Source organism: Paenibacillus sp. PL91 (assembly GCF_012935325.2).
In the GTDB taxonomy this organism is placed as follows: Bacteria; Bacillota; Bacilli; order Paenibacillales; family Paenibacillaceae; genus Pristimantibacillus.
The window spans coordinates 346029-403699 of record NZ_JABBYG020000006.1; the positions used below are offsets into that span (position 1 = coordinate 346029).

Here is a 57671-nt window from a genome sequence, read left to right on the forward strand (position 1 = left end):
AAAAATTTTCAAAATCGAGCCGATCAACGGTTTCGCGGCAGATATCGGTTCTGCTGCCGTTATCCTAACGGCAACGATGATCCACTTGCCCGTTAGTACAACTCATGTTATTACTTCGTCAATCCTCGGTGTTGGTAGTGCAAAACGCTTCTCCGCTGTAAAATGGGGAGTGGCAGGCCGTATCATCGTAGCCTGGATTATTACGATTCCGATTACTGTTTTAATGGCGATGTTCTTCTATTGGATTATTCACTTCTTCTTCCTATAAGATGGAGTGACAATGAGATAGTGAGGAAAACCTCACTCGCCATGAGCTTCCGCTCATGGGGATTGAGATTTTTCTCACTATTTTTTGTGTTCTCTGCAGGTCGATTGGATGGACTGCGACGTGCAAATCGCTGTGGACAACCGCTGGCGAATCACGGCGAAAATTGCGCGTATGCACATAATTAGTAACAGCTGTGTATGAATAATGGAACTGTACGCATCTTTTAGTTGTGCAGCTTTTTAGGGATAGGAATGTCTGCTGGGTAAGGGATGAAAGGCGCTACAATTGTGGATACATCCGTAGTTTCGCGTGATTTTATGTATGATCGATGTAGTGCATGGTGCGGGATATTCACATGGAAGCCTAGCTGTGCAAGTTATGCGCAGAGAAGGCTGCCGAAACATGTCGAAGGTTGCACTTGTGCACAGGCGAATTGATTATTCAAGCGTTAAATGGAATAAATGCTGTGGACAGGCAGGGAATATGCGTTATCCACAACCGGATAACCCTTTAATGGATGTGTGAAATGGTGCATAAATGAATAAAGTGTCAGAATAATTTGATTTATGCACAAATCGACCACAGCTGTGGATGAAATGAATACACCCTGATTGCTGCGCATAGCGCTCGGCAATCAGGGTGTATTTCTTGAAGGAGATGATCAACGGCGCTTTGGCTTGCGGCGACGTGCCCCGTTGCCCGCTCCGGTGCCCGAAGCAGGTTTGCGACGCTTGCGGCGTTTTGGTTTCCATTCAACTTCATCGTCATCCGATTTGTCGGGTTTTTTGAAGGAGCCCATGAGCACTTTGACAAGCGGTGCCATTTGGGAGACGCTAGACATCACCTTCTGTACTTTCGTAACGGTTGTAAGGATACCGTCGATGCCGCCAATGCGGTCGACAAAACCTTTGATTTCGGTTAGGTTGGGTAGATTGGAAAGGGAGAAGCCGCCTGCTTTGGAAGTGGCGGTCGTTTCGATTATCTCAGCTGTTGACTCCGGTATGACGGCGGGCAGGATATCCTGCGTTGGCGGCGTCACTGTTGCTGGCGGCATAGTTGGCAGGTCTGCGGCAAAGCTGAAGCCGGTTGACTTTGCGCCAGATGACTTGCTCAGCTGCTCTGCCGCTAGGCGCTCTCTGCCGTGCCAATCATAATGCTGGTTGCCGGTACCGGGGTTATTGCGATAATTCACACGGATCACAACCCTTCTTTTATAATAGTCTATGGGGTAGGCGAACATAAGGATTGGACGAATGTCCCGAGTGCGGAATTTTTTCTAGATAAATGCCCTGTGCTTGTATGCGTGTATGCTTCAAAAAGCAACCGCTTGGTTCTTCCGTTCTGTAAAGCGTGAATACGGTAATGTTTGAAAAAAACAGGTAAAAAAGATACAATAGTTACATTAGTTTTAATAGGAGTGAATACGAATGCAGCTTAAAAAACTTAACGATAAAGCAATAGATCAATTATTCGAAGCGATTCTCACATTGAAATCAGTTGAGGAATGTTATGTGTTCTTTGACGATTTGTGCACGGTGAATGAGATTCAATCCTTATCTCAAAGACTTGAAGTTGCGCGTATGCTGGGCAAGGGCAGTACATACAATGCAATCGAGGCGGAGACAGGTGCCAGCACGGCAACGATCTCCAGAGTGAAGCGTTGTTTGAATTACGGCAATGACGGGTATAAAATGGCTTTAGAGCGTCTTGGAAGGTAGGTTCCGTCAATGAAGCCTGGCATTCTCATTATTAGTCACGGCTCCAGGGAAACCGCTTGGGTACAGCTAGTCGATCATGCGATTGCGGCAGCGGCTTTGTCGCCGCGCTTGTCAAACGTTCCAATCATGTCGTCCTTTCTTGAAATTGTCGAGGGACGGCTTATTCAGGATGGAATCGATGCTCTTGAGGAGCAAGGTGTGACGGATATGTTCGTCGTGCCGCTGTTCCTATCTTCAGGCAGCACGCACGTGGATGAAATCGGGCAAGCCTTCGGTTTTCCATGGGTTTCGGATTTGGAAGGCGATCTTGGCACGTTCCGCGTTTCTGCCAATGTTCATTATGGAGTGCCGATTGACGACGATCCGGAAATCGCAGAGCTGCTCGCGATGAATATTGCAGAGCTGTCCTCGGAGCCAGAGAAGGAAGCTTTACTGTTGATAGGCCACGGAAGCAAGGAAAAGGTATTCCATGAGCGCTGGCAGGAAGGGCTGATGAAGCTCGGTGAGCGTCTTCGAGTGCTTGGCGGTTATAAGCGTGCCGAATATGCGATGCTTCTGCCCGATCAAGCAGCGGCTAAGCTTGCAGCGATGCAGGCGGCTAATCCGGAGGAAGCGGTTATCGTGGTGCCGCTGTTCCTGAGCCAGGGTTATTTTACGAACCATGTCATTCCAACGCGTCTTGCTGGGCTTGAGTATCGGTATAACGGCAGAGCGATGCTGCCACATGCAGCGATTGAACGATGGTTGGAGCGACAGATGTACATGGGCTTGCAGCGTTTAAATAATTAAGTAGACATATCGTCTGGAACATAGAAGATTGGTTGATTGGATGGTTAGGAGTGAACCGGGATGGCAATCAAACGGGCGAGATTAATTTATAACCCGACATCGGGAAGAGAAGAAATGAAAAAACGTCTGCCTGATATTCTCCAGCGGCTTGAGCAGGGCGGTATTGAAACGAGCTGCCACGCGACGGTTGGTGAAGGAGATGCGACCATTGCGGCAGCGGATGCGGCGGATCGCGGCTATGATATGATCATTGCTGCGGGTGGCGACGGTACGCTGTACGAAGTTATTAATGGTTTGGCGGCTAAGGCGAATCGGCCTCCGCTTGGCATATTGCCGGTGGGAACGACCAATGACTTTGCGCGGGCGACAGGCATTCCGAAGCATTGGGAGTATGCGGTCGATCTGATCATCCAACAATATACGCGGCCGATTGATGTCGGCAAGGCGAATGAGCGGTATTTTATCAACATTGCCGGGGGCGGCTCCTTGACGGAGTTGACCTATGATGTGCCTAGTAAGCTGAAGACGATGATCGGGCAGTTGGCATATTATATGAAGGGCATGGAGAAAATGACCCGCCTTCGCCCGACTGAGCTGACCTTTCAAGCGGCCGGCGTCGGAGAATTTCATGACGAGTTTATGATGTTCCTCATTTGCAACAGCAACTCGGTCGGCGGCTTCGAGCGTCTCGCGCCTGACTCCAAGCTGGATGACGGCTTATTGGATGTGCTGCTGATTCGCAAGTGCAACCTGCCGGAATTTATTAAGCTTGTGACGCTCGCGCTGCGCGGCGAGCATCTGAACGATCCGCATGTGATCCACTTCCGCACGGATGAGCTGAAGGTCACAACGCCGGATTATGTCCAAATAAACCTCGATGGCGAATATGGCGGCGTGCTGCCATGCACATTCTCGGTGCTGCCGTCGCATCTGCGTATTTTTGCGGATGAGACTGGTGAGTCGACGTATCGCTAAGCGCGGTTCTTCGGATGTAACAGGTGAGTCAGCATTCGCTAAGCACGGATGGATATTGTAATTAGGGAATAATGGATAGTGGAACGATGAAACAATAGAACAATGAAACGATGAAACAATAGAACAATGAAACGATGAAACAATAGAACAATGAAACAATGAATAGTTATTGAAAAGCAACAGCATTGAAGATAGAGCGGAGAGAGTTTATGAATAAAGGTAGAAGCAGAGGCGGCAAGGGGAGATCGCGCGGCGCGGCGGGTACGAATGCGGCGGCGATTCCAGTAGATGCGCCTTTTCAAAAAAACGAAGAGGTCACGGTCGATATAATCGGCCTGACGCATGATGGTGAAGGGGTAGGCCGCGCTGACGGCTTTACCCTTTTTATTCAGGGAGCGCTCCCTGGTGAACGCGTGCGGGCGAAGGTCATGAAGGTGAAGAAGCAGTATGGATATGCACGGCTTGAAGAGCTGGTGCTTAAGAGTCCATCGCGCGTGGAGCCGCCATGTGACATTTTTAAGGAATGCGGCGGCTGCCAGCTGCAGCATTTCGATTACTCAGCGCAGCTCGAGTGGAAGCGGCAGCATGTCGTGGATAATTTGGTGCGCATTGGGAAGCTGAAAGTGGCTGGAGAGGGCGATGCCGAGGGTGAGGGCATTGTTGTACACAAGACGGTTGGCATGGACGAGCCTTGGCGTTATAGGAATAAAGCTTCGGTACCTGTAGGTTTAAATTCGGATGACGGACAACTAATTGCTGGCTTCTATGCGCGCGGCAGTCACCGAATCATCGACATGGACGATTGTCTCATTGAGCATGAGCACAATGATGAGGTCATTCGCGTCGTGAAGCGCATCGGGCGCGAGCTTGGCGTAGCGCCATATGACGAAACTACGGGCCGCGGCGTGTTGCGCCATGTGATGGCGCGGACTGGCGTTGTGACTGGCGAGATCATGGTTGTGCTTGTAACCAACGGCAAGAAGCTGCCGATGGCGGATCGCTGGGTTGAGCGCATTCGCGAGGAGCTGCCAGGCGTGAAGAGCATCGTTCAAAATGTGAATGAGCGCGACACGAACGTGATTTTCGGCGATGTGACCCACGTCCTATGGGGCAGCGAGGTCATCTATGATGAGCTCGACGGCATTCGCTTCGCCATCTCGGCGAGATCTTTCTATCAGGTGAACCCGATGCAAACGGTGGAGCTATACCGCAAAGCGGTCGAATATGCGGGCTTAACGGGCTCGGAAACCGTCATTGACGCCTATTGCGGCATTGGTACGATCTCGCTGTTCCTCGCTCGTCAGGCGGGCCGCGTCTATGGCGTGGAAATTGTGCCGGAAGCGATTGAGGATGCGGCGCGGAATGCCGAGCTAAACGGCATCACAAACGCGTCGTTTGAAGCTGGACCTGCGGAGGTTGTTATCCCTCGCTGGCGTAAGGAAGGGATTACGGCGGATGTGATCGTCGTCGATCCGCCTCGCAAAGGCTGTGATCCGGCGCTGCTCGAGACGATTCTGGCGATGCAGCCGGAGAGAGTGGTTTATGTGAGCTGTAATCCGTCTACGCTGGCAAGGGACTTGCGGGTGCTAGAGGACGGCGGGTATAAGACGGTTGAGGTGGTACCTGTGGATATGTTCCCGCATACGGTACATGTGGAGACAGTCGTGTGGATAGAATGGGCAACGCCTTAATAGGGTACTTAGGGGCGAAAGCCCCTTTTTTTATTGGTGTAATTAAGCCTCTAAGGTCGAATCTCGCTGTGAAGGCAATTGATGATAGTTAGACCGCCCTCTTGACAACACAACATTAAAACATGCTATTATTAAACCGACAGGCAGTCGGTCGATAACGAGGAGATATAAGAATGAGAGTTGTAAAAGCAGCCGAGGAACGCAAGAACGAAATACTTGACGTGGCGGATGAGCTTTTCAGTCAGAAAGGCTTTGACGGCACGAGTACAAACGATATTCTCGAAAAGGTCGAAATTGCGCGGGGGACGCTGTATTATCACTTCAAGTCGAAGGAGCATATTATGGACGCGCTGATTGAGCGGTATAATGTCCGTCTTTTAGGTGCAGCGCAGAAAATTGCCGAAGACAAGAGTATACCCGTAGTCGAGCGGATAATCCGCGTTGTTATGGCATTGAACTTAAGCGGAGGAAGCAGTAAGGAAATTATGGAGCACATTCACAAGCCGCAGAACGCGCTTTTGCATCAAAAAATACAAAAGGTTATCATCAATGGCATTACGCCGATACTGACGGGAATCATCCGCGAGGGCACGCAGCAGGGACTATTTAACACGCCTTACCCGTATGAGTGCATGGAAATGATTGTTGTATATACGAATACCGTTTTTGATGATGATATGGTTCAAATGACGAACGAAGAGCGGGCTTCCCGCATTCAAGCGTTTGTTTTCAACGCAGAAAGGCTGCTCGGCGCCGAAAGCGGAAGCCTTATGTCCGTTATGCAGATGTTTGGCGGCGGAGAAGGAGGCAACAAATAATAATAGGAAGCGGCCTTACGTCATTCGAGTTTGGGGTTTAAAAAGCATTAAAATAAGAGGTGACATATGTATAACAAAATAATCCGCAACGACATTTTAAAGAGCAAATTGATTACACTGACAACGATGATATTCGTTGCTGCCGCGGCTATGTTGGTTTCGCTCGCGGCGATACTCGCCGTCAATCTCTATGGAGCGCTGGATACGTTGATGACACAAGCGAAAACGCCGCATTTTATGCAGATGCACTCAGGTGAGATTGATACTGCGGAGCTTGCGGCTTTCGCAAAGCAGAACAGCAATGTCGATGAATTTCAGGTGGTTGAATTTCTGAACATTGATGGCGAGCAATTTGTATTTGGTGAAAAATCGCTCGCGAACAGCGTTCAGGACAACGGGCTAAGCGTACAGAGCGAGAAATTCGATTATCTACTAGATCTTGAAGGTAACGTAATTAACGTATCCAACGGCGAGGTTTATGTTCCAGTAAGCTATATGAAGGACAACACCACTAAGGTCGGGGACAAGGCCGTAATAAGTGGAAAAGAATTTACCGTTGCGGGTTTCTTACGCGATTCGACAATGAATTCATCACTCTCCGCTTCAAAGCGATTTCTTGTAAGCAGCAATGATTACGCAGAATTTAAAACCCCTAGCAATCCGGAGTATCTGATTGAGTTCAGATTAAAGGATATGTCAGGGCTAGGCGCATTCGAAACCGCTTATGCCAACGCAGGACTTGAGATGAACGGACCAACGGTTACATATGCTCTTTTCCGAATGATGAATGCAATTTCCGACGGGATGATGATTGGGGTTATCCTTCTGGTAAGCGTGCTTGTCGTTGCCATTTCGTTCATGTGCATACGCTTTACGCTCCTTGCGAAAATCGAAGACGATTACCGTGAAATCGGAGTTATGAAAGCAATAGGGCTGCGCATTTCCGACATCAAGAAGATTTATCTGGTGAAATACGCGGCAATTGCGGCGGCAGGCTCTATTCTTGGTTTTGCTCTTTCGTTTGTTTTCAAAGGCATGCTTCTTAAAAATATACGGCTTTATATGGGGGAAAGCGAAAACTCTTCTTTTGCTTATGTCTTAGGAATCGTCGGCATATTGCTTGTATTCCTTGCGATTATTGCCTATGTTAACGGAGTACTTAGACGATTCCGGAAAATATCCGCCGCCGAAGCCATCCGCTTTGGCACTTCACAGGAAAAGGCAGCGGGTGCAAAACGTTTTACCCTAAGCGGAAACAGGCTGCTTAACACGAATATTTTTCTCGGTATCAAAGATGTTCTCGCAAGGAAAAGACTTTACGCCACAATGCTTGCTGTGCTGGTGATTTCGGCTTTCATCATAATTGTTCCGCAGAACCTGTACAGCTCGATTTCCTCATCAAGCTTCATCAGTTATATGGGGATTGGAAACTACGATCTGCGCATACAGTTGTCCGGCAATATCGACAATGTCGCTGATAAAGTCTCTGAAATCGTAGATACGTTGAAAAGCGATCAAGCCATTTCAAAGGTTGCTGTCCTTACAACAAAAACATTCAAAGCAAAGATGGAAAACGGATCAGAGGAAAATATTAAAATCGAACTCGGCGACCATTCGATATTTCCTATCGCATATACCAAGGGCGAAGCACCTGCCACAGATGACGAAATTGCGCTTTCGACTATATACGCAGATGAGCTGAACCTTATGGTCGGCGATGTCATTACGCTGGTGATTGAGGGACTGGAGAAAGATCTCACAGTAAGCGGAATCTATTCCGACATTACCAACGGCGGCAAAACCGCCAAGGCCGTATTCACCGACCATTCGGCGGGTATTATGTGGAGCATTGTCTCCGCTGAAGTTTCGGATAAATCCCTTGTTGACGCGAAGGTTGCGGAATATGCTGACAAGTTTGATTTTGCAAAGACTTCAGACATTGATGAATTTGTTAAACAGACCCTTGGCTCGACAATAAGCTCCGTCGAAATTGCCTCCAACGCCGCAATTGCTGTTGCGCTGGTGATAACGGTACTAGTTACATTGTTATTTATGAAAATGCTTGTCACAAAGGACAGATATTCCATTACCGTCATGAAAGCGTTCGGCTTTACAAACTCGGATATTAAGGCGCAGTTTGTTTCGCGTTCGATTTTCATTTTGATCATCGGAATTGTTCTCGGCACGCTTCTGGCCAACTCACTCGGAGAGATACTTGCGGGTAAGGTGATCTCTTCGTTCGGAGTATCGAAGTTTAACTTTGCAGTTAATCCGCTTTCGGCGTATCTGCTTAGTCCGCTGATGATGATCTGCGCGGTGCTAATCGCAACTTGGCTCGGCACAGCGCGCGCCGGACAAATCAAAATTTCCGAACATATAAAGGAGTAGACCTATGGAGAAGATACTTATCTGTGATAGAATCGTAAAATCTTTCGGTGAGGGCGATGAAAAACGCAATGTTCTCGACGGAGTGTCCGTTGAAATCAATGAGGGCGAGTTCGTTGCAGTAATGGGACCTTCGGGTTCGGGAAAATCGACGTTGATGTACGCATTGAGCGGAACGGATAACGTGAATGGCGGCAAGGTCGTTTTTGGCGGCAAGGATTTATCGGCGGCCTCTGAGAATGAGCTTTCAGATATACGCAGGACGGTTATGGGATTTGTTTTTCAGCAGCCGACTATGTTGAAAAATCTGAATATCCTCGACAATATCATTCTTACGTCTATGCGCGACAACAGAAAAAACGCAGCAAAAATTTCGGAGAAAGCAAGAGGCCTTATGAAAAGGGTAGGCATTGGAGAACTTGAAGAGCGCAGGATTACACAAGTATCGGGAGGTCAGCTTCAGCGTGCTGGAATTTGCCGTGCGCTTATGAACAGCCCGAAAATCATCTTCGGCGACGAGCCCACGGGTGCACTCAACTCCGTATCCGCGCAGGAGATTATGGACATATTTTCCGAAATCAACGCGGACGGTACTGCGGTTATGCTTGTAACTCACGACGCGAAGGTTGCGGCGCGGACGGAGCGTATTATGTTTATGCACGACGGAAAAATAGTAAGCGAGCTGAAGCTTCCGAAGTTTGACGGGGCGGATATGGATGGCCGGGTCGAAAAAGTAACGGTGAAAATGCGGGAAATCGGAATATGATTATCTCCACCAATAGTTTAAAACAAAACGGCAGAGATGTCGTTTTTTTGTTTTGATTTTGTTACAATGCTCGACGTATATGGAATGTTGCTCACTGTTGGTTAGGTAAGACTAATAGTGTTGAGCTGTATTGGCGGAGTTAGTAAAGAGGGGACTTAAGCTCCATTGAATATCTCCAAGACTTCAAATCGGTAGGTTTATTAATTTTCGTTTTGAATCCTGACATACATGATGTCAGGATTCAAATGTTATGCTTTCAAACAGATGGGCCGATAAGTCGTGGAAGAAGAGGAGTGAAAAGATGAAACTGGATCGCATGCTCGGAATTACGATGGAGCTGCTTACAAGAAGAAGAGTGACGGCAACAGAATTAGCAGCTAGATTCGAGGTTTCCATTCGTACGATTTATCGTGATGTAGATCTGATCAATCAAGCGGGCATACCCGTTGCTTCGTTTACGGGTACTGACGGCGGTTTTGAACTGATGAACGGTTTCTTCTTAACGAAACAGCACTTCTCTGTTGATGATTTTTCGGTCATCTACAATCTTCTTAAGGGCATGGAAGGAGCCATGGGGGGCCAATCCGTCTCGTTAATGCAGAAGCTTTCCAGTCTGCAGCCTGCTCTGTTGAATGGGGGATATCACGATAAGATCATATTTGATATGAGCACATCAGAACGCGAGAAGGAGATTGTTCATCCGCTCCTTCATGCGATCAATCGGACCCGAGTCATTGCATTTTCTTACACAAGCGCAACAGGCACCTTATCTCAAAGAAGGGTGGAGCCAATCAAGTTGTATTGGGAGCGCGGGACATGGTATTTGGAGGGATATTGCTTATCGCATCAAGGGAAACGATTCTTCCGGGTGTCAAGGATCAACGAGTTGGAAGTGTTAAGCGACCATTTTCAACTTAGAGAAATATCCTCTCTTCAGGCTGAGGAAGAGACTCAAGGCGTAAATGCCCATCTTCGTTTTGATTTAACTGCCCAGCCTCGAGTGTTCGAGCAGTTTCAGGGAGAGTGTACGCATCATGGGGATTATATTGACGTACACACGGTTTTCTACTCACAAGAATATGCGATTTCTATAATTCTAAGCTACAGTTCAAAGGTGACTATCATTTCGCCTGATGAGTTGAAGCATGATTTATTGGAAAAAATCAAAGAAATACAAGAGCTTTATAAGCAAATGGGAGGCGGAATTATCAAATGACAATATTAGTAACAGGTGCTACAGGAACGGTAGGAAGACATGTTGTGGATCAACTTGTGCAAAAAGGCGAACAGGTGAGAGCGGTGTCGCGCAATCCGGCAAAAGCGAATTTACCGGAGGGTGTTGAGGTCGTGGCAGGAGATTTGAATGAGCCAGATACGCTGCAAACCGCATTGGAAGGCGTTAATGGATTGTTCTTAATCATTTCCAGCGATGAGGCTAATGCGACGTTGGAAACTCAGCCCAAAGTGATTGAATTGGCGGAGCAAGCCGGTGTAAAACGGGTCGCCGTGTTGGTCGGTTATGAAGAGGGGCCTGTGGAGGAAGCGCTTAAAAATAGTGGGATGGAATGGACACTTGTAAAGCCGGGAGAATTTATGGCCAATATACTTATGGACTGGCGGGATTCGATTCGTTCGGAGGGGGTTGTTCGAGACGCTTTCGGAGACGCGCCGAGTGCCAGAGTCCACGAGGGAGACATTGCCGCCGTCGCTGTTACGGCTCTCACAGAGAATGGTCATCACGGACAAAGTTATATTCTTACAGGTCCGCAGTCTTTTTCGCGTAGAGAAGCGATCCGGACGATTAGTGAAGGGATCGGCAAGGATGTTCAATTTGATGAACTGTCGGAGGAGCAAGCGAGACAAAACTGGAGAGATCAGGGCTACGAAGAAGAGGATATCGACTTTTTTGTCCTTATGGGCAAAAATCCACCCGAAATCGGACACACGGTCGTCCCCACTGTGGAGCAAGTGACAGGACGTCCTGCCAGAACACTCGCGGAATGGGTGTTTGAACATAAAAATGAGTTTTTATAAAAAGTCAAAATTCAAACAAGGTGCCTTGGTTCCAACCAGGGCATTCTTTTATCAAGAGGACAAGGGGGGGATCAGAAATGTCTTATGCGATTGAAATCAATGGCCTCCGAAAATCGTTTAACGATCAAGAGGTGGTCAAAGGCATTCATTTATGCGTCAAAAAAGGGGAACTGTTTGCCCTGCTTGGCCCTAACGGCGCTGGAAAAACAACAACTATAGAGATGCTGTCCACACTTCTTAAGCCGGATGGAGGAACTGCGCTTGTAGCTGGTTATGATGTGGTGAAGCACCCCAAAGAAGTAAGAAAGAAAATAAGCCTGACTGGGCAGTTCGCTGCCCTTGATGAAGGGTTGTCAGGGCTACAAAATTTAATCCTGATTGCCAGACTTTATGGCTTTTCTCCGAAAGAAGCACGTTCTATAGCGGAACAACTGATTCAATCGTTCGCGCTATCGGATGCCAAGGATCGTATGGTTCAGAACTATTCCGGAGGCATGCGCAGACGCTTAGATATTGCCGCCAGCATCGTTACCCTGCCGGAAATTATCTTTCTGGATGAACCGACAACCGGATTAGACCCTCAAAGTCGCATAGGGGTGTGGGAAGTGGTTCGCTCGCTTTTGAAGCAGGGAACGACGGTGTTGCTGACAACCCAATACCTGGAGGAAGCCGATCAGTTGGCTGACAGAATCGCTGTAATCGATAAAGGAAACATTGTTTCCGAAGGGACACCCTCTCAATTGAAGGCATCCATTGGGGGCAAAACGTTAGCGATTCGATTGGCAGAACAGACAGATGAAGCAACCATCAACCGCTTGTTAGCTGATTATCATCATTTGACCGGATTTCAAGGCAATGATCCGCTTGATTATAATATACCGGTGCAAGAAGCCATTCTCGCGAGCCAAGCCATACATACGCTCGTGAGCAATAAAGTTCCGATAGACTACTTTTCGCTAAGTGAGCCAAGTTTGGACGAAGTATTCTTTGCTTTAACTGCCTCTAAACAGAAGAAGGAGGTCGTTCAATGAACAGTACCCCTAACCTAAATGAATCGATGTTGTTACGAAGGTCCGCGCCACGCAGTCCAAATTCCTTAACATCGACAACAATCCTCATGTGGAGAACATGGCAAAATACGAAAAACAATCTTTTTGGATTTGCAATGGATGCCATTCTGACTCCTGTTATGATGCTGCTCATTTTTAATTTTTTGTTCGGTGGCGCCATTGCGGGTTCCACTGAAGCATACATCCAATTTCTGCTGCCGGGCATCCTCGTTCTTACGGTTGTTCCTATGACCGTCTATAGCGGGACAACCTTATGCCAGGACATCTCGAAAGGGGTATACAACCGTTTTCGAACGATGCCTTTTTGGCAGCCGGCCTCCGTGCTCGGACCATTATTGACTGATGGACTAAGATATACAATCGCTTTGCTCGTAGCTTGTGGAACAGGGTTGCTACTCGGTTTCCGCCCGGAGGATGGGATCAAGGGCACAATAATAGCTATCTTGTTTATCATTTTTTTCGCCTTTAGTGTGAGCTGGATTTTTTCAATGATTGGTATCTTGGCCAAACGACCCGAGACGGTATCGGGATCAAGCATGATGTTGGTGTATCCCCTATTGTTTGCGAGCAACATTTTAGTAGACTCTTCAACTATGCCGAAATGGATTGGGGTCATAGTGGATATCAATCCAATCAGCATTGCGGTTGCGACAGTACGAGGACTTATGAATGGTACGGCAAGCACATCGGACATTGCAGCAGGGCTTGGCGTTTGTCTGCTGTTGATCGTCATCTTCGCCCCAATAACGTTGTATTTGTATCTGACTAAAAATAATCGCTAACTTCATTGATGAATGATATAATTGCCTTTTATTTGACCGTTCTAAAAAGCCGACTAATACATTCAACACGATCTTCGGCTTAGCTCAGTTGGGGTTACTTGTATTTAGTATGATCGATGTGTTGGTTATTGTATTATAGATAATAGAATGACTGCCTCAATAGGTATTAATAATATAGAACATAGGAGGATTACATGTCCTGGAGCAAATTGAAGCAGCAACTGGAGAGTTTTCTCTGTCCTGCGTTATATGGAAGGGTCGAATACCGTGCAACCAGCTACCGTTATTTGCCTGACAAACCAGGACTTTGTTATATTGCGGTAGATAAAAAGAACGTGCTCAATATGAGTGATACAACTACCTTAATCAGATGGTATCAGACGGAGCTGGAAATTAAGAATGATTCAGATATCCAAATTCCTATCAGCCATGAAGAAATGGAAGCGGTCAGAAAAGATACCAAGGGGATCGTTCCGGAGGATCGTCTAAAAGTAATTGCAAGAGGTAGAAAAATATCAGTATATGCAAAAGAGCTTATGTCAGCACAGTCATCATTAAGTAAATCAAATTTTGTCGTTGTAGCTAATAAGTTTTTATCCATTTCTATAGAGGAAAGCTTAGAGAGCAATGATATCTTATTGAATATTCTAGCTTTGGTGGACAGACGAGTTGGAAAAAAGCGAATGTTAAACATGACCGAGAAGATGAAGTTAAAGCATCCCATTGTGCAGTATTTTTATGAACTACGGCTTCGTACGTTATGAAAATAAATAACTCCTTCACCGCCAATCGAGAGCTCTGCAAAACGAATACAGGATCTATAAAATGAAACCCAGTGCCTTGATGGTACTGGGTTTGTTGTATATAGGAAGAAAAGTAAAGGGAGATGAGAATGGATTCAAACTCGATTTTGCGTTTAAGAATGGATTGTGGTTCCGTCTGAATGGGCAGACAATTGTGAGTTTTTGCATCCCGATGATACAATTGTGAGAATGCATGATTTATGGGATGTCGGAATCCTTCATTTGAAATACACACAAAGTACACAGCCATTCTCTACAATGGGTAATGGGAAGCGATAAAACATAGAGATGCTGGCGGAAGCGGAGTGCAGCGTAATGAAACGAACGATATTGCTTGTCGAAGACGATATGCTTATGCGCGAGGTGATAACGGACTATTTTAAGAAGGAACAATGGGAAGTGTTTGAAGCGGAGAACGGAAAAATTGCGCTTGAAATATTTGAACAGAACTCCGTTGATTTGGTTGTTCTCGACATTATGATGCCGGAAATCGATGGATGGTCGGTATGCAGGCGCATCAGGGAAAAGTCGGACGTCCCGATTATGATCATGACCGCCCGAGCAGAGGATGACGACCATCTGATGGGGTTTGAGCTTGGCGCTGATGAGTACGTAACGAAGCCGCTAAGTCCAAGGGTATTGGTAGCCCGCGCTACAGCCTTGATGAAGAGAACGGAAGGGACGACGGGGCGCGAGGGGGACACGCTTGTCTTTGGTCAATTAACGGTGAACAGGTCGGCGTATACCGTCTTTGTGGCGGGAACTAAGATCAATTTGTCGCCCAAGGAGTACGATCTGCTTCTCTTTCTCATCAAACATTACGGCAAGGTGCTGCCGCGCGAGTATATTTTGGACGCTGTCTGGGGGTACGATTACTTGGGGGATTTGCGCACGGTGGACACCCATATCAAAAAATTAAGAGCCAAGCTGGGAGACGAAGGACGATCGATAGCCACCGTTATTCGTTCCGGCTATAAATTCGAGACGGAACAATGAAAAGGCAAAGTGTAGCCCTTAAACTGTTCGTTGTCACATCTGTTCTGATCCTGCTTGTGTTCTCCTTATTGCTGCTTGCACAAGGAATGTTTTTCGAGCGGTTTTACCGCATGTCCAAGATTAATGACTTAGAGAAGAGCATGAATCAATTCGTTCAGCAATACAAACAGGCAAAATCGAGTGAACAGCAGGTGTCAAGGCTGCTGGGCGCATTCATGAATGAACATGATACAAGTACAGCCATCCTGAATACCCGCTTTGAACGAACAAGCATAGATCCCTATTTTCTGGAGCTGGAAGCAGGCAGCAAGACGATTACGGTGCGGATCTCCGAAGAGGGCATGACAGTGGATGAGATCCCGAAAGAGATACAAATCGGAGAAACGCTGGTCGTCGACGGGATCTTCATGGATGAGGAAGATACCATTATGCTGCCCGTTGTTATTCAGCAGACCGATGCCGCTCTTAAAGAGGGCTTGGTACGTGTGCAAGGGGTGGTAACGCATCTTATGCTGCCGGAGCAGCGGTCATACAATCCTCTCTATCAGGATGCTCTTGTCGATGATGCGCTTCTGGACTTGACTCCTCAAGCTGAACAATGGCAGTCTCGTCTGGGTAACGATTCGGTCATACAGCTGGAATGGCAGGACAAATGGAGTGGCATCCCATATACGATTCTCATACGACAGCTATCAGTTGGCAGCAAGGGGAATGCTTATTTATTCGTTATGACCTCTATGCAGCCAGTCGGGGAAGCTGTTGGCGTTCTTAAGCAATATGTCGTTTATTTGGCGCCGGTTATCGTTCTCCTTGCGATTATTCTGTCGTTGATTTATTCCAGAATTGTCTCCCGCCCCTTGGTGCTGCTGAGCCGTTCGGCAGCGCGTCTTGCCAAGCTGGACTTTACGGAGCAGCCGACCATCCATTCGAAGGATGAATTCGGGGAGCTGTCCAGAAGCATGGTTGCGATGTCCCGGAATCTGGATATAGCCATGCAGGAGCTGACTCATGCGAATGTGAGGCTGCAGGAGGATGTGGAGGAGAAGCAGCGGTCCGAGCAGCTCCGCAAAGAGCTGATCGCGAACATTTCCCATGAGTTGAAAACTCCTCTAGGGATTGTGAAAGGCTTTGCGGAAGGACTGCAGGATGAGGTGGCAAGCGAAAAAAGAGAGCGTTATTTGGCCCTCATCGTCAATGAAACGGATCGGATGAATGCATTAATTATGGATATGCTGGAGCTGTCCAAATTCGAAGCCAAGGCCATCCAGCTGCAGCCAAGAAGCATTGCTCTGGCAAGCTTTATTCAGAGGGTTGGCGATTCATTCGCTCAGCAGCTCGAGATGAAGCAGCTTCAATTGCGGATAAACGCGAATGAAGAGGAAGGGCTGTACGTACAGGCTGATCCTAGACGACTTGAACAGGTCATTTTAAATTTCATGAGCAACGCCATCCGGCATGCCGTGGAGAACAGCACCATTACGATCGACATCCAGCGAATGCCACTCGGGAAAGTGACAACCGTCATCGAAAATAGGGGACCAGCTATTCCTAAAGAGGATATCAGCCGGATCTGGGATCATTTTTACCGGGCGGAGCGTTCACGGGATCGTAAAACCGGAGGTACGGGTCTGGGACTCGCTATTATCAAGCACATTCTAGAGCTTCATGGCAGCGAGTATGGCGTGACGAACACGAAGCAAGGCGTAGCATTCTCTTTTACATTAGATGAAAGCGGAGGAACAACCCATGACTAAACCAAAATATATTTATTTGATTTCAGCTCTGTTCGTACTGCTGCTAGCGAGCGCATGCGGCAATCAATCGGGCAACGGAGCACCAAATTCGGTCGCTACGGAGGAAGATGCTGCATCTCCTGTCACCACTGAAGCACCGGATACGGATACGTCTGAAACGAAGCCGGAGAACGAAACATCCGGCGACAACTCAGATGAAGCGGACGCTGTCTCCGACAAGAAAATATTAATTGTCATTGACCAGACGGAGAAGCCGATTGAGGGCAACAGCTTCGATTTCACGGTAAAGCAGCTTCCGGAAGGATACATGCTAGCCGAAATGCAGTGGGTGTCCAAGGAGAACCTGATCGTTAATTCGGTTAAAGAAGCCATTGAACATGGAGGAAGCGGTGGAGATGGCTTCTATATTAGCGGCGATGGGCAATTCTCAGGCTTCTTTTACCCGGATACGATGAAGGGCGAGAAAGGGCAGGTTGTGTTCTTGTTCAAGGATGAGCAAGGCAAGGAGTTAACGTGGAAAAAGGAAATGACTTTGAAGTAAACGTTTCCAATCAATGAATGAGGCTGCTGCTGGATAGGGGAGTGCTGCGAAGCTTCATGTGGCCTTGATCTAATTTTGCACGCGTTCATGATTCATCGGTATTGCACTTACGATTTAGTTCTCTGCCCCTACCTGAAAAGGATCGGCCCTTAGGCTGGTCCTTTTCTTTGCTTGCAACAATCTTCACGTTATCTTACCTGAAGATCATAAAAGTGGTTGACAGCGAAATAGGTGTCAAATATATTACATATAGAAATAGTAGGAATTAATAATGGATGATCACTATTTGAACTTTTCAAACCAGCAACAGGAGGAGCCGACAATGAAAAGAGCACTAATCGGTATGATGATTTTGGTTTTGGCAGTGCTAAGCGCATGCAGCTTTTCGTCCGAGAAGCCCGCCGACAGCGTAGAATTGGCCGACGCGAATCAGCCAGCGAACATTGTGGTTGGCGGTAAACCGTTCACCGAGCAATTAATCCTGGTGGAAATCATGGCGCAACTTCTGGATGCTAAGACGGATCATCATATTTCCACGAAAGAAGGACTAGGCATCTCCCATGTACTCCTGCAAGCTTTGAAAGACGACGACATTCAGGTTTATGCCGACTATACCGGGACGGGATACATTCACATTCTGCAAAATGAGCTCCAGCCGGATGACACCCCGGCTACGGTCTATGAGAAAGTAAAAAAAGGCTACGAGGAGAAATATGGATTAACATGGCTGAAGCCTATGCCATTCTCTAATACGTTCACCCTGATCATCAAAAAAGAAACAGCGGAAAAATTGAAGGTGAAAACGTTCAGTGATCTGGTTCAGCATTCGCGGAATATGGTGCTAGGTACCGATGATCAATTTTTTAAGCGCGGTGACGGATATAAGGGAATGGCAGAAATCTATGGTTTTGAATTCAAGGGGCGCAAGGAAATGGATAACGGGATCGCTTATCAGGCGCTCCAAGACGGCCAAATCGACGTGCTTGTCGGCTACGCAACGGATGGCCGGATTCCCGGGCTGAATCTTATCACTCTGGAAGACGACAAACAATATTTTCCTCCGTATTTTCCTGCTCCGATCCTTAAACAGGACTTCCTGGCAAAGTATCCGGAGGTCGGCGAAACATTGAACCTGCTTGCAGACAGGCTGGATCAGGTTACGATGGCCGGACTGAACGCCAAAGTAGATAACGACAAAATGAAGCCGAAGGATGTCGCCAAGCAGTTCCTTGAAAGCTCTGGTCTTCTCAAATAAGCATAGGAAAGAGAGGCATTGCCCGTCATGAAAATAATAGATCTCTCCTTAATCATTGATGAGGAAACGAAATATGCCGGATTCCCTAGAAGCCTTGTGTACGGCGAAGAGGAATCGTCTACAAAGATAGTGGAAGTCGCATCACTCAAGAAAAACAAAGTTCAGTCCCATAATTTCACGATGTGCACGCAGCACTTTACCCACTACGACGCTCCCGCGCATTTTTTGGAGGGCGGATTGCAAAATCATGAAGTGCCGCTGGATTCATTCATCGGCGAGGCGGTAATGGTAGATATGCTGCATAAAGAACCGGGCTCTTATGTGACGGCGGAAGATTTAATGCAATCCGGTGCCGACATCCGCGAGGGCGACATTGTCGTCATTCGGACGGGTTGGACGGATAAAGCATGGGGGACATTCCGGTTCTGGGATGAAATGATCGGGCTATCGACGGATGCCGCTGAATGGCTGAAGGAGAAGAAGATCAAATCCGTTGCGGGCGATTTCATGCTGTGCGATTCGCCGCTGCATCCTCCGGATGGGCGGGTATGGAGCAGCGAGGATTGGAGCCCGAATCACTTCACGTTTCTCGAGGAAAACATCGTCATGCTGGAATGGTTGACGAATCTGGGTCGTATTACCCAGCCCCGATTTTTGTTCGGCTGTGTGCCGATCAAGCTGAAAGGCACCGACGGAGCGCCGTGCCGCGCTTTCGCGATTGAAGGATTGATTGATAAACCGGCAGTGCGAGTGAAATAATACTTCTTAGCATGACTTAACAATCAAAAGAAGACGCTTGGGAATCGCTCTCCGGCGCGTCTTATTTTGTTTCTTTCGATCATGGAAGCGGGTTATGGGTTGACATTTCGACAGGTAGTAACTACAATGGTTACAACGGTGGTGATGCGAAGTGAAACAGATTAGTAGCAGATTTTCCATTGCTGTCCACATCCTATCTCTAATCGCCGTTAGCCCCAAAGATTGTACCGGCGATTACATTGCAGGCAGCGTAAATACGAATCCCGTAATCATCCGCAGAATAATGGGGATGCTGAAGAAGGCGGGGTTGATAGACATTCGTCCAGGAGTAGGGGGCGCTTCCTTGCTGAAGGATCGGGATCAGATAACGCTTCTGGATGTTTACCACGCAGTGGAAGTCATCGATGACGGTCAACTGTTTAATTTTCACGATGAACCGAATCCGAATTGCCCGGTTGGCCGGAATATTGAAGCCGCTCTTCGTTTTGAAATGAAGGAAGCCCAATCCGCGATGGAACAAAGACTGGCTCAAGTGACCTTAAGTCAGCTGGCAGCAAAATTTGTGTAATAAAAAGCTCATAGAGCTTTTTTTATGCCGTCGTTGTAACCAAAATCATTATAACGACGAGTAATCATAAATGAAAACAAAATGGAGGAATTTATATGAAAATTTTAGTAACGGGTGTAACAGGAAAATTGGGATCAATCGTAATAGAAACGTTATTGGAAACCGTGCCTGCCAAAGATCTAGCAGTCAGCGTTCGCAACCCAGAGAAAGCGGAAAGCCTCCGTGCCCGCGGCGTAGACGTGCGTCATGGGGATTTTGACCAACCGGAGACGCTGGACAAAGCATTCGCGGGTATCGACCGCCTCTTGATCGTATCCACAGACGGTGACAACGAAACGCGGATTCGCCAGCATACCGCCGCTGTATCAGCAGCTCAGCGCGCTAATGTTGGTTTCATAGCGTATACGAGCCTAGGAAATGCAAGCGAAAATCCGATTTTTCTTGCGCCGGTGCATCGTGCCACTGAGGAAGCCATTAAAAACACAGGCATTCCTTATTCCTTCCTTCGTAATAACTGGTATTTGGAGAATGAGATAAGCAGCATCCAAGCGGTCCTTGGCGGAGCGCCATGGTTAACGTCGGCGGGATCCGGCAAAGTAGGCTGGGCGACCCGTCGCGATTACGCACAGGCAGCTGCAGCAGTTCTGGCTGGCGAAGGCCATGATAATACCGTTTATGAGCTGTCCGGCAAGCCTATTACACAAGAAGAGTTGGCTTCCATCCTTGCCGGCGTCTTGGGCCGGGAAGTTCCCGTTCAGCAAGTGGATGACGCCACTTATGCCAGCATCATGGGCAGCGCAGGCGTACCTGAGCCGGTCGTTCCGATTTTGGTTGGCATTCAGAGCGCGATTCGCGATGGCGCATTGGAAGTGGAGAGCAATGATTTTCAGAAGCTGCTAGGACGTCCAGCTACGCCGATCGAAGAGGCACTCCGTCAAATCGTCAACGAAATTCAGTCTTAATAAGCGCGTGAAACAAGCAAAGAGGTTGTCCAGAAGGTCTAATGTGACCGGAGGGATAGCCTCTTTTTTATGTGAGTGTAGCAAATCTGGATAGTCGGTTTTTTTGCTGTTCGAACAGTCACAATAAAATTTCAAAATTTCCATTAAGTTGGAGAATTTCTATGTTATTATTTGGATATTAAATCGTTCTGGTTAGGTTATTCAGTATGATTGAACGGAAAGGATGATCAGGATTGGACCTGCTTAACAGCGTTAAATGGATAGAAAAAGATGAAGTGCTAGATGATTTATTAAATCATGAAGATAGTTTAACGCTGCATCCCATAGATCAAGGTTATGAGGCTGAGGTCCTGAGGATCAGTTCAAATAATGCGCGCTTTGTATTGAAGGTATGGAATAAAAGCTCCAAGCCAGATGTTAGATTCCAGTTTCGCTTGCTGCATGAACTTCATGAACGGGGATTATCCGTCTCTAGGCCGCTGGGCTGGGGGAACAATTTAAGCGGAGAAATGGTGTTATTAACAAGCTTTGACGGCACGCCGGTACATAAAGTAGATGGCAAGAAAATGGCGGATATTGCAAATATTTTAGCTAGCATCCATCAAATTAACATAGAAGAAATGGTAAAATTACATCTTCCTAAGCATGATTTCACCGATTACTTTTTTCCCGGGGCAAGAGAACAGCATTTGGACATTTATCAAGCTGTAGTGCCCCTTGTTCAAAAAACGCCTATCAAGCATGAACATTTAATTCACGGTGATTTCCATTTAGCTAACATTTTAGAGGAAAATGGCCGATACACCGTAATCGATTGGACGAACGGACAATTAGGGGACCCTAGATATGATTTTGCTTGGTCGCTTATTCTAAAAAAAATATATATTTCTGAGCGATATGCCGAAGTGTTTCGTTCCGCTTATCTATTGGAAAATGATATTTTGCAGGAAGAACTAGAAGTTTTTGAAGCGCTGGCTTGTCTCCGATGGATTTTGCTTAATAGAAACGGTGGTACACCCAAAGGGCCTAACACGATAGAGAGAGTACAAGGTTTAATTACAAACAATCCATTTCTAAAAGAGCTGGAATTAGAGATTTTCCAATAAAAGAAAATAGGGGGCAGTAACGGAATGAACATTGAAGTTGAAGCTGTTTTTAAGCAATTTCCGATCCTGCATTCAGATGCATTTGTACTTAAGAAGATTGAATTTGATCATCTGGATGAAGTTTTCGAAATCTATAGCAATGACAAAGTATTTGAATACTGCGGCATTATACCCAAACACAATATAGATACGGTGAAAAACATGATAGGGCATTTTGAGAGAGACTATAATAAACGGGCAAGGGTCAAATGGGGGATATTCGCCAAACATGAAAATGATAGATTGCTTGGCATTATTGAAGCTTTCGATTTTAATCAAAAGGTAAACATGGTGACGATTGGCTACTTTCTGGCGGAATCGCATTGGGGAAGAGGAATTGCCACTGAAGCGGTAAAAATATTAGTCGATTTTTTGTATAAGGACGTCAACGTCAACAGAATTCAGGCGGAGGTGATGCCTCTAAATGACCCTTCCAAGAAGGTATTGCTGAAAAACGGCTTCATCAAAGAAGGAATGCTACGACAAGCGACAGTATGGTCAGGCAAAGGAATCGTTGATTTAGAAATTTACAGTATTTTAAAAGAAGACTATGTTAAATAATTAGCGAGCTGCTTTATCTTCAATATTCGAGCAGGATATTTGAATGAAACAACATGGGAAACCATTTTTACCGTTAAAGTTAGTGTAGACATGAATAAAATAAATGTGTTACATTTACTAAAAAGACAAAATATTTACATATTCACCATTGAAGGTTGGGGGCTAAAAAGTAACTTGGATGGTACAGCTGCGATTCAATCCTACCTAGTATCCTCCTCTATACTTTTTCCATAAACAGGTTACTTTCCGTCCTAAAGTTAAAGCGGTTACATTTTCGTGTTTGATATTACTTAGGAAAGGAGAAATGAAGAAAGCAGTAGATTGAGGCAGTATAAAAATGAAGGAGGAGATCGAATGTACACATTAAAATCAAACAAAAGTATGATGAAATTGATGGGCCCGATTTTTTTAAGCCTAACCATGCTAATGACTTTATTGGGTGCTCCTGCTAATTTTCAATCAAAGGCTCATGCTGCAGGAGAACAAAGACCTTTCCCTCAGCAAGTTAACTATTCAGGTATCATTAAGCCGAACCATGTTAGCCAATCTTCTATGAATTCTTCCGTTTCTTCGTATTATGATTACTGGAAAAATAAATATGTAAAGAACAACCTGTCGTCCCTTCCAGGCGGATATTATGTTAAAGGGGACATTACTGGAAGTGCGGAGGGTTTTGATCCACTAGGTACCTCTGAGGGCCAGGGCTTCGGAATGGTTATCACCGTCCTAATGGCTGGACATGACTCTAATGCAAAGACTATTTACGACGGCATGTTCAAAACAGCTAGAGCATTCAAGAGCTCAGGCAATTCCAACTTGATGGGCTGGGTCGTGGCGGACAGCGCAAATGCGCAAGGCCATTTCGGCTCCGCAACGGATGGGGATTTGGACATTGCTTACTCCTTAATTCTTGCTCACAATCAATGGGGCTCAAGCGGAACGATCAACTATTTGTCTGAAGCGATTAAAATGATTAATGCGATTAAATCCAGCAACGTTACGACGAGCAATCGCCTTAATCTTGGAGACTGGGACTCGAAGAGCGCATTGAATTCAAGACCGTCTGATTGGATGTTGAGTCATTTGCGCGCGTTTCATGAAGTAACAGGAGATCAAACTTGGATTAATGTGATTAACGGATTATATACGGCCTATTCGCAAGTCAGCAACACTTATGCTTCGTCAACGGGGCTGATCTCCGACTTTATCGTGGACAATCCGGCTAAGCCTGCACCGCAAAACTATTTGGATGAATTCCCGGAGACGAATCAGTATTATTATAATGCTTCACGCGTCCCGCTGCGGATTGTTATGGATTACGCTCTTTATGGGGACACAAGAGCTAAAACAATCGCGGACAAAATTGCGGTATGGATCAAAGGCAAGACTGGAGGCTCTCCTTCTCAGGTTATGGCAGGCTACACATTAAGCGGAACGGCTCTCAACTCTTACGGTGAAGCGGTATTTACATCACCTATGATCTCCGCAGCAACGACAAGCACTAGCCATCAGGCATGGGTGAATGCAGGCTGGGATTACATGAAGAACGCGAAGTCCTCTTACTTTAGCGATTCTTATAATATGTTTAACTTGCTCTACGTTTCAGGCAACTGGTGGAAGCCGGGAAGCAGCGGCGGATCGACAGATACGCAAGCTCCGACAGCACCAGGCAGCTTGACTGCAACAGCAGCATCAAGCAGCCAAATCAACTTAAGCTGGACAGCTTCGACGGATAACGTTGGCGTAACGGGTTACCGCGTATTCCGCGGTGGCGTTCAAGTTGGCACGCCTACTGGCACAACCTTTAACGATACGGGTCTAAGCGCGTCCACCGCTTACAGCTACACGGTAAAAGCAGTTGATGCCGCGGGCAATCTTTCGGCAAACAGCAACACAGCGAGTGCTTCGACAAGCGCAATTCCATCAGGCTCCAACCTTGCTCTTGGCAAGACGACAGTAGCGAGCTCAATAGAAGGTGCTGGCTTCGAGGCTTCCAAAGCGACTGACGGCAATTCTTCCACAAGATGGGCAAGTGTTGAAGGAAGCAACAACCAATGGATTTATGTAGACCTTGGCACAACTCAAAGCATCGACCAAGTGAAATTAAACTGGGAGGCCGCTTACGGAAAGGGCTACAAAATCCAAGTTTCCAATGATGCGACCACATGGACGGATGTATTTACAACCACAACCGGCAATGGAGCCATTGACGATATTACCTTCACAGCCACAAACGGTAGATATGTGCGAGTGCTAGGTACAGAAAGAGGCACGGCATACGGGTATTCACTGTTTGATTTCGAGGTATATGGCAGCGGCGGCGGATCGACAGATACACAAGCACCGACAGCTCCGGCAAGCCTAACTGCAACAGCAGCATCAAGCAGCCAAATCAACTTAAACTGGACTGCTTCGAGCGATAACGTTGGCGTAACGGGGTACCGCGTATTCCGCGGTGGTGTTCAAGTGGGCACGCCAACGGGCACAACCTTTAACGATACGGGTTTAACGGCGTCTACTGCTTATAGCTACACGGTAAAAGCAATTGATGCCGCGGGCAATCTTTCGGCAAACAGCAGCACAGAAACCGCTACAACAAGCGCTGCTTCAACAGGCTCCAACCTTGCTCTTGGCAAGACGACTGTAGCGAGCTCAATTGAAGGTACAGGCTTCGAGGCTTCCAAAGCGACAGATGGCAATTCATCGACAAGATGGGCAAGCATCGAGGGAAGCAACAGTCAATGGATTTATGTAGACCTTGGTACATCTCAAAGCGTTAACCGAGTGAAGTTAAACTGGGAGGCTGCTTACGGAAAGGGCTACAAAATCCAAATATCCAATGATGCAGCCACATGGACAGATGTATTTACAACCACAACCGGCAACGGAGCCATTGACGATGTTGCGTTTACAGCCACAAACGGCAGATATGTGCGAGTACTAGGTACAGAAAGAGGCACGATTTACGGATATTCACTCTTTGATTTCGAGGTATACGGTTCTTAACATCTAAAAAAGCCTGGCGGAGTACTCCGCCAGGCTTTTTGCTTTTATGATTAATCTAACGATGGAATAAACGTCATGGTAAAATAGAAGGGACCGAGGGGAAACCCTTGATGCTGCGCTCTTTCCTCTGTTTTAGTGTGATTTAGAAATAGCTCTATAGAAACGATGGTGTTTATGAAAATTGAGTTTGAAAATCAAACGATAGAATTCAATGTTGAATACGGAAATAGAGGGAAACTCTCCATTCAAATAGACTCTTTAGGCTTCATCACCGTTAAAGCTCCCAATGCAACAAGCGATGCGATTATTATTAGAGCTGTGGAGCATCATGGTAAGAGGATTTTAGAGAAATTAAACGTCCTCGCGGAGGCTCGGAATAAGCCTAAGACAAGAGAATATCAAGATCAAGGAAAGTTTCTCCACCTTGGAAAAGAGTATTTTCTTCATGAGTTGATCGACACCGGAGAATTAGACGAAGAGGAACTAAAGAAAAATCTTAAAAAATTTTATTTCACAAGCTGTAAGAAGATTATTGGTGAACGAATCAAGATCTATCAAAACCAACTGAAGGTTAAGCCAAAATCCATTGAGGTTGAGGAGTCGACCACCAAGTGGGGAAGCTGCAGCTCAAGCAAAAAGTTAACCTTTAATTATCGGCTGGCAATGGCACCTATTGAGGTGATCGATTATGTCATCATTCATGAGCTATGCCATCTGCATCATATGAATCATGATCGATCCTTTTGGAGACGCGTCGGCAGCATTATGCCGGATTATAAAGAGAAGGAAGAGTATTTAGCACGGCATGGGCATGCTATGACTCTTTGATCAGCATCCAATGCTGGAATGAATCGAAGAAACTTCTGTTAGCAAAAAGCAGAAGTTTCTTTTTTGCATTTTATAGCTATCGAACTTATCCAGTCTAAAATATTGATTAGTTAATATATTAATTGATTAGTAAATATGTTATTATATCCATGTGGATTGAAAATGGTCAGCAGGTTGATTGATTTATTTTGAATGAATCAGCATGGAAGTTAGGTTTCGTATGCTTTCTAAAACAAAGATGACAGGTGATCTTCTATGAAACATGAAAACGGTAACATAATTATTAATGACAACCGGATCGCGCATTATAAATTTGCTAATCCCGAGCATGTCGGCGAAGATAGCTCTGGGTATGGCAACGACGGGATAACATCAGGCTCATCGAAGCCTATAATCCAAACCGTAGCAGGCCGAACGGCTGTTACGCTTGCTGGCGGCAAAAACAAAACATCCTATGTGCTGCTGCCTTCGGATCTTCTGAAGGAGGTCAGCGATCATACGGGAATTACGATTTCAACATGGGTCTATGCGGGCAAAGGGTCTAGCGTATGGGAGAGGATTTTTGATTTTGGAAAGAGCCAGACCGGTCCTTATATGTTCTTAACTCGGCAATTGCGTGGAACCTGCTTTGCAGGAGAGGACTTGATCGCAGATCCTGGAAAGTCTTTTGCAGCAGGCGAATGGATGCATATCTCCATGTCTGTTACAGGGACAGCAGGCGGCACACTAAGCAGCGCAGGGCCTGTTGTGTATGTCAATGGCGAGGTCGTTGCGGATGGATCGATCAGCCAGACATCGAGCGGTAGGTATGCGAAGCTGCGAGCATGGTTTGCTACGTTTGCGGACTCATCGAATTACAGCAACAATACCATCGGCATGTCTCAGTATGATGCGGATATGGATTTCTGCGGTTCTTTATCGGACTTCCGCATTTATAAAGCGGGGTTAACGCAGGATGAGATCATTGAGGTTATGTGCGAATCATTGACAGATGAAGAGATCGTTAACCTTGCTAAGGATAAATATCTAACGTTCCCCACCTCGATTATTACAAAAGATATTGCACTGCCTGCTTCGCTCATGGGCGGAAAAGTGGCTGTTTCCTGGAAATCCAGCGATACCGATGCTATATCTCATGATGGTGTTGTCAACAAGACGATTCATGCAGCCCAAGGCGTAACGATTACGGCTCTTTTAAAGAAAGGTGACAGCACTGTAGAAAGAAGCTTCATCGTCTCGGTGCTTCCAAAGGATTTGCCTCCTTACACGTTAACGATTAATGGCAATAATGAAATATTGGACGTAAGTCCAATCATGTACGGCCTATTTTATGAGGACATCAACAATGCTGCCGACGGCGGTATCTATGCAGAGCTTATACAGAACCGTTCCTTCGAGTCGTTTACGTTCGACAGCTATTCCCATGTTTGCGGCGAGCACGGCACATCGACGGGAAGAAATTATACCCCTCTGCATGCATGGTCAGGCGATACGGATAAAATGACCGTAAAAAACGCGGGCGGGCTAAACGACTTTTTTGGCATCGAGGATCCAGATGTGAATGCTCATTATGTGACGGTAGCAGGCGGCGCGACCATACGTAATAGAGGTTTTGCAGATACCAACCAGCACTGTGCGATGTTCATTCAACAAGACGCGAAGTATTCGTTCACGATCTGGGCGAAAGCGGAAGCAGCCGGCACCATTACGCTGCAATTGCAAAATAAAGAAAACGAAGCAATTAGTGATACAGCGATTGTGGAAGTAAACGGCGACGGCATTTGGAAAAAATATGGCGTCGATTCGAGAATCGTATTAACGGGATCAATGACCTCGCTTGGCCAGCTCGCACTGACGTTTAACGGTGAGATTTCGATTGATATGGTCTCTTTAATGCCTGAGGATGTTTGGGGTGCTGGCGAGGAAGAGCGATCCGCGACGGCTCATGCCAACTTCAAAGGTAATCCGAATTACAGACTGAGAAAAGATTTAGTGAATGCGCTCGTTGACCTGCATCCTACGTTTCTGCGTTTTCCCGGCGGCTGTATTTCAGAAGGCTCCCACGTCTGGGAAAATATTTATGATTGGAAAGAGTCCGTCAACGATATTGAGCTGCGCAAGGAAAACTTTAACGTATGGGGCTACATGATGACGATGGGCCTTGGCTATATGGAGTATTTCCAATTGGCAGAAGATCTGAATGCAGCACCGCTCCCGGTTATGGCCTGCGGCGTGCTTTGCCAAGCTCGTTCGGATTATGTGAATCCTGCGGGCGGCGCGCTGAGAGATTATTATGTTAAAAACTTTACGGACTTAATCGATTTTGCGATCAGTACCGATTTTGACCATAACGAGTGGGCCGCTTTACGCAAAAAGATGGGGCATGCCGCGCCGTTTGACCTGCATTATTTGGGCGTGGGCAATGAAAACTGGGGAACGGAGTTTTTTGCCAACTTTGAATACTTTAAAACGGCGATTGATGCCTATATGGATAAGCATTATCCCGGCTATGAATTAATTATTATCTCAACCGTTGGCGCGCAAGCGGATGATGACGCTTATCAGCAGGGCTGGAAATTTCTAAGCGGCAACGTGAAGGGCTCAGAATTGATCAGATTCACTGACGGCAAAACAAGCATCGAAGAAACCGTTACGTGGTATGAGAAGCAGGAGAACTACATGGATACGATTGCGGATGAGCATTATTACCGCTCCAACGAGTATTTGCTGGAGAACGCGGACCGGTACAACTATTATTACCGCGCCTATCAGGAAGATGGCAGCTTGAACGAGGCGGAGACATCGAAGGTTTTTGTCGGTGAATATGCATCTACAGATAAGAATACATTGGCAGGTGCAGTCGCAGAGGCCGCCATCATGACGAGCTTTGAAAATAACGCCGATGTGGTGAGACTGGCTGCAACCGCGCCTTTGTTCAACAAAGTGTTGACGGACGGCACGTATAGATGGACGCCGGATTGCATTTGGTTCGATGACGAGACGGTGTGGTATACGCCAAACTATTACGTGCAGCAGCTGTATGCCAAGTACCTCGGCACCAAGGTTATAGGTACTTCGTTTATGACGTATCGAAACGGCGAACAGACGGAGCTCATTCCTCGCGGCGGAATTGAAGTCGCAACAGGAAATGCAACGATTGTGCTGAAGCGTGCGAAAGTAACCTCTAACGCAGACGGCAGCGTCCTGCTGGAGCAGGATTTTAAAGAGCCATTAGATTTGGCTTGGAAAGTCATTCCGGGTTCGGCAGGCTGCACGCATGACCCGGCCAAAGGTCTAATTTTACACGCCCAAAGCAGCGGCCTGAACGGGTTGTACATTCTGAATGAAGCATGGACGAACTACAAGGTAGAGGTAGTAGCGGAGAAAATATCCGGCGTTGACGGCTTCTATGTAGGCGCAGGCTTGACGGATATTACAGCGGATAAAAAGGATGTAATCGAATATGCGATCGGCTATAATGGCAGCGCAACCGGCGTAAAGGTGTACAAGCAGGGAATAGAGGGCTATACGCTAGGCGATTATTCCTCGAGCACGGCAGCCGGCAATTTGAGAGCCTGCAACGATGAAGTGCTTGCCGATCAAACAGAGTATGCGATAACGGTTAACTACGGCGGAGCGAATGGGAAGCAGCTCATCTGCTCCTATACGGACGGTACAACGACTAGCAAGGTGTTGGAATACAAGCTGGAAGCTTACAACAGAGAGATTTATCATTCGGTTACAAAGGATGACAAGCATCTGTACGTGAAGCTTGTGAATGCCGACAACGTGGAGAAAGCGGCTAAGCTTGATTTTAAAGGGATAGACGTGACTGCAGCAGCTAAAATGGTGACGTTAACCGGCGACTCCTCGCTTGTTCATCTACCGAACGTCAATCAGAAGAATGACGAGAGGGTTAAGCCAAGCGAAACGGAAATAAACGTAGTTAACGGTACCGCAACGATAGCTTTAGCAGCCAATTCCGTAAACGTGATTGTCTTGGCGCTTATTTAATACGAAGTAAAAACCATAAAGGACGAATCAGGATAAACCCTGCTTCGTCCTTTTAACATTTAATCATATAAATGCCACCTTAACATGAGTCAAACAAAAAAAGTTAAATGTTTGATTTTGCCCGATTCGGGTCTGTTTCTTTTGTTTCATTACGATTTTTACACAATTTTATTACCGATGTTAATATTCCCCTTACAAAAGTGACGCAATATAATACTGTCATCACCCTAGTGAAAGCTAATGAGCGTATCAGACAATATGAGAGGGAGATTAAAAATAGCAACGTCGCCAAGACAACAATAATCATTTCGTCGCCTGAAATGATCATTCAACATTAGAATGTGGAGGATTGAGTAATTGAAACGATTATCGACATTGATCATAATGGCTGGTTTATCGATCTTTTTACTATTCATGTGTTATCCGACGCATACGCTCGCTCATCCATTGAGTGTAAGCTATAGCACGATAACGCATAACGATAGCGGGATCGAATTGGCGTATTCTATCGACATATTGTCTGTCACTGAATCTACTGATGTAGGTTTAATAGATAGACAAAAGCTTCGCGAATCCCAAGATGACATTAATGAATGGATTCGTCAAAAAATTGTGCTTAAAGTCGATGGCATTAAGCAACAAGGACAGTTGACGAGTATGGAGCTTGAAGATAGGCGATCTGAAGGGCTAACGATGGTAAGAGCAAAATATCAATTTTCAGACGTGAAAAGCGGACAAGAAATTAGCTTGGACGACTCCATGTACACAGAAAACAGCCCTAATTATACGAATCTACTTGTTTTTAAAGAGGGCAAACAAGTTAGTGAAACAGTATTGAAGGGCCGTGAACGACACTGGGAGGTGATTTTAGGAGATCCAGCGGGAGTATCGGGTAGGTCTGGCTCGCATAGCGGTTGGCTTGATTTTCTCTTATTGGGTGCGGAGCATATTCTTACGGGCTACGACCATCTTTTGTTTTTACTGGCGCTGCTTCTGAGAAAACAAAGCTTTAAACAATATGCTGCCATTATAACTGCCTTTACTGTTGCGCACAGTATTACCTTATCCATGGCGGTAATGGGTATCGTATCGGTTCCGTCTCGCTGGGTTGAAGCGATTATTGCACTTAGTATTTGTTTTGTTGCTGTTGAAAATCTATTTCGCGAAAAAATTTCGCATAGAGCTCTAATTACATTCCTATTCGGCTTATTTCATGGCTTAGGCTTCGCAGGAATTTTAAGCGAAATGGAGATTCCAAAATCACATTTGGCGGTTTCGCTAATAAGCTTCAATGTGGGCATTGAGCTTGTGCAGATTACTTTAGTATTGTTGCTGCTGCCTCTGTTAAATTTGTGGCAACGCAGCTCTTACCAAAAGTCAGGATTAATAGCAGTGTCGACTGTCATTGCGTTGATCGGCGCTTTTTGGTCGATGGAGCGTTTGTTTTTCTAAAAAGATTGAAGTATACGCTGGAACCAAACATTAGAAGAAAGATAGAGGTGGAGATAAGGCTTATGTTGTTATTAGAAAAGAGATTAACGAAGGTGTTGCTATCCCTCGTCATATTGTTGCAAATAGCATTGCTTCCTATCTCGGGCATGAAGGAGAGCCAAGTAGCTTCAGCTGCCGATCGAACTTTTAAAATTGCGGTTCTTCCCGACACGCAAATGTATTCCAGGCACAAGCCGGAAATTTATAATTCCCAAACGGAATGGATAAAAAAATATCAATATAGCGAGAATATCGTATTCACTACGCACTTAGGCGACATTGTTGATCAGAGCACGGTAGAGAGTGAATGGAAAAGTGCCGATGAAGCGATGAAGATCTTGGACGATGCGGGAGCTCCTTATGGTTATACAGCGGGAAATCACGATATTGCCGAATGGTTAGACGATGATAGCCGAGATGATAATGACAAATATAATAAGTTCTTTAATCAATACTTCAAGCCAGCAACACGTATGATCAATAAGCCTGGATATCAAGGATCGTCTCCGAAGGGCTATAGCTCCTACTATACGTTTAAGGGCGCTGGAAAAACATTTTTGGTTATGTTTATTGACTGGAGAGCGGGAGCCGAGACGATAAAATGGGCAAACCAGGTCATGAAAGACAACGCTGACAAACCAACTATTTTGGCAACTCACCAGCTTTTGAATATCGAAAGCGATGGGAAAACGGCGGTTATGACAGAGAATGGCCAATATTTGTGGGATGAATTGATTAAAAGCAACGACCAAATTTTTCTCACCCTAAACGGTCACCACCATGGTACTGCTCAAATGGTCAAAAAGAACGACAAAGGCCATGACGTATTTATGTCCGTTATTGATTATCAAGGATATTATATGGGTGGAAACGGCATTATGCGAACGATGGAGTTCAATCTGGATGCAGGAACGATCTCTGCAAAGACGTTCTCTCCTTGGGTCATGAATATGCCTTTGGATACGCGTGATGAAACTTATGATCTTGAAGAAATTAACGATGCCAACAACAAATTTATTGTGAACATGAATTTTAACGAACGCTTCAAAGGGATTTGGGATTCGCAAAACCGAGCGCCGCAAGCGTCTGACGTCAATTACAATATAGCAGAAGGCAAAACGCTGAGCGCCAAGCTGAAAGCAACGGATCCTGATGTCGACAAGCTGACCTACTCCATTGTCAGTGCACCATCAAAAGGTACGGTCAAGCTTGTCGATGCTTCGACCGGATCGTTTCTCTATACGGCTCCTGCAGGGGCAACGGGCAATGATACATTCACCTTTAAAGCGAATGACGGCTTTGTGGATTCTGAGATCAAAACGGTAACGATTAACGTTCGGAGCGCCTCGGATGGCAACGGCGAGGTTGCGCATTGGAAATTCGAAAAGCCAGCTGACGGTTCCTTCAACGTAAAGGATTTATCCGGCAACGGCAATGATCTGCACCGAGTTGACCTTATTCAAACGGATGTGCCAGACATTGATATGAAATGGACGGATGATAAGTCGCCGTTTTCCAAAAGCAAGGGCAGCTTAGAAATTTCTTCGCATGGTAAAATGCCGCAAGAGCTATCTTATTTAAGGACGGATGACGATGCGCCGTTAAATGCCATGACCTTCCAAAATGGCTATACAATAGAAGCGTATTTCCGCATTAACAGCAACTTTGACGGGAATCAAAACGGTTGGATGGGCATGCTCGGACGTGGAGGCACGGGTGCCGACGGCGGGAAAACAGACGGGGACAGAGAAGAGCCTCTCGCTACCTTGTCTATTTCTAACCTAAAGCAGCTGCAGTGGGCAGCTTACCCGGACAATTTGGATAGCCTGAGGACCAACTGGTCGGGCGAGATGTTCTTCGACTGGATTCACGTTGCTGTAGTGAACGATACGAAAAAGACAAAAATGTACGTGAATGGCTCCCCAGTACTGACGAATGACGAAGGTCCAAATTCGATTGGACTAGCGACAGCTCAGAAAAACGGCAAATTCGTACCGTGGATCGTCGGAGCGTACCATTACAACAATGTATTTGAAAAAGCATTTAACGGGGCGATTAATGAAATTCGGATTACGAATCGTCCGCTCGACCTCACTGAGTTTTTGATGAATGACAATGAAATACCTGTCAGCAAAGATTTATCGGTGATGACCGATCAGAATAAGGCGTATAGCGGCAAGCTGTTGGCTTCCGATCTAGACATGAACCCTTTAACGTATCAAATCGTTGCTCAGCCAACAAATGGTTCTTTATCAGTTGATAAGGAAACAGGAGATTTCGTCTATACGCCAATCCGCGATTATAACGGTGCTGATCAATTTACTTACCGGGTTTATGACGGCAAAGTGTATTCAAACGATGCTCATGTCAGCGTAACGGTAAATAAAAATCATACACCGAAGGCGCTAGATCACAATTATACGGTTGCTCCAGGAAAAGAATTGAGCGGAATGATGAAAGCGGAGGATACCGACGGCGACAAGCTCTCGTTTGAACTGCTCAAGCAACCGGGCAAGGGAACGGTCGAATTGACCGATGCATCCACAGGCACCTTTAAATATGTGCCTACCGATGGACAAACAGGACTTGATTATTTTACTTATCGTGTTACAGACGGTAAGAACGAATCGCTTGAAGCGGTAGTTATCATAGAGATAACAGCAAATGCGCCTAGCACAGGAGATTGGACGGCGTCTAATCTGGAATATACGGTCCGTCAAGGTGGAACTATCAACGGCACTTTCTCCGATGCGGTCGACAAGAATGAACGGGATAACGTGCTTGAAATCAGTATGGTAAGTCTTCCGGAAAAAGGACAAGTAACCGTAACCGAAGCAACTTATGGGTCATTCGTGTACAAAGCGGATTCTGCTAAGACCGGTACAGACGTGCTCACTTTTCAAATTAGCGACGGTATAAGACGGACGAATACAGCCTATGCACTCATTCATATTGAACCGAACAACAAGCCCGTTGCGGCGAATCTTCAGCTTCAAATGGTTAGGGATAAGAAGCTGGAAGGCGGCCAGATGAAAGCGAGCGATGGCGATAAAGATACGCTCACCTTCACGATCGTCACCCAGCCGGAATCCGGGAAATTGACAGTAACAGATGCCGTTTACGGATATTTCAACTACGAGCCAAACGCAGGCTTTACCGGAGAGGACAAATTTACCTATAAGGTAAACGATGGCATCTCTGATTCTAATACGGCTGAGGTCAAAATTAATGTTCATTCTCCTTCCGGTAGCGATGGTGGCGGTGGTGGATCAAATGTGATCCAGCCGACGCCAAAACCACCGGAAAAACCAACTGTGCCACCAGTGACACCTGAGAAGCCAGCAACTGAACCTCCAGCAGCTCCTGTAAAGTTTGAGGATCTTTCCGATCACTGGGCCAAAGGAGCAGTTGAGAAGCTGAGCGCGCTAAACGTGATTAACGGTTATCCTGATCAGACGTTTAAGCCGGAAAAAGAAATGACACGTGCGGAGTTCGTTGTTCTACTCGTGAAAGCTCTCCAGTTGAAGGGTACGGGTGGTCCTTCCTTTAGCGATCTGAACGGCCACTGGGCCGAGGAAGCAGTCCAAACGGCTGCTACGCTAGGAATCATTCAGGGGGTAAACGATTCGACCTTTGCTCCCAAGCAAAAAATTACTAGGGAACAGATGGCAGTTATTCTCGTTCGGGCTTTAAAGCTGAAGACCGAAAACGAAGAGAAAACGAAGTTCGTCGATCAATCGAATGTTTCTGCTTGGGCCGTCAGCTCCTTGAATACGCTTGTTGGCCAAGGCATTATCAAAGGCTATGAGGACGGCTCCTTCCGTCCGGATAAAGCGATGAACCGAGGCGAAGCGGCATCTGTAATCGTGAAATTGATGGACATGCAAGCGAAGCAATAACGTAATTAATAAACATAAAAAGTCAGTGAGGAATTGCATTCCTCGCTGACTTTTTTGTTTGAGTAGCGGGTTCAAGGCGAATAGTATAGATGCAAGCAGCTTACTCTAATTAGGCTTTCAGGTAATCCATAAATATATTTTTTAGGATAGCAAGCTGATGATCGGTTTCCAGATCAGATTCGAACAGAAGAATATTTTTTTGCAACGATAATTTTTTTGAGAAAAGACCAAATGTGTTGATGAGAGTCGTTAGTGTCTCCTTAACCGGAAGGTCGGAACGAATCGATCCATCCTCTATGCCGTTTTGAATGATTTTCGAATACTCGCTCGATATCATGCGATTCATTGCGTTGATATTATGAATATCCTCTAAAGGCTCGGACGCGTGAGAGGCATAGCTTTCAAAATCGACCATAAATTTAATGCTCGAATGATGATGATCCTCGATAAAGAAATCAAACAATATTTCGAGCTGTTCAAGGCATGACAAGGGCAGCTCAGCGACATATTGAAAACGTTGATGCATCGGTTCAAGCAGCTTGGTAGCGACTGCAACGATCAGCTTTTCTTTTTTGGGAAAATACCGAAACAGCGTCGCGATGCCAATATTCGCGTCAGCGGCTATATCCTGCATCGTCGTTTTTTCAATTCCCTTTTGATTAAATACGCGCTCTGCGGCTTCGAGAACGGTGAATAGGCGCTGCTGCTTGCCTTCCGAACGTTCTTTCTCGTATCTTTCCTTTGGATCCATAAGAGTTTAAATCCTTTCAGCTTTGCTATTTCGATTACATGTAGTATAGCGATTGGTTATCCTTTAAGCAAGGAAGGATTGAGCTTTTTTGATGAGTGTGATATGATTTATATCATAGTGATAGTCATACTATCATTAAATGATCATTTCTTCGTCATTCATTCAAAATATCGAACACCAAAGGGGACTTACACATGACTCGTCTAACTGGCAAAGTCGCAATTATTACGGGAGCAGGTAGTGGTATGGGGCGCGAAGAAGCACTTTTGTTTGCAAAAGAAGGGGCAAAGGTTGTTGCAACAGATATTAACGAAGCCGCTGTACAAGCCGTTGTAAAAGAAATTGAAGCTAGTGGCGGACAAGCTGCTGCCTATGCGCACAATGTGAGCTCGGAGCAAGAGTGGGTCAGTGTTGTCGAGAATACGATAAAGACTTACGGCAAAGTGGACATCTTAGTAAACAATGCGGGAATATCCCTTGCAATCGGGCTGCTTGATACGACGGTTGAACAATGGAATAAAGTCATGAGCATTAACTTAACTAGCGCTTTCCTTGGCATGAAATATGTCATTCCACATATGCAGGCGAACAATGGAGGCTCGATCGTCAATATTTCATCGATCGCAGGTCTGACAGGCAGCAGCGGTGCAGGGGCGTATACAGCTTCGAAAGGCGCTGTCCGCATGTTGACGAAAGCGGCGGCTGTCGATTTTGGCAAGGATCATATTCGCGTCAATTCGGTTCACCCCGGCTTTATTGAAACGCCTATGAGTGCGGATTTTGTAAATAACAAGCAGATGCTGCAATGGTTCTTGTCCCAGACGGCACTGCCTAGAGTCGGACGTGCATCCGAGGTGGCGGAAGCCGTTCTGTTCCTGGCTTCTGATGAGTCTGCTTATATTACAGGCGTTGAACTGCCGGTTGATGGCGGCGTAACCGCCAAATAATAACGGGTTATTAAGGGCTATCCAGCATGCGGATAGCCCTTTTGCTTTGGTGCGCATGTATGAATCGTAAAAATGGCGAAACGTATTATGAAAAGGATATAATAGAAAGAGCATATCGCCATTTGGAGGGTAATCATCATGCAAACCTTTACTCGTACAGACTCTATTGGAGTTATTCATTCGGATATTAACGTATTTCAAGCGAGGCCTGAGGATACAGAGGCCGTATTGCAGCTGCTTCATCACACCGCAGAATGGTTAAAGAGCAAAGGCTCCACGCAGTGGAACAGCTTGCTGCGAGGGGAGGATTCCCATCAGACGCCGGAGGCTATTAAACGCGGTGAAGTATATATGTTCATGCAGGGAAACATTTTGGCGGGCATGGTGATGCTTATGCAGCGTGCGAGCGCTTGGGACGTTGAGCTATGGGGAGATGAGGGACATGCATCCTCGATCTATCTGCACCGTCTTAATATTAATCGTGAAGCTGCGGGAAAAAATTTGGGTGAGGCGATTGTCCGCTGGGCCGATTCCGGTATTCATTTTCCAGGCAAAGATCGCATTCGACTTGATTGCATTGCGAATAACGCGAAGCTGAACGATTTTTATAAGAGCTGCGGTTATGAGTTTAAAGGCTCAGCCACCAATCCAATGGGACAGTTCAATAAATATGAAAAACCTGTTCTGCCGAGAGGATAAGATATGAGGTTGAAAGGCTTGAATGTAATGGTATAGGTAAGAGCAGGAGGGGCGGGCGGCCCCTCCTTTTTGTTTGGAAAATTGGCGTTTTGCTATGATTTCATTTCAGTAGAGCCTTTTAGGTTAAGTTCAGTGCATCAAGTGTTCTCATAACGGTAACGACCGCTTGGGCTTTCGTTACTTTGGACAAAGGAGCAAATTTATCCGAAGCCACGCCTAGCATAATTTGCTGCTCAACGATTAGCGCGACCGATGCTTTGGCATAGGAGGAAATTGCAGCTTGATCCTTGAAGCGCTCAAGCACTGAGACGTCTGCTTCATTCGACTTGCCCGCATATTTCAGCGCACTCTCTAATATGACGGTTATATCCTGGCGGGTAATGGAGCCGTTAGGATTGAAGGAATCCTCGGATATGCCTTTAATCAGCCCCAGCTTCTTAGCCGCCACAATATCTCCAGCGTACTTGGAATTGCTGTCCACATCCTTGAATGGATTGTTTGCGGTGTCAGGCAAAATGCCTAAACCTTTGACGATCATGGAGATGAACTCGGCGCGGGTCATGCTGCTGTTCACGCCGAAATGATCCGCCGTCTCGCCAGAGGCAATCAGCTTGGCAGCTGCTCGCTCCACGTCTTTTCGTGCCCAATCCAAGGTTACATCGTTAAATTTAAAATTCGTTTCAACGAGGGTATAAACGCTATTTCCGTTTCTTCTTAATTCCACGGTTACCGTTCCATCCGAATTCGTAGTGAACTTGGTAGGGACGGAGCGGAACTGATCTGAGCCTGGGAGATAGACTACGCCTGTCGCTCGGTTTGCGTCGATATCCTTTGCGCTTAAGGTGAAGAAGCGGCTGAACGTATGCTGTCCAAAATCAGTCACTTCCACATATGTTTTCTCCGAGTTAAGCTGTTCGATCTTAAAGTCGAGCGGTTTCGCAAGCAACTTAAGGCCGCTAGCTTGCGATAATTGCTCGATTTTGCCAGAGGTACCCGCATCCGTCGATGAGATCGAAATTTTAATATCGGCGGAGAGATGGATCGCATGAATCGGTATGACATACGTAACGCTATTCCAGACGATGGACAATGCCGGCATTTCCCCTTTTTTGGAGATCGCTTCGATAACCGCTTTAGAAATGAGGACATCGACTTGCTTCGCTTCATTGCTTACCGTTACTTTAAACGCCGCAGAATCGGTTGCATGGATTGACTTAATAGCAGCATCCGCTTGCACATTAACGGTCCATTTGTCTCCATCCTTCATGACGCTTGTATCGAGTTCATCCTTAGGCTTGGCTGGCGGCGGAGTTGTGCCTCCTGGCGAAGTGGAGGTCGAAGTTGATCCCGACGTTGTCGCGACAAGGACTTGGCTCGTAGGGGAAACCTTCAACACGCGACCATCCTTCTTCTCGATGGCAAGCACATGAATCTTGTATTCTGTATTGGATGCAAGCGAGCCTTCTGCATAATGGGTTTCATTTGTTGTGCCAGTGTATTGGTTATTGACAAACACTTCGTAACCCGTTGCTCCGACGACTGCATCCCATTTCACCTGAAGCGCATTCTCTTGCTTAATAGCAATAGCCAGATTGGAAGGAGCGGAAAGCGCGGATGCGTTCACAGAGCCGTCGATCGGCAAATCCTGTACTAATTGCGTGGACAGCGTTTTGTTGCGGTCGCCGCTAATATCCCAGCTCATCGCGCCTGCCAAATCCAAAGATTTGACGAGGGAGGCGTTATAGATCATCGATGTTTGATCATTATAGGAAATAAACATTTTATTTTCGCTATTGTACAAATAAGCGACTTTCGATGCTTCGTTCCAGTAGCGGACATAACCAGCCTTGTTCACATAGTTATTTTCCAGATCTGAAAAATCAAAAATGCCTGCTTCCCACGAACCGGCTGGAATAGCGGTGCAAGTCTGATATTCGCCGTTCGCCGGGCAGCCGCTCCAGCCTTTGCCGTAGAACGGAATGCCGAGTACAAGCTTATAAGCAGGCACTCCCCCATTCAAATGGCCCGTCACTCCACCTTTAACATTGTTGCGCGGCGCTGATTCTCTCGGGTGATTTTTATCCGCATACAGCGGTGCATTATGATGAGCGAGCATTTCCCAGCTTCCGCTGTAATCGTAGGTCATAATGTTGATAAAATCCAAGTAGCTGACGGAATTTGTGAAATCAGCATTTACGGTAAAATGGTCGCCCTGGCCGGAAGCGATCGTCAGCAAATAATATTTGCCGTCTTCGGAGCCTGCCGCATCCAAAGCTTCACGGACGATTTGCATCATGAGCGTGAAGTTTTGCTTATCCTCTGGTCGACGGCTATTATACGTCTCCCCGCCCTCAACCGGGTATTCCCAGTCGATGTCGAGTCCATCCAGACCATACGCACGAAGGAATTTCACGGCGGAGTTAGCGAATATGCGGCGGGTTTCCTCGGTTGCCGCCATGTTCGAGAAGTTTTTGGACCATGACCACCCGCCTACTGAAACCATCATTTTTAAATGCGGGTTTTCTTCTTTGATCGATGCAAACGTTTCAAAGTTTTTAATATCGTTGTCGTGATCGCCAAGGACGATTTCACCGTCATGAACGTATCTATTTTGGAGTGGGATTTCTTTGTTCTCACAAGCGGTTGAGCCTGTTCCGTACTTTTTCCAGCACAGATCCGCGAAGGCATAATTGATATGAGTCACTTGCGATACATCGACCTGCGTCGGCTTGAAATTTCGGGCGGTCTCAGAAACAGACCAAGAGGTGTAGTACGTTACGATGTTATAGTTGCTGCCCGGCACAGCATTAATCGAATCGCTCTTTGGTGATTCCCATAGATTGTTTTTTGCCGTTATTGTAAAAGCGTAGGACTGGCTTTCTGTTAGTCCATTTACTACATACCGGTTCGATTCGCTTGAGCCGATCAGCTTGCCGTCTTGATAAATATCATAGCTTGTGGCGCCAGGCGTGGGAGCCCAGCCGAGCGAAACCGTCGTTCGATTCGCCGTTACGACCTGCACATCGCTCGGAGCAGCTAGTTGCCCCCAAGTTAAGACAACTGCATTGCTGTTCGCCGATGCTTTTTTTGCTGAAGAATTTTGTGCTGCAACTTCAAAGGTATAGACTGATCCGGTTACCGTTTGCGCTTCAGAAAGGGGATAAGTAATCGTATCCGAACCGTCCCACACTCCTGATTTCCAGCCTCCATCCACATAGAAATCATAACCATCCGCTCCGGGGCTGCCAGTCCATTTGAAGGTAACGCTAGCATCCGTTACATTGGACACCTTCAAATGGAGTGGAGGTGCTAATGGAGGCTCTTTGTATTCGCTCTGATCTACCGTTGTAGTAAAAGTAACCAAGTTGCTCTTTTGCTCAGGCGTGAGATTCGGAGCTTGGATGCCGTCAGGACCAATATAAAAGGAATAGGTGGTATTTGGCGTTAGTCCGCCAACGGTTTGTGTGCTGCCGCTCGCCCAATAGATGTATTTGTTATTCTGATCCCAAATCCAATAATCTTTAATGCCGGGAGCTGGGTCCCAAGACAAGGAGACCGTATTATGCGTGACATCCACGACTTTTAAATGAGCTGCGCCTGCAGCAGGAGGTTGCGGGGTATCACTTTCAGCGGCATAAGATTTAGAAGCATTAACAAATGTACCAAACAGTAAAACAATGCTTAGCAGCAGCATATACATTTTCAAATCTTTCTTCCTAGCAAAAAAATTCACCATATCACCTCTATTAGTAATAGTCGAACAGTGCAGCATTCCTATTGAAGCGCATGTCTGGGTGTTGATGTCTTGTCGTGCTGGTTGAATAGATCCGGAAGGTTCGATGAATGGAGTTCTCGGTGACCGGGAGAAGAGCGGTGAAAGCAATTCAAGCGGTGGTTGTTTCTTGAGCGGTTGCGTGCGGTGGGCATGGAAGGAATGGAAGGGTATCCAATCGCCGTCCCATTTAAGATGTATTTAAAGTGCACCTCCCTGTATAGATATGTAAAGGCTTTGTGTAGCTACTATTATCATGGGACGAATAGGGATAGTTGGGAAGGGGGATATTCTATTTACGATGGGGTAAAATTGTATAATAATAGAATTTTTGTGGATATTGCGATATATAGGTGGTAAATGTAATGAACGGACAACGTTTCTGTAAGGAAGCTTCGATTGACGGCAAGAAACGAATAGGTTATGGTTAAAGTCGCCTGCGGATATGAGAGGCCCTATATCAAAATAACGAAAAGTAGGGAATGCTATCACGCCCTGCTTTTTTCTTTGGAGACCATATACGCGATTTAAAAAGAAAAAGGAGCCGTAAAATGCTTACAATTGTTGCAAAACCATTTGATCAAGACATGCAGACGCTTTTGGGTGAACTACAATCGGGTTATCATGCAGGGGAATTGAGCAAGAAGGACAGCTCGGAGCTGCCGGAGAAGATCTATATGCTTGAAGCTGATCAGGAAATGGTCGGATACGGCGTGATTTGGGAATATGAGAATGGGAAACAGTTAATTCAGAAGGCGGAATCGGATTATTTTAGCGATGATGAGAAGTATTTAGAAAAAGACTTCTATATTGATATCAAAAACAAGAGGGACTTCCTATTCATTGAAGCTTTGGATGTTCTGAAAGAATTTGAAGGCAAGGGCTATGCGGCATTCTTTATGAATTGGGTGAAAGAGAAATACCCAAACAAAAAAATGTATGTGTATTCGTTGGATAAATCAAGAAACTTTTGGTTTAAACAGGGGTTTGAGGTTTTGGGAAGCACGGCATGGATGACCTATAATTAATGCTATATAATAACGCGCCTCAGAGATCCTTCTCCGGGGCTTTTTTGTATGTCGTTGAACGTTGATAGAAGTTGGCTTGTATACATTATTCGTTGCAGCTTCAACTAACCTTTACAAAAACTACTTCCCCATTTAACCGATACGCAATACTTGACCTATACCATAGGAAAGTGAATTACAAATTTGTAGGATGTGCGGGAGGAGAGAAATGATGAGATTAGTTCTGATGGGAGATTTGCATTATCACGAAATCGATCATTCGATTCCGGGATTGCTGGAGGCACGGACCGTTTTCTATCACACCATGCTGGAGAGTTTTCTAGATATGGACGCAGATTTGCATATATCGCTTGGAGATCTTACGAATTTCGGATCAGCTTTGGAGCTGCAAGAGGTCTACGAGCATGTACGGCGCAAAGATAAAACGTTTATTCATGTACTGGGCAATCATGATCTTTATACGCAGACGAGAAGGGAAGTGCTGGAGATTACGGGCCAGCAGCGTTATCATGCCATTGATACAGAGACAGCGATGCTGGTCTTTCTGGATACGACCAAAGAGATGGACATCGAGGACTGGGGCGGTTGGATGGATGACGAGCAGCTGCAGTGGCTCTCTAGAATGGTCGAGCTATCCGGGACTAAACCGCTGCTAGTGTTCGGCCATCATCCCGTTTATAGCACGACGGCTAGATCGGAAATGGAGAAAGGATCGATTCATCCGAGCATCGATATGTGGCATATTTTGAACCAGAAAAAAGGAATTGGCGTCTATTTCAACGGTCACACGCATGTTGATTCCATCGTGGCGCAAAACAACTGGACATTTGTACAGCTATCCTCCTGCTTGGATGAGCACGGCTTTCGAATCGTGGAATGCGAGGAGCAGCAGATCCGCATCTCTGCAGTAGATATTGCCGACGTTGAGATTGCAAAGCATGCAGCATTGCTGCATCAGCATATGAAGCGCTATAAGCCTAATCCTCATGCAAGAGGAGTGGACTCGGATCGGGAGGTTGTTGTGTCCTTGATGACGGCGGAGCAGCCGCAAACCTAGAAGCGAGGAGGCGAACGAGATGAAGAACGGAATAAATCATGACGCTTTTTTGAAAAGGCTCGCTGCGCACAAAATGATCGCTTCGATTAAGGACCCTAGACATATTGAGCTCGCGCTAGAGCTGCGCAACCAATTAAGCGGCATTTTCCTGTTAACAGGCCATATCGGCGTCTTGAAAAGCTACGTCGACGTGTTCAAGGAGCATCAGCTGCCGATCTTCCTGCATTTAGAGAAGATTGGCGGGCTCAGCACGGATAACTACGGCCTTGATTACTTGGCAAAGGTTATTAAGCCGACCGGCATTATATCGACAAAAACGAATGTGGTCAAAACAGCGAAAAAAATGGGTTTACTCACCATTCAACGCTTCTTTCTCGTCGATACCGAAGGACTGGACAATATTGCAAAAAGCCTTTGCCAAATTGAGCCGGACATCGTTGAGGTCATGCCTGCGCGAATTCCAGACATGATCGGCAAGGTGAAGGCATTCACCTCGCTCCCGATTATTACCGGCGGCTTATTGTACGAGCAAAGCCACGCAGAGGAATGCCTGAAATACGGGGCAACAGCGATCTCGTCCTCCAAGCCCGAGCTTTGGAGAGGCGCACAGCCTCTTCCAGGCAAGGAGAAAGTAAGACAAATCATATAAATCTACTTTAAATCAGTCAAATTCATATAATCTTTGCAACGAGATAACATAGAATTAATAAACATCGCTTATGATTCATTATGAAAAGTAAATAGCAATCGGTTGGAGTATTGGAGAAACCTTATCCGCTGTGGACGCTTATGTCCTCGGCAGGATTAAGGTTTCTTTTTTTGCTGCCGACCTATTCCAAACAGTGAAAAGGTGGAGGAATGGAAAATGGTTAAGAAGCTTACTGCACTATCGCTCGCAATTTTCATGGTTGTCGTATTGGCGGCATGCGGTTCGAATGGCACGAAAGGGAACGCTGGAAGCTCAGCAGGCAACGGGACTAAAGCGGAGAGCACGAATGCCGCATCGTCGGAGAAGATCGTCATTAAATACTGGTACGCGTTCGGCGACAAGATTGAAGAAGCGAAGCTGCACATGGTCAATGAGTTCAACGAATCTCAGGACAAAATTGAAGTCGTTGCCGAGCATCAAGGCGACTATGAGGATCTTCATGCCAAAGTACAGGCGGCCTTCGCAGCGGGCGACGCTCCTGCAGTAACCGACCTCGAAATTGCGTCTACCGGCGTATTTGCCCGCTCCGGCATGCTTGAGGAGCTGACAACCTATGCGGAGAGAGACAAGGATGAGCTTCAGCTTGACGATTTTAATCCCGGCTTGATGGGGAACGCCTATGTGGACGACAAGCTGTACGGCCTTCCATTCATGCGCAGTACCCCGATTTTGTACAAAAACGTAACGATGCTGAAAGACGCTGGTCTTGATCCGGCTGGTCCGAAGTCATGGGATGAGCTCGAACAGTATTCCCGTGTCCTGAAGGAGAAGGGAAAGGTCGGCATGACGGTACCGGTTGATATCTGGTTCTACGAAGGGCTGGTTGCTCAAAGCGGTGGACGAATGCTGAGCGAGGATGGCAAGTCAGCTGCATTCAATTCGCCAGAAGGCGTGGCGCCGGTAGAGTTTTGGAAAAAGCTGTCCAGCGAAGGTCTTATCAAAATGCCTGTAGGCGACGAAGCGGGAGCAACCGCGGATAAAGACTGGGCTAATCAAATGTCCGCCTTCAAGTTTGGCTCCACCGCTGGCGTAACGGGAAGCCTCGAAATTGCGAAAGGCAATGGCTTCGAATTGGAAACGGCGTTTATGCCCGCTAACACAAGCTATGGCGTTCCGACTGGCGGCTGCCAGCTCGTCATGACCTCGAAGAGCAGTGAAGAAGAGAAGGAAGCGGCTTGGGCATTCATCAAATGGATGACGTCCAAGGAGAATACAATCTACCAGCATAAGCATGTCGGTTACTTGCCGACTCGTATATCCGCTGCGGAGAGCGAGGAGCTGAAGGCGCATTTTGCAGAGCACCCGCAGTTTAAGGTAGCCGTGGACCAGTTGGAATATGCAAGACCGCGTCCGATGGAGAACGCTTATCCGGAAATCGCTAAGATCATTAAGGAATCGATCCAGAAGGCGATTATCGATCCAAAAACGTCCCCGCAGGACGCGCTGAATCAAGCGGCGGAGAAAGCCAATAAGCTGCTTAGCAAATAAATAAACATCGCACTTGATTGCTGTTCGAAAGGGAGATGGCTCCCCGCTCGGGAGCTCTCTCCCTCTAATTATAGGAGCTGAGAGGTTACACGCTATGTACAACGAGAAATGGTTGTCTGAGATTAAAGTAATCGTTTTTGATATGGACGGTACGCTCTACCAGGAAGACAAGTTTATGGAACGCTATATCCGTTATCTGCTTGAGGGAACAGAGCATGAGCGCGAGACAGTAGCTGTCATCAGCGCGGTAAGGGACATTTTGAAGGGGCAGCATCCGTTTCAATTCGGTCATTTCTATCATACACAGGACGATTTGGTATTGGTTCGGCATGACGATAGCTTCATTCAAGGCTTTACGTGGGAAGGGACTGCGATTCATGAGCGTGCCAATGGATATGGACGATTGTCCTCGCAAGCCCCCCATCTGATTCATATCGGCGATCCGTGGGGAATTGCAGCGGTCGTCAGCCATAGATTCAAGCTTTCCAGAGGTAAATTGCAATCGGCATTCGAGCGGGTCCGCAAGGAGATGATCCTCGCGCCTCATCATTTCGAGCTGCATGGCGATTTGCTTCTAGCTATCGAGGAGCTCACTGCCGTCAAGCAAAAAATTGTTATGACTAATACGTATTTGGAATCCGGAATCGAGTTTCTGAATTACATGAATATACACCATTTGTTCGATGAAGTGCATTGCGGCGCGGAGAAGCCGGCAGGCATGGATAACTATATAACTTCACTGCTGGAGCGGGGGTTTCAGGCGCATGAAATATTGTCGATTGGCGATAACCCGTGGAATGACCTGCATCCGGTCAAGCGAAGGGGCGGCAGAACCTGCTTTATTTCCCCTTATGAAAGCAGTGACCCGGAAATCTGGGATTTGCGGTTAAAGACGCTGGATGAGCTGGCGCAGCTCATGCGTGCGATTCAGGAATCCATTACGAGGAGGCCGATACCTTATGGCGAAGATCGAGCTGAAGCATATAAGCAAGAAGTTCAAGGATGAAACCGTAATTGAAGATTTGAACTTAACGATCAAGGATGGATCGTTCACGGTGCTTGTCGGGCCGTCGGGCTGCGGGAAATCGACGACGCTGCGGATGGTAGCCGGTCTGGAGAGGCAGTCTGCCGGAGAGATATGGATCGACGACAAATGCGTGAACGATACGGCGCCGGGTCTTAGGGATGTTGCGATGGTTTTTCAAAACTATGCGCTGTATCCAACGATGACCGTACGCGGCAACATCGAATTTGGCCTCAAAAACCGCGGCGTTCCTAAAAGCGAGCGCGAGAAGCTGATCATGGACATTTCGGAGATTGTGGGGTTAGCGCCGCATCTAAACAAGAAGCCGCAGCATTTATCCGGAGGCCAGCGGCAGCGGGTTGCCCTAGCTCGGGCGATGGTAAAGAAGCCGAAGGTATTCATTCTTGATGAGCCGCTGTCCAATTTGGATGCGAAGCTGCGCAACCAGATGAGAACGGAGCTTATTCAGCTTCACAAACGGCTTGGAACAACCTTTGTCTATGTGACGCATGATCAGGTGGAAGCGATGTCGATGGGGGATGAGATTGTCGTGATGAACAAGGGGGTCATTCAGCAGGCCGACTCTCCTATGAAGCTCTATCACGATCCGGCAAACTTGTTTACCGCGGAATTTATCGGAACACCGGCTATGAACATGATAAATGGGTCGGATGTGCGGGGCTTGGATATCTTGACGGCTGCAAGCATCGGCTATGTAGGGTTCCGTCCGGAGCAAGCGCTCCTCAATGCTAGCGCGGATATCGAGGGCTACGTCCTAGAAGGCGAGATTTTAACCCGCGAAAGCTTGGGGGCGGAGCATATTTACCAGATCAAATCGCGGACGGGCATCTTTTTTGTCAAAGCATTCCTTTCTCCCCTTGAGACCGCCGAACATGTGAAGGTTACGGTTCCGCATGACCATCTCTATTATTTTGGACTGAGCGGGGAAAGGCTTCGCGACATTCAGGTCAGCACAAGAAGTCTTGTTGCTGCTGGAGGGATCTGACATGACCGTATGGGAAAAGCTGCGGCCCTATGGGATGGTTGCCCCGGCCATTATCATTTTTTGTTTGTTCTTTATTTATCCGATTTTTTACATGATCTATTTAAGCATGTTCGATTGGAATTTTGTCAGCCCGACCAAGACGTTTGTAGGCTTCCAGAATTTTAAGGATCTGCTAATGGAGCCGGATTTCCGGCAGGTGCTCGCAAATACGACGATCTACACCGTACTGACGGTGACGCTTACGACCGGACTCGCTTTGCTGCTTGCGCTGTGGCTGAACCGAAAGGGCTTCTTCCATGGCTTCGTGCAGGGGGCAATCTTTAGTCCGCATATTATATCTCTCGTGTCCATCTCGCTGCTGTGGAGCTGGCTGATGGACCCCGAATACGGGCTGCTGAACTGGTTGATCGGCCTTGTTGGCTTCGGCAAGCTGGACTGGCTGTCCCATCCGAGCACGTCGCTGGTCTCGCTCGTCATGGTAGCTGTCTGGAAAGGGCTCGGCTACAACGCTCTTGTGTTTATCGCGGGCTTGCAGAGCATCCCTTCCGATATTTACGAAGCAGCGTCCTTGGATCGTTCCAAGCCTTGGACGACCTTCACGAAGCTGATTCTGCCGATGCTGTCGCCGACCATATTTTTCCTTGTCATCATCAACATGATCGGATCGTTCCAAGTGTTCGAGACCATCGCCATTATGACGCAGGGAGGCCCGGTCAACTCGACCAATACGCTTGTTTATTACATCTATGAGTATGGCTTCCGTTTCTTTAAGATCGGATACGCTTCTGCTGCCGGTGTTATCCTGCTGGTTATCGTAGGGATTTTAACGATGGTGTACTTTAAGCTGCTGTCCAATCGCGTTCATTACCGTTAGGGAGGAATGAAGTTCTTGAAAGCTATAAACCGTACGATCGGCGGCAAGCCTATCGGGGCTGCTGCTGAAGAGAAATGGACGATCATACGGAGCAAACAAGCGTTTTGGAAAAAAGCGCTTTGGGTCGCGCTCCGCGTGCTTAATGTTGTTGGACTGCTGGCGCTGGTGCTGATTTTCGCTATGCCGTTTGTATGGATGCTCTCCACCTCGCTCAAGACGCTGCCGGAGACGATGATCTTTCCGCCGGAATGGATTCCGCGGAACCCGGTTTGGCAAAATTACGCCGATGCTTGGAATACAGGGCCGTTTCTCAGTTATTTCGTAAACAGTGTCGTTATCGCAGTTGGCATCCTTATTTTGCAAATGCTGACGATTATTCCTGCCTCTTATGCTTTTGCTAGATACAAGTTCAGAGGCTCCAAATTTCTATTTGGTATTGTCATGGTAACGCTGATGATTCCTGCTCAGCTGATCTTTCTGCCGGTCTACTTGGAGCTAAGCGCCTTCAAGCTGCTTAATACCCATCTCGGACTCATACTTCCGTTCGCATCGAGCGCCTTTGGCATCTTCCTGCTGCGGCAGGCGTTCATGCAAATTTCGGATGAATTGCTCGAAGCGGCAAGGCTTGACCAAGCAGCCGAGTGGAAAATCATTCTTCAGATCATGGTGCCTATGGTGAAGCCGGTGCTCGTTACCTTTGCTTTATTCAGCTTCATTGCCCATTGGAACGACTACTTCTGGCCGCTCGTCATGACGACGAATGAAACGGCAAGAACGCTGCCTCTCGGCATCGCGAAGATTAGAGAAGTAGAGGGCGTTGCAACATGGAATATTCTAATGGCCGGCAACCTGATTCTGGTTGCTCCTATATTGGTCGTATTTTTCCTATCGCAGCGTCAAATCATTAAGGCATTTGTATATAACGGCGTTAAATAAATAGATGAATGGAAGGATTGAGTCGAAATGATAACAATCGTTGCTCACCGCGGATGGTCGGGAGAGGCGCCCGAAAATACGATCGCAGCTTTTAAGCTGGCCATGACAGAACCGGATATCGCCATTATCGAGCTTGACGTGCATTTGTCTAAGGACGGAATTCCTGTCGTTATTCACGATCATACGCTGGATCGGACAACAAGCGGCGCAGGTCCGGTGAAGTCGCATACGTTAGATGAGCTGCGCCTATTGGACGCGGGCAGCTGGTTTGCTCCGTCGTTCGCGGGAGAGCGGCTTCCGACGCTGGAGGAAGTGCTGGAGCTTGCGAAGGGACGCTGCAAGCTGCATGTAGAGCTGAAGTCGATGGGCGATGAATATGTAGGCATCGAAGAAAAGGTGATTGCGCTCATTCAGCGTCACGGCATGCAGGAGGAGGTCGTACTCTCATCCTTCGACCATGACTCCATGAAGCGGGCGAACGAGATCGATCCTTCGATCCAGACGGGGCTTATTTTCTTAGGCAAGCCAACGCTGCTAGTTGAACAGCTTCGGTACACGGGAGCTGCGAGCGTGTCCATGCACTATGCTTTCGTCACGCCTGACTTTGTCGATGAAATGGCTGAGCATGGTATTGATCTGGGAGTATGGACGGTCGACGAATCTGATATCCTTGCCCGTATTGTAGAGCAATATCCGAATATGCGCATTACGACAAACACGCCGGACCGCTTGCTTCGGATTGTACGGGAAGACCGCGTAACATCCTAAGTCATCAGATGGCTAAACGGTTCAGTTGGAAGGAGGTAGAGCAATGACCAGTCGAAGAGCAACTAGTGTTTGGCGCAGGATCGGATTGGCATTGTTATTTCTTTGCAGCGCGACGCTGATCATATCTGCTTCTAATCTCCATACAGCCGAGGATGTTCTCATCATCGCGCATCGCGGCGCATCCGGCTACGCTCCTGAGAATACGATGGCTGCCTTCGAGCTGGCCGAGCGGCTTGGCGCCGACTTCATCGAATTCGATGTGCAGCTGAGCAAGGACGGTGAGCTTGTCGTTATTCACGACGTTACGGTTGATCGAACGACAGCCTTTACAGGGTATGTTAGCCAGTATACGTTAAGCGAGCTTCAAGGGATGGATGCGGGGAGCTACTCTAACGCTATTTTTGCAGACGAATCCCTATTATCGTTTCAAGAGGTGCTCGATCGGTTCGCTGGCAGAATGGGCATGCTTATCGAGTTGAAGGAGCCGCTGCTCTATCCAGGGATTGAAGAGAAGGTGGCTGAGGCTTTGAAGCGGAGAGCACCCCAGCTGCAGGTAGCTGGATTTGGGGGCTCGGAGCGAGTACGGGCTGTAGGGAAAAGCAGGAACAGCGCAGCCATCATTATTCAATCTTTCGAACGTGAATCGATTCGTCGCATGCACGCCTTGCTGCCGGATATTCCGGTTGCAGTACTTGTTCACAAGGATGAACACCCCCTGGCACCTGAAACGCTCGATGAGCTTGCATCATATTCGTCATACATTAATTACAGCCATGACCTGCTCGACGAGGATATTGTTCGGAATATCCATGCGCGTAACCGTAAAGTGATGGCATGGACGGTGCGTAATGAAAAGGACATGGAGCGTATGAAGAAGCTTGGCGTGGATGGCGTCATTACGGATTTTCCGGGGTGAGCATTCGGAACGGAATAAGTTGTTAATTAGGTCAGATCAGCCTTCGTGAAAGGCAGATCTGGCCGTTTTTTTGTTTCGGGCAGCGCTCCGCATGTTTAATGTAATAAGACTACGAGCGCTTGAGCTTGTTTTTGCGAGAGATATCATTAGTAAGCAGTTGTGCAAACCTATTTGGAGGTGGAACGATGGAAAGACGTAAACCAGCTTATATTTGGCGCAGGATTGGATTGCTGCTGTTGGCGCTGTGCTGCGCGACGTTGTTCGTATCTGCATCCAATCCCAACACACCAGAAGGATTTTTAATTTTCGCGCATCGTGGAGCTTCCGGTTATGCGCCTGAGAATACGATGGCCGCCTTCGAGGAGGCCGAGAAGCTTGGCTCAGACTTTATTGAATTTGATGTGCAGCTGAGCAAGGACGAAGAACTCGTCGTTATTCATGACGATACGGTGGATCGAACGACGGAGCATTCAGGTTCTGTGGACGAGTATACGTTGAACGAGCTTGAAGGAATGAAAGCAGGGAGCGAGGCAAGTGCGGACGATGCGGACGAAAAAATATTATCATTCCATGATGTGATGGATCGATTCGCTGGAAAGATAGGCATGCTCATCGAGATTAAGGATTCAAAGCTGTTTCCAGGAATTGAAGAGAAGGTGGCAGACGTTGTGCGCAGATACGAGCTTCGTCTTAATCATACTGAGTTTGATGGTAAAGGTCGAATAAAGGGAATGGGGAAAGTCAAGAACAGCGCAGGCATCATCATTCAATCCTACGACTTTGACTCTACGCGTCGTATTCACGACCTGCTCCCGGACATTCCTGTCGCTGCCCTTATACACGAGGATCAACATCCATTATCGAATGAGACGCTGGATGAGCTAACCTCTTATGCGGCATACATTAACTACACCCATGAGCTGCTTGACGAGAAGATCGTTCAGGCAATCCATGACCGAAATCGAAAAGTGATCGCGTGGACGATCCAAAACGATGGAGACATGGAGCGGATGAAGAAGCTGGGAGTGGATGGGGTTATTACGGATTACCCAGGGTGATGGTGAAATCACATAACCCGACTAGATGGTTATTCCTCAGATCGTTTCCTATTTAAATATAACGGAATCCATTCCATATTAAGTATGCAGAAGCATATTAACAAAGCAGGTCTAAGTACCTGTTTTTCGTAGATGGATTCCCAATTGCCAAATGGCGGATTATCTAACATGAGACCATTTTGCAAGCAAATTATTTGATTGGAAATATTGATTTATTAGGATTTTTTGATTTTTTCTGTGAGCAATGACATTACAGGTTTAAATGAAAGCGTTTTATTCATGCAAACATTTATTCCAATATAAGGTTATTCATTGCTTTATTTTTTAGTAGACAACGAGAAAAAAAGTGTGTTACATTTACTCACATGATGAGTGGGAAGCCGTTGCTCATTGAGGATGAGGGGTTACAAAGTAACTTGGCGGATACAGACGTGCATCATGCGCAGCTAGTATCTTCTCCAATCCTTTTTTACATAGGCTAGTTACTTTTCGCCCGAAAGTTAAAGCGCTTAAATTAATTGGCAATTTCATCAACGGGAAAGGAGCTATGGATGAAGTCGAAGAAGTGGAAGATTGTAGGGACTAGAAACGAACATTGCAGCAGCATAATAAAAGGAGGAATTTTAATTGCACACAATAAAATCAAATAAAAGTACGATGAAATTGCTGGGTCTTATTCTTCTCTGTCTAACCATGCTTATGACACTACTGGGAGCTCCAGCTAAATTTCAAACGAAGGCTCATGCCGCAGGTGAACAAAAACCGTTCCCACAGCAAGTTAACTACTCGGGCATTATTAAGCCGAACCATGTGAGCCAAGCCTCTATGAATAGCTCGGTTGCCGCGTATTATGACTACTGGAAATCCGCACATCTGAGAAATAACCTTGCATCACTGCCAGGCGGTTATTATGTGAAAGGCGATATAACCGGCAGTGCTGACGGATTCAATCCTCTTGGAACTTCTGAAGGACAAGGCTATGGTATGATCATCACGGTTCTGATGGCAGGTTACGATTCAAATGCGAGAACGATCTACGATGGTCTGTTCAAAACGGCGAGAGCTTTCAAGAGTCCGAATAATGCTAACCTGATGGGTTGGGTTGTAGCGGACAGTGCGAGTGCTCAAGGCCATTTCGACTCCGCTACTGACGGAGACTTGGACATTGCTTATTCTTTGATTCTTGCCGATCGTCAATGGGGATCGACGGGTACGATCAACTATTTGGAAGAAGCCAAAAAAATGATCACGAACGGAATCAAAGTTAGCAATGTGACTACAAATAACAGGCTGAACCTGGGCGACTGGGATACGAAGAGTGCTTTGAACACTCGTCCTTCCGACTGGATGCTTTCCCATTTAAGAGCGTTTTACGATGTGACAGGAGATCAAACTTGGTTGAACGTCATTAACAACCTGTATACCCTTTACAGCCAATTCACAGCCTCTTACTCGTCAAGCACGGGTCTGATTTCTGACTTTGTTGTAGGCAACCCACCTCAACCAGCTCCACAAAACTATTTGGATGAGTTCCCTGAAACCAATGAATACAACTACAATGCAAGCCGTGTACCTTTACGAATTGTAATGGATTACGCTTTGTACGGCGATACCAGAGGCAAGACTATCGCTGACAAAATGGCGGTATGGATCAAAGGCAAAACGAGCGGTAACCCGAATAACGTAAAAGACGGATATCAATTGAACGGTAATGATAGAGGCTCATATGCTACTGCGGTATTCGTATCGCCGTTCATTTCGGCAGCTACAACAAACAGCGCTCACCAAGCCTGGGTGAACGCAGGCTGGGACTGGATGAAGAACAAGCAAGAATCTTACTTTAGCGATTCCTTCAATATGCTTAACATGCTCTTCATTTCCGGAAACTGGTGGAAACCAGACTACAGCGGCGGTTCAGATACACAAGCGCCTTCAGCTCCATCTAGCCTGACTGCATCAGCAGCGTCAAGCAGCCAAATTAATTTAAGCTGGACAGCTTCAACGGATAACGTTGGCGTAACGGGATACCGCGTATTCCGCGGCGGCGTTCAAGTTGGCACACCAACTGGCACAACCTTCAACGACACAGGCCTAACGGCATCCACAGCTTACAGCTACACGGTAAAAGCAATTGATGCTGCAGGCAACCTTTCGGCTAACAGCAATACAGCAAATGCAACGACAAGTGCAGCTTCAACCGGCACGAACCTTGCACTTGGCAAGACGACTGTAGCAAGCTCAATTGAAGGTGCAGGCTTCGAGGCTTCCAAAGCGACTGACGGCAATTCGTCGACAAGATGGGCAAGCATTGAAGGAAGCAACAACCAATGGATCTATGTGGACCTTGGTACGACCCAAAGCGTTAACCGGGTGAAATTGAACTGGGAAGCGGCTTATGGTAAAGGTTACAAAATCCAAGTCTCCAATGATGCGACAACTTGGACAGATGCTTTTACAACAACAACCGGCAATGGCGCAATCGATGATATTACGTTTACAGCCAAAAACGGAAGATATGTAAGAGTACTTGGAACAGCAAGAGGTACAGCATATGGATACTCACTCTTCGACTTTGAGGTTTATGGTTCTTAATCTGTAAAGACGAGCAAAGCCTGGCGGGAAAAACTTCCGTCAGGCTTTGTTTTTTTAACACCATTTGTGATAAAAATCATATACTGACTGGAATTATAAAGTGATCCTGTATGCATAACCACTGCAACTGGGTCGTTTTTTGTTTTCATGCATCAAAGTGGTTGAGGGCACAAAGACCAAGGATCAAGAAAGAAGGTCTTTTTTATGGCTGGAATAAAAATAGAAGTAGATAAACGCCTTTTAATTTGTGGCGCAACGATTGTCACCATGAACCGGAGTAGAGACGTCCTAGTGGATCAGGATATTCTCGTTGTGGGAAGCCGTATTGAAGCTATTGGTAAATTGGACGATATTGCTGACAAAGTTGACGAAGTCATTCAAGCCGAGGGCCAATTTCTCATACCGGGGCTTATCCAAACCCATACCCATCTTACGCGGACGCTATTTAGAAATCTGGTGGCTGACAAAAATTTGGATCAATGGCTGGACGAGATTTTACGCCTTGAAGCTGCTCATGATAGAGATTCAAATTATTGGTCAGGTATGTTAGGGATTGCGGAGCTGTTTCTCGGTGGCACAACAGCCATCTACGATATGGAGTCCGTTCACTATACCGATAGCGCCTTCGAGGCGATCGCGCAAACTGGGATCCGTGCCTTCTCGGGGAAAAAAATGACAGATAGGATGAGCCCTGGGGGGAATGACCCGAATGATCTGGTTGAGCCTACCTATATCGCATTCGAAGAGAGTCTGAAGCTGTTTGAAAAATGGGAAGGGCGCGACGGGGGGCGAATTCGGTACTGCTTCTGCCCAGCTTCCTCCTTGGCCTGCACGATGAAGCTTCTGAAGCTAACGGCTGACTTTTCCTATAAGTATAACGCCCGGGTTCACATACATGCAGCGGAAACCAAAGAGGAACAAACGATCATTATGAAGCAGACAGGCATGCGGGTAATCGATTATCTGGATTCCGTTGGACTGGTAAGCCCTAGGACTGTTTTGGCTCATTGCGTTCACGTGAATGATCAGGAAATCAAAATCATCGCAAAGCGTGGTGCCCATGCAGCGCACTGTCCTACTGCGAATCTGTATCTAGCTTCCGGAATAGCCCCCATTCCGAACATGATGGAACACGGCGTCAATATTGGTGTAGGGGCTGACAATGCGGCAGACCATACCAATATGGACGCATTTCAAGAAATGAAGCTGGCCGCTTTAGTTCAAAAAGGTCTTCATATCAATCCCACGATTCAGCCTAGTGCGCAAAAGGCATTCGAAATGGCAACCCTCGGCGGAGCTCGTTCCCTTGGTTTAGAGAAAGAGATTGGCAGCATTGAGGTCGGGAAGAAGGCGGATTTGGCTATCCTTGATTTGAGAAAGCCGCATACGTGGCCGAATGAATCTCAAGTGAATACCGAACAAAGCATTTATGCACGGATTGTGTACTCGGCAAAATCTTCGGATGTGGTTCTGACTATGGTAAACGGCCGGATCGTCATGAAGGATGGTCAATTGCTCACCATGGATATAAACGAGGTTATGAGGAAATCGAACGAATCGATCACACGATTATTACAATGCACAGCTTTTGCGAGGTAACGATAGCTGCCTTTTTCATACATGATTTCGATAAAATCTTATATGTATATATAAAATCATTGAACGTTTGTATAACTCCTGGGGGCTGGAAGGAGAGACGTTTATGAAAGCGGATGCTGTCTTTGAAGGCGGGGGAGTGCGGGGAATTGCGTTCATTGGCGCTATACAAGAAATGGAGGCAAGCGGATACCAGTGGGAGCGCTTAGCGGGAACCTCCGCAGGATCCGTCGTTGCTGCGCTTCTGGCCTGCGGGTATAATGCCAGCGAATTAATAGACATTATGAATACGCTCGATTATTCTCTTTTGCTAGGAAAAACGTGGGTTCATTATTTACCGATTGTCGGGACGGCGCTCCCTGTTCTTTTTCGTTCAGGCATATACTTAAACACACCGCTAGAGGATAGGTTAACGTACTGGCTGAATCAAAAAGGGGTGTCTACCTTTGGTGATTTGCCGGAAGGAAGGCTGAAAATTATTGCTTCCGACATTAGCAGCGGAAAGATGCTGGTCTTGCCAGACGATTTGTCGCGCTATGCTATTTCCCCCTCAGAGTTCCCCATAGCTGCCG

At 46.7% G+C, this 57671-nt stretch carries 46 protein-coding genes and 2 pseudogenes (2 of these 48 cut by a window edge); 45 read left to right on the forward strand and 3 right to left on the reverse strand.

The window, feature by feature from the left end; all coding sequences use genetic code 11:
• A protein-coding gene (locus tag HI950_RS16755; RefSeq protein ID WP_169089729.1) for an inorganic phosphate transporter crosses the window boundary here: on the forward strand, positions 1-268 show its end. Its footprint begins 728 nt before the window's first position; only the last 268 of its 996 coding nucleotides appear in the window; its start codon lies off the left edge, out of view; its stop codon occupies positions 266-268.
• Positions 269-929: 661 nt separating this feature from the next.
• On the opposite strand, the gene HI950_RS16760 is transcribed toward HI950_RS16755, so the two are convergent.
• Positions 930-1460, reverse strand: a complete 531-nt coding sequence (locus HI950_RS16760) for a hypothetical protein (protein ID WP_169089731.1) — start codon at positions 1458-1460, stop codon at positions 930-932.
• A 235-nt stretch (positions 1461-1695) separates the two neighbouring features.
• On the opposite strand from HI950_RS16760, the gene HI950_RS16765 reads away from it, so the two are divergent.
• From HI950_RS16765 to HI950_RS16890, 27 genes and pseudogenes are all read left to right on the forward strand, one after another.
• Positions 1696-1986: a YerC/YecD family TrpR-related protein gene (locus HI950_RS16765; protein WP_053372669.1), complete on the forward strand. Its 291-nt coding sequence runs from the start codon at positions 1696-1698 to the stop codon at positions 1984-1986.
• Between the two features lie 9 nt (positions 1987-1995).
• Positions 1996-2775 (forward strand): sirohydrochlorin chelatase, encoded by a 780-nt coding sequence (locus HI950_RS16770; RefSeq protein WP_169089734.1) that lies wholly within the window; start codon positions 1996-1998, stop codon positions 2773-2775.
• 66 nt (positions 2776-2841) lie between these two features.
• On the forward strand, positions 2842-3750 hold the full coding sequence (locus HI950_RS16775; RefSeq protein ID WP_187768115.1) for a diacylglycerol kinase: 909 nt from the start codon (positions 2842-2844) through the stop codon (positions 3748-3750).
• A 209-nt stretch (positions 3751-3959) separates the two neighbouring features.
• Positions 3960-5441, forward strand: a complete 1482-nt coding sequence (gene rlmD / locus HI950_RS16780) for a 23S rRNA (uracil(1939)-C(5))-methyltransferase RlmD (protein WP_169089738.1) — start codon at positions 3960-3962, stop codon at positions 5439-5441.
• A 173-nt stretch (positions 5442-5614) separates the two neighbouring features.
• Complete coding sequence (locus HI950_RS16785; protein WP_169089740.1) at positions 5615-6259, forward strand: TetR/AcrR family transcriptional regulator; 645 nt, start codon at positions 5615-5617, stop codon at positions 6257-6259.
• A 66-nt stretch (positions 6260-6325) separates the two neighbouring features.
• The gene (locus HI950_RS16790; protein ID WP_169089742.1) at positions 6326-8647 is read left to right on the forward strand and encodes an ABC transporter permease; all 2322 of its coding nucleotides are present in this window, start codon (positions 6326-6328) and stop codon (positions 8645-8647) included.
• 4 nt (positions 8648-8651) lie between these two features.
• Positions 8652-9410: an ABC transporter ATP-binding protein gene (locus HI950_RS16795; RefSeq protein WP_169089744.1), complete on the forward strand. Its 759-nt coding sequence runs from the start codon at positions 8652-8654 to the stop codon at positions 9408-9410.
• A 301-nt stretch (positions 9411-9711) separates the two neighbouring features.
• Complete coding sequence (locus HI950_RS16800) at positions 9712-10626, forward strand: helix-turn-helix transcriptional regulator (protein WP_169089746.1); 915 nt, start codon at positions 9712-9714, stop codon at positions 10624-10626.
• Positions 10623-11444 (forward strand): NAD(P)H-binding protein, encoded by an 822-nt coding sequence (locus HI950_RS16805; RefSeq protein WP_169089748.1) that lies wholly within the window; start codon positions 10623-10625, stop codon positions 11442-11444. Before HI950_RS16800 ends, HI950_RS16805 begins: the two co-directional genes overlap by 4 nt.
• Before the next feature lie 77 nt (positions 11445-11521).
• Entirely contained in the window at positions 11522-12475 is a 954-nt protein-coding gene (locus HI950_RS16810) for an ATP-binding cassette domain-containing protein (protein ID WP_169089751.1), read from the forward strand.
• Positions 12472-13296 carry an ABC transporter permease gene (locus HI950_RS16815; protein ID WP_223285324.1) on the forward strand — a complete coding sequence of 275 codons (825 nt, stop codon included), beginning with the start codon at positions 12472-12474 and terminating at the stop codon, positions 13294-13296. The genes HI950_RS16810 and HI950_RS16815 overlap by 4 nt, the downstream gene beginning before the upstream one ends.
• 194 nt (positions 13297-13490) lie before the next feature.
• Positions 13491-14060: an SF0329 family protein gene (locus tag HI950_RS16820; RefSeq protein WP_169089753.1), complete on the forward strand. Its 570-nt coding sequence runs from the start codon at positions 13491-13493 to the stop codon at positions 14058-14060.
• A gap of 354 nt (positions 14061-14414) precedes the next feature.
• Entirely contained in the window at positions 14415-15095 is a 681-nt protein-coding gene (locus HI950_RS16825; protein ID WP_169089755.1) for a response regulator transcription factor, read from the forward strand.
• Positions 15092-16849 (forward strand): sensor histidine kinase, encoded by a 1758-nt coding sequence (locus HI950_RS16830; RefSeq protein WP_169089757.1) that lies wholly within the window; start codon positions 15092-15094, stop codon positions 16847-16849. The genes HI950_RS16825 and HI950_RS16830 overlap by 4 nt, the downstream gene beginning before the upstream one ends.
• Positions 16842-17390, forward strand: coding sequence for a hypothetical protein (locus HI950_RS16835; RefSeq protein WP_169089759.1), 549 nt, complete (start codon positions 16842-16844; stop codon positions 17388-17390). Before HI950_RS16830 ends, HI950_RS16835 begins: the two co-directional genes overlap by 8 nt.
• A gap of 322 nt (positions 17391-17712) precedes the next feature.
• Entirely contained in the window at positions 17713-18645 is a 933-nt protein-coding gene (locus HI950_RS16840; RefSeq protein ID WP_169089761.1) for an ABC transporter substrate-binding protein, read from the forward strand.
• 27 nt (positions 18646-18672) lie between these two features.
• Positions 18673-19404, forward strand: a complete 732-nt coding sequence (locus tag HI950_RS16845) for a cyclase family protein (RefSeq protein ID WP_169089763.1) — start codon at positions 18673-18675, stop codon at positions 19402-19404.
• Positions 19405-19555: 151 nt separating this feature from the next.
• On the forward strand, positions 19556-19972 hold the full coding sequence (locus HI950_RS16850) for an Rrf2 family transcriptional regulator (protein WP_169089765.1): 417 nt from the start codon (positions 19556-19558) through the stop codon (positions 19970-19972).
• Positions 19973-20067: 95 nt separating this feature from the next.
• Positions 20068-20934 (forward strand): SDR family oxidoreductase, encoded by an 867-nt coding sequence (locus HI950_RS16855; protein WP_169089768.1) that lies wholly within the window; start codon positions 20068-20070, stop codon positions 20932-20934.
• A gap of 233 nt (positions 20935-21167) precedes the next feature.
• The gene (locus tag HI950_RS16860) at positions 21168-22040 is read left to right on the forward strand and encodes an aminoglycoside phosphotransferase family protein (RefSeq protein ID WP_169089771.1); all 873 of its coding nucleotides are present in this window, start codon (positions 21168-21170) and stop codon (positions 22038-22040) included.
• 30 nt (positions 22041-22070) lie between these two features.
• Positions 22071-22640, forward strand: a complete 570-nt coding sequence (locus HI950_RS16865; protein ID WP_411268103.1) for a GNAT family N-acetyltransferase — start codon at positions 22071-22073, stop codon at positions 22638-22640.
• 354 nt (positions 22641-22994) lie between these two features.
• Positions 22995-24263: pseudogene (locus HI950_RS35855) on the forward strand (family 8 glycosyl hydrolase); the annotation flags it as partial.
• Positions 24264-24314: 51 nt separating this feature from the next.
• Positions 24315-25646: a discoidin domain-containing protein gene (locus HI950_RS35860; RefSeq protein WP_223285336.1), complete on the forward strand. Its 1332-nt coding sequence runs from the start codon at positions 24315-24317 to the stop codon at positions 25644-25646.
• A 174-nt stretch (positions 25647-25820) separates the two neighbouring features.
• The gene (locus HI950_RS16875; RefSeq protein ID WP_169089775.1) at positions 25821-26474 is read left to right on the forward strand and encodes a M48 family metallopeptidase; all 654 of its coding nucleotides are present in this window, start codon (positions 25821-25823) and stop codon (positions 26472-26474) included.
• A 255-nt stretch (positions 26475-26729) separates the two neighbouring features.
• Positions 26730-30488, forward strand: coding sequence for an alpha-L-arabinofuranosidase C-terminal domain-containing protein (locus HI950_RS16880; RefSeq protein ID WP_169089777.1), 3759 nt, complete (start codon positions 26730-26732; stop codon positions 30486-30488).
• Between the two features lie 357 nt (positions 30489-30845).
• Complete coding sequence (locus HI950_RS16885; protein WP_169089779.1) at positions 30846-31940, forward strand: HupE/UreJ family protein; 1095 nt, start codon at positions 30846-30848, stop codon at positions 31938-31940.
• A gap of 62 nt (positions 31941-32002) precedes the next feature.
• Positions 32003-35878: an Ig-like domain-containing protein gene (locus tag HI950_RS16890; RefSeq protein ID WP_169089781.1), complete on the forward strand. Its 3876-nt coding sequence runs from the start codon at positions 32003-32005 to the stop codon at positions 35876-35878.
• A 109-nt stretch (positions 35879-35987) separates the two neighbouring features.
• Here the strand turns inward: HI950_RS16890 and HI950_RS16895 are convergent, their stop codons facing one another.
• Complete coding sequence (locus tag HI950_RS16895; protein WP_169089783.1) at positions 35988-36629, reverse strand: TetR/AcrR family transcriptional regulator; 642 nt, start codon at positions 36627-36629, stop codon at positions 35988-35990.
• A 194-nt stretch (positions 36630-36823) separates the two neighbouring features.
• Between HI950_RS16895 and HI950_RS16900 the strand changes: the two genes are divergently transcribed.
• The gene (locus tag HI950_RS16900) at positions 36824-37576 is read left to right on the forward strand and encodes an SDR family NAD(P)-dependent oxidoreductase (protein WP_169089785.1); all 753 of its coding nucleotides are present in this window, start codon (positions 36824-36826) and stop codon (positions 37574-37576) included.
• A 138-nt stretch (positions 37577-37714) separates the two neighbouring features.
• Positions 37715-38275, forward strand: coding sequence for a GNAT family N-acetyltransferase (locus HI950_RS16905; RefSeq protein ID WP_169089787.1), 561 nt, complete (start codon positions 37715-37717; stop codon positions 38273-38275).
• A 118-nt stretch (positions 38276-38393) separates the two neighbouring features.
• Here the strand turns inward: HI950_RS16905 and HI950_RS16910 are convergent, their stop codons facing one another.
• Positions 38394-41975, reverse strand: a complete 3582-nt coding sequence (locus tag HI950_RS16910) for a glycosyl hydrolase family 18 protein (RefSeq protein WP_223285337.1) — start codon at positions 41973-41975, stop codon at positions 38394-38396.
• 623 nt (positions 41976-42598) lie between these two features.
• Between HI950_RS16910 and HI950_RS16915 the strand changes: the two genes are divergently transcribed.
• The 15 genes and pseudogenes from HI950_RS16915 to HI950_RS16980 form a co-directional block, all read left to right on the forward strand.
• Positions 42599-43075 (forward strand): GNAT family N-acetyltransferase, encoded by a 477-nt coding sequence (locus tag HI950_RS16915; protein WP_169089792.1) that lies wholly within the window; start codon positions 42599-42601, stop codon positions 43073-43075.
• Between the two features lie 208 nt (positions 43076-43283).
• Entirely contained in the window at positions 43284-44132 is an 849-nt protein-coding gene (locus HI950_RS16920) for a metallophosphoesterase family protein (RefSeq protein WP_223285325.1), read from the forward strand.
• A 19-nt stretch (positions 44133-44151) separates the two neighbouring features.
• Positions 44152-44781, forward strand: a complete 630-nt coding sequence (locus HI950_RS16925) for a glycerol-3-phosphate responsive antiterminator (protein ID WP_169089794.1) — start codon at positions 44152-44154, stop codon at positions 44779-44781.
• A 216-nt stretch (positions 44782-44997) separates the two neighbouring features.
• Positions 44998-46329, forward strand: a complete 1332-nt coding sequence (locus HI950_RS16930) for an ABC transporter substrate-binding protein (protein WP_169089796.1) — start codon at positions 44998-45000, stop codon at positions 46327-46329.
• Between the two features lie 94 nt (positions 46330-46423).
• Positions 46424-47335, forward strand: a complete 912-nt coding sequence (locus HI950_RS16935) for an HAD family hydrolase (protein WP_169089798.1) — start codon at positions 46424-46426, stop codon at positions 47333-47335.
• Complete coding sequence (locus tag HI950_RS16940) at positions 47289-48359, forward strand: ABC transporter ATP-binding protein (RefSeq protein WP_169089800.1); 1071 nt, start codon at positions 47289-47291, stop codon at positions 48357-48359. Before HI950_RS16935 ends, HI950_RS16940 begins: the two co-directional genes overlap by 47 nt.
• Position 48360: 1 nt before the next feature.
• On the forward strand, positions 48361-49233 hold the full coding sequence (locus HI950_RS16945; protein ID WP_169089804.1) for a carbohydrate ABC transporter permease: 873 nt from the start codon (positions 48361-48363) through the stop codon (positions 49231-49233).
• A gap of 135 nt (positions 49234-49368) precedes the next feature.
• The gene (locus HI950_RS16950; protein ID WP_317618389.1) at positions 49369-50169 is read left to right on the forward strand and encodes a carbohydrate ABC transporter permease; all 801 of its coding nucleotides are present in this window, start codon (positions 49369-49371) and stop codon (positions 50167-50169) included.
• Positions 50170-50196: 27 nt separating this feature from the next.
• Positions 50197-50937 carry a glycerophosphodiester phosphodiesterase gene (locus tag HI950_RS16955; protein WP_169089806.1) on the forward strand — a complete coding sequence of 247 codons (741 nt, stop codon included), beginning with the start codon at positions 50197-50199 and terminating at the stop codon, positions 50935-50937.
• A gap of 43 nt (positions 50938-50980) precedes the next feature.
• Positions 50981-51853, forward strand: coding sequence for a glycerophosphodiester phosphodiesterase (locus HI950_RS16960; RefSeq protein ID WP_169089807.1), 873 nt, complete (start codon positions 50981-50983; stop codon positions 51851-51853).
• 185 nt (positions 51854-52038) lie between these two features.
• Positions 52039-52911: a glycerophosphodiester phosphodiesterase gene (locus HI950_RS16965; protein ID WP_169089808.1), complete on the forward strand. Its 873-nt coding sequence runs from the start codon at positions 52039-52041 to the stop codon at positions 52909-52911.
• 744 nt (positions 52912-53655) lie between these two features.
• Positions 53656-54810: pseudogene (locus tag HI950_RS35865) on the forward strand (family 8 glycosyl hydrolase); the annotation flags it as partial.
• Complete coding sequence (locus tag HI950_RS35870) at positions 54787-55503, forward strand: galactose-binding domain-containing protein (protein ID WP_317618390.1); 717 nt, start codon at positions 54787-54789, stop codon at positions 55501-55503. The pseudogene HI950_RS35865 and the gene HI950_RS35870, both read left to right, overlap by 24 nt.
• Positions 55504-55707: 204 nt before the next feature.
• Complete coding sequence (locus tag HI950_RS16975; protein ID WP_169089810.1) at positions 55708-57102, forward strand: amidohydrolase family protein; 1395 nt, start codon at positions 55708-55710, stop codon at positions 57100-57102.
• Between the two features lie 103 nt (positions 57103-57205).
• Positions 57206-57671, forward strand: partial view of a patatin-like phospholipase family protein gene (locus HI950_RS16980; protein ID WP_169089813.1) — the 5' portion only. 458 nt of this gene lie beyond the right edge of the window; only the first 466 of its 924 coding nucleotides appear in the window; the start codon lies at positions 57206-57208; its stop codon lies off the right edge, out of view.

Coding starts and splice junctions, on each gene's coding strand:
- HI950_RS16765 (WP_053372669.1), top strand. CDS start 1,696: ATGCAGCTTAAAAAACTTAACGATAAAGCAATAGATCAATTATTCGAA.
- HI950_RS16770 (WP_169089734.1), top strand. CDS start 1,996: ATGAAGCCTGGCATTCTCATTATTAGTCACGGCTCCAGGGAAACCGCT.
- rlmD (WP_169089738.1), top strand. CDS start 3,960: ATGAATAAAGGTAGAAGCAGAGGCGGCAAGGGGAGATCGCGCGGCGCG.
- HI950_RS16785 (WP_169089740.1), top strand. CDS start 5,615: ATGAGAGTTGTAAAAGCAGCCGAGGAACGCAAGAACGAAATACTTGAC.
- HI950_RS16790 (WP_169089742.1), top strand. CDS start 6,326: ATGTATAACAAAATAATCCGCAACGACATTTTAAAGAGCAAATTGATT.
- HI950_RS16795 (WP_169089744.1), top strand. CDS start 8,652: ATGGAGAAGATACTTATCTGTGATAGAATCGTAAAATCTTTCGGTGAG.
- HI950_RS16800 (WP_169089746.1), top strand. CDS start 9,712: ATGAAACTGGATCGCATGCTCGGAATTACGATGGAGCTGCTTACAAGA.
- HI950_RS16805 (WP_169089748.1), top strand. CDS start 10,623: ATGACAATATTAGTAACAGGTGCTACAGGAACGGTAGGAAGACATGTT.
- HI950_RS16810 (WP_169089751.1), top strand. CDS start 11,522: ATGTCTTATGCGATTGAAATCAATGGCCTCCGAAAATCGTTTAACGAT.
- HI950_RS16815 (WP_223285324.1), top strand. CDS start 12,472: ATGAACAGTACCCCTAACCTAAATGAATCGATGTTGTTACGAAGGTCC.
- HI950_RS16820 (WP_169089753.1), top strand. CDS start 13,491: ATGTCCTGGAGCAAATTGAAGCAGCAACTGGAGAGTTTTCTCTGTCCT.
- HI950_RS16825 (WP_169089755.1), top strand. CDS start 14,415: ATGAAACGAACGATATTGCTTGTCGAAGACGATATGCTTATGCGCGAG.
- HI950_RS16830 (WP_169089757.1), top strand. CDS start 15,092: ATGAAAAGGCAAAGTGTAGCCCTTAAACTGTTCGTTGTCACATCTGTT.
- HI950_RS16835 (WP_169089759.1), top strand. CDS start 16,842: ATGACTAAACCAAAATATATTTATTTGATTTCAGCTCTGTTCGTACTG.
- HI950_RS16840 (WP_169089761.1), top strand. CDS start 17,713: ATGAAAAGAGCACTAATCGGTATGATGATTTTGGTTTTGGCAGTGCTA.
- HI950_RS16845 (WP_169089763.1), top strand. CDS start 18,673: ATGAAAATAATAGATCTCTCCTTAATCATTGATGAGGAAACGAAATAT.
- HI950_RS16855 (WP_169089768.1), top strand. CDS start 20,068: ATGAAAATTTTAGTAACGGGTGTAACAGGAAAATTGGGATCAATCGTA.
- HI950_RS16875 (WP_169089775.1), top strand. CDS start 25,821: ATGAAAATTGAGTTTGAAAATCAAACGATAGAATTCAATGTTGAATAC.
- HI950_RS16880 (WP_169089777.1), top strand. CDS start 26,730: ATGAAACATGAAAACGGTAACATAATTATTAATGACAACCGGATCGCG.
- HI950_RS16890 (WP_169089781.1), top strand. CDS start 32,003: ATGTTGTTATTAGAAAAGAGATTAACGAAGGTGTTGCTATCCCTCGTC.
- HI950_RS16895 (WP_169089783.1), bottom strand. CDS start 36,629: ATGGATCCAAAGGAAAGATACGAGAAAGAACGTTCGGAAGGCAAGCAG.
- HI950_RS16900 (WP_169089785.1), top strand. CDS start 36,824: ATGACTCGTCTAACTGGCAAAGTCGCAATTATTACGGGAGCAGGTAGT.
- HI950_RS16905 (WP_169089787.1), top strand. CDS start 37,715: ATGCAAACCTTTACTCGTACAGACTCTATTGGAGTTATTCATTCGGAT.
- HI950_RS16910 (WP_223285337.1), bottom strand. CDS start 41,975: ATGTATATGCTGCTGCTAAGCATTGTTTTACTGTTTGGTACATTTGTT.
- HI950_RS16915 (WP_169089792.1), top strand. CDS start 42,599: ATGCTTACAATTGTTGCAAAACCATTTGATCAAGACATGCAGACGCTT.
- HI950_RS16920 (WP_223285325.1), top strand. CDS start 43,284: ATGATGAGATTAGTTCTGATGGGAGATTTGCATTATCACGAAATCGAT.
- HI950_RS16925 (WP_169089794.1), top strand. CDS start 44,152: ATGAAGAACGGAATAAATCATGACGCTTTTTTGAAAAGGCTCGCTGCG.
- HI950_RS16930 (WP_169089796.1), top strand. CDS start 44,998: ATGGTTAAGAAGCTTACTGCACTATCGCTCGCAATTTTCATGGTTGTC.
- HI950_RS16935 (WP_169089798.1), top strand. CDS start 46,424: ATGTACAACGAGAAATGGTTGTCTGAGATTAAAGTAATCGTTTTTGAT.
- HI950_RS16940 (WP_169089800.1), top strand. CDS start 47,289: ATGGCGAAGATCGAGCTGAAGCATATAAGCAAGAAGTTCAAGGATGAA.
- HI950_RS16945 (WP_169089804.1), top strand. CDS start 48,361: ATGACCGTATGGGAAAAGCTGCGGCCCTATGGGATGGTTGCCCCGGCC.
- HI950_RS16955 (WP_169089806.1), top strand. CDS start 50,197: ATGATAACAATCGTTGCTCACCGCGGATGGTCGGGAGAGGCGCCCGAA.
- HI950_RS16960 (WP_169089807.1), top strand. CDS start 50,981: ATGACCAGTCGAAGAGCAACTAGTGTTTGGCGCAGGATCGGATTGGCA.
- HI950_RS16965 (WP_169089808.1), top strand. CDS start 52,039: ATGGAAAGACGTAAACCAGCTTATATTTGGCGCAGGATTGGATTGCTG.
- HI950_RS16975 (WP_169089810.1), top strand. CDS start 55,708: ATGGCTGGAATAAAAATAGAAGTAGATAAACGCCTTTTAATTTGTGGC.